Source organism: Scopulibacillus cellulosilyticus (assembly GCF_042665295.1).
GTDB classification, from domain to species: domain Bacteria; phylum Bacillota; class Bacilli; order Bacillales; family Sporolactobacillaceae; genus Scopulibacillus_A; species Scopulibacillus_A cellulosilyticus.
The window spans coordinates 1-57671 of the sequence record NZ_JBHTCO010000001.1; the positions used below are offsets into that span (position 1 = coordinate 1).

Genomic DNA, 57671 nt, shown 5'->3' on the forward strand with positions numbered 1-57671 from the left:
TAGATGATGAGGTTGATAGGTCTGAGGTGGAAGCGTGGTGACACGTGAAGCTGACAGATACTAATCGGTCGAGGACTTAACCAAAATACAACATGTCTTATATTCGCTACTGGTTTTGAAGGTTCAATCTTCAATTAAGTAAAAGTTTGTCATAAATAACAAACCAATAGTCTGGCGGCAATGGCGAAGAGGTCACACCCGTTCCCATCCCGAACACGGTCGTTAAGCTCTTCAGCGCCGATGGTAATTGGGGGCTTCCCCCTGTGAGAGTAGGACGCTGCCAGGCATATTTATTTAAGAGAGATGGATTTCTAAAATTCATCTCTTTTTATTTTGAATTAAATTGAGGCCATTGACGAGTATTGTCAATGGCTTGTTTTAATTGGAGGCCATTTTTAATATATATCCCTTTTTAAAATGAAAGTTTAGCAGAAAAAGATTTCCATTCATATTTCATAGTTTTTTTTATATAGATAATATAAAAGGCTATGAGGATGATGTTATGATAAATAAACTATCAAAAAATAAGTTTAATTTGAAAAGGTTTTTGATGTATCTTCCGATTCGGATTTTGATTATATTTATTTTAATCTCCCTTTTAACAACTGAACATGCGCAAGTTTATTTATCATTTCCGCAGGTTAAGCAAGCTTTATCGCCAATTAAGTCAGAAGTATTTTTGGATTGGATGAGCCAGGAAAGTCCTTATATAAAAACAGTTCTGCCCAAGAATTATGAACCTATCAACTTATCAAAGCTGTCATTTGAAAGACTTACTCATATTGAATTAAATGATCCAAGAAGTCTATTAGGAAATGAGCTTCCAGGGTTTTCAATTTATGATACTAATATATTTGTTGCTGGCGAAGGGACAAACTTCTCAAATGTACCGCAAGAATCACCGCCGCCGCCGGATTATATTACGAAGAACAGCGGTAAGGGATCGAATACAAATTCTGATCAGCCAAAGGAGAAAAATGGACAAGTTTTTATTTATTCAACGCATAGTTGGGAATCCTATTTACCGTTACTTGGTTTGACAGGTGATCCAAATGCGGATAAGGCTACTAGCCCGAATACAAATGTTCATAACGTCGATGGATGGCTTCAAGACGATCTTAAGAAAAAAGGAATTAAAACAGTTATTAATACAACGAATATGGGAAATGTATTAAAAGAAAAAGGATGGGGATACCCGCAAGCTTATCAAGCATCTAGACCAATTTTGCAACAAGCGGTTAAGAGCGGAAAAGACTATAAAATATTTATTGATGTTCATAGAGATTCCTCAAGAGGGAATTTAACAACAGCAACGATTAATAATAAAAAATACGCCCGGATGACTTTTGTTATAGGGGAAGAAAATCCAAATTACGAAAAAAATCTTGAATTGGCTAAAACATTGAACCAATATCTTGTAAAGAATTATCCTGGATTATCACGGGGTGTTTTCGGTAAGAAAGGTGCCGGAAATAACGGTGTCTATAACCAAGATCTGTCACCGCATGCTATTCTGATAGAAATAGGCGGTGTTGATAATAATGAACAAGAACTTAAAAGAACAGTTCAGGCATTAGCAAATATGATTAATGATTATTTCAAAAAGAACAATGATAAACAGCCTGTATCAAAACCTAAAAATTAATAGCTTGTAAATGATATAAAAGCGCATGATTTTGAAGATATTAAGAATAACTTCAAGCATGCGCTTTTAATATTAGGTAAAATAACCTCTTAGACCTCGTCCCATTCCTTAAAAAACTGGTTTAAAAAGTTTTCCATAAAACGGTGTCTTTCAGCAGCCATTTTCCTGCCATAATCGGTATTCATTAAATCTTTCAGCTTTAAAAGTTTTTCATAAAAATGGTTGATTGCTGTGCTATTGCCTGAACGATATTCTTCGTTTGTCATGTTTGTTCTTGGAGACAGCGCAGGGTCATAAATCAACTGTTCTTTTGCACCTGCATAGGCAAATGTCCTTGCAATGCCAATTGCCCCAATCGCGTCTAAACGATCGGCATCTTGAACGACTTTTCCCTCTAAAGTTTTCATTGGAGGACGGCCGCCGCCTTTAAATGACATTGTCGAAATAATATCTATAACATGGTTGCGCGTATCTTCATTCACATGATTGTCGATAAGCCAATGATGTACCTTTTTCAAACCATATTCCTCGTTTTTGTTGAGTTTTTCATCTGCGATATCATGAAGCAGCGCTGCTAATTCACAAATAAACAAATCGGCTTTTTCAGCTGTAGCAATACGTTTGGCATTTTGGGAGACACGATGAATATGCCACCAATCGTGTCCGCTTGGATCATCCTTTAATTGCTGATAGACAAATTCTTTAGCGTTATCAATGATTTTTTGTTGGTTCATTTGAACTTTAACTCCTTGCTTAATAATATTATCTTTTTAAACAAATTGGAAGTCTGTAAAAAGTTTGTTATAGAACATAAAATAGGCAACGGCCCTCTCGAATGACTGACATGAGATCCATTGCCTATAATCAATTAATTAGTTTTCATTAAAATATACAGCTCTTTTTTCTTCGCTGCTTTTAATAGCCGCTTGAATGGTTTCAATCGTTTTCAATCCTTCTTCCGCGGTTACTGGAGACGGTTTACCATTACGGATATGGTCATAAACTTGTTTGTAATAGGAAGTATACGAACCTGGAACTGTTTCAATCGTTTTTTCAATATCCTGTCCATTTTCGCTAATAAATAAATGGCCGTACCATTTAGGTTTATCTTTTCCCCAGTCATTTTCAGTCGGTTTTTTACCTGTTTTTAATGCCGCTTCCTGTCCATCAATGCCATATTTAATAAAGCTGCCTTTGCTGCCATGAACTTTGTATCTTGGTCCTTGCTCCTTAACAATTGATCCTGAATGCAGAATGACTCTTAGGTTTTCGTAGCCCATAATGATGTGGAAGTAGTCATCTGTTTCTGCATTCTTCCTTTGAGCAAATACATCAGCGAGTACAAATTTTGGTTCGCCAAATAAGTGCAGAGCTTGGTCGATAAGATGGGAACCCAAGTCATAAAGCATACCGGACCCTTTACCCGCTTTTTCCCGCCAACGATTTCTTACTTCTGGGCGAAAACGGTCGAAATGGGCTTCATAAGTGTTGATTTCTCCTAGAACATCATTCGAAATTAATTGTTTGATCGTCAAAAAGTCATTATCCCATCTTCTATTTTGATAGACGCTTAACATACGGTCGTTTTCTTTAGCTAATTGAATAAGCTCTTCTGCTTCTCCGGGATCTATGACCATAGGTTTTTCTACAATAACATGTTTTTTAGCTGACAAGCTCTGTTTGGCCATTTCATAGTGGAGAGTATTCGGTGTTGTAATGACGACGAGTTCAATGTCTTGATCGCTTAAGACCTTTTCCAGATTTTCTACGACTTCAACTTCTCCTAAATCGTTCTGCACTTTTTCTTTATTAGAAGACATGACTTTTGCAATTTCGTATTCTTCTAATACTTCAAGTAATGGAGCATGAAAGGTTGCTCCGGAAAATCCGTAACCGATTAAGCCTACTTTAATTTTTTTCATTATATTCACTCCGTTTCTTCTTCAGAGATAATTAATTCAATATGATGTTCTTTAAAACACTGATTCATTTCTTCGGTCGGCAGTTGATCCGTTATAATAATGTCAATATCTGATAATCCGCATACATGATGGAAAAAGTTTTTGTGAAACTTTGTATGATCGGTCAGTAAAATGACTTGACGAGCGGCTTTGATCATCGCTTTTTTTACACAGGCCTCTTCTTCATCAGGAGACGTTAATCCTTCAAATCCAATACCGCAAGCACCGATGAATAATTTATTTACTTTATACTTTCCTATATTTTCAGCGGTATAGGGTCCGACAAAATTCCGATGGTACGGATTAAACTTTCCCCCAGCCATATAGATAGTTATATTAGACCGGCTGCTTAAAATATTTACGATATCAATGGAATTGGTTACAACCTTTAGTCCGCTGCTCTCCACATAACGAGCAGCAAGCTCTACTGTTGTTGACGTGTCCAGGATGAGGGAATCATGATCATGAATGAAATTGCAAGCCTTTTGTGCAATCTTCTCTTTTGACTTAGATATTTCTCTTTCACGATAGCGGGCAACCTGATAGCTATGAGAAGGGAGAATAGCTCCGCCTTTGATCCGGACAATTTCACCGTCTTCTTCAAGTTTGACAAGATCACGTCTTGCCGTATCACGTGAGACCTGAAAAAGGGTCATGATTTCATCAAGACTCATTTCATGATGAATATTTAACCACTTTTTAATTTGTTCCAATCTCTGCTTTTGAGTCATTGATTCACCTCACACGGTTATATTAGACATGATAAGAATAATACAATGGATGTATGATTTCAAGCAAAAAACTTAGTCTGGTAATTTGATTTAATTATTTTGTTTATAAGGGTGCAATAAAACCTTATATGCTGCTTTAATATAGAAATTTTTATGTTTTTAATACCGAAGAAGTAGGAAAAATAATAACTTTTGCTATAATAGAAGCAATACACATTTAAGTGACAGGTAATTTTTGGTTAAAAATGATAAGGATTAAGCTGAGGTAAGGGGAGCTGCAATGCCACAATCTAAATACTTCCGTTTAGGTATATGGATACTTTTAATATTTGCTATCGTTCTTCTCGGGTCGCATATTTCTTTTGTGTTCAGGCCAATCGGCATTTTAATCACAACTTTATCGGCGCCGATTATCATTGCCGGGGTTCTTTATTATATTTTAAGACCGATTGTCAATTTGTTATGCAAGATTAAAATACCGAAAGTGGCGGCTATTTTATCCATTTATTTAGTGTTTGTTTCCTTAATTGCGGTCCTTGTTATAACCATTGGACCTATCTTACAGCAACAGTTTATGTCATTAGTCAACAGCGCGCCGCAATTAATTAATGAGCTTAGCCAACAGCTCGATGCTTTGCAAAATAGTAAAATTTTAGAGCGTTTTCAAGATGGGACAGCATTTTCTATAACAAATATCGTTAATCATATTTCTAAAACATTGACGAAATTTACAGCATCGATTGGTACAAATATTATTGACATTATTACTTCAATTACAAGTTTTATTATAGTTATGGTTACTGTGCCGTTTATTTTGTTTTATATGTTAAAAGACGGGAGCAAGCTTCCGCGCGCCGTTTTAAAACTTATTCCGAGCGAACACCGAAAAGAAGGGGCCATTATTCTAAAAGACATGGACCAGGCGCTCAGCGGCTATATTCAAGGGCAGATTTTAATCAGTTGCTTTGATGGTATTTGTATTTATATTTGGTACCGGATTATCGGCTTGGACTATCCGCTAATATTGGCGTTAGTTGCTGTGTTTACCAATGTTATTCCATTTATTGGACCGGTGATCGGCACAGTTCCAGGTGTCATTGTCGGCTTTATACAAAAGCCCATGATGGCTGTTTATGTCGTCATTGGGGTGGTTATCATTCAACAAATTGAAAGCAACCTTGTTTCCCCTCAAGTGATGGGAAGGAAGTTAGATGTCCATCCGTTAACAATTATTCTTATTTTGCTGGCAGCAGGGAATATTGGCGGTTTTGTCGGGCTCCTCTTAGCCATCCCGACCTACGCCGTTTTAAAAGTGGTCGTGACGAGATCTTATCAGTTGTACAGGTTACATAAGAAAGCGACTGCGCAGAAGACTGACGTATAGGACCGCTTAAAATACTCGGATCCCGCTGAAGATAACATTGTCTTTTAAATCAAAAAGTAATTTTTTCCAAAATGTAAAAGGTTACTTTTTTTCTTTTGATTACTGATTGCTTAGCAGATAAGGCTGTAAAATTCATTGGACGGAAATAATGTTTCAAAAGAATTAATACCAAGAATCAGCAAATCTTAGTTTGTTAATTAAGAGGTAAACATTATCTGGAAATATGCAGCCATTCCCTATGAATTAAATAAAGCTTTGAATTGAGGGGCGTTTATTCATTACTTTAACATGGTATAATTGTTGCGCAATTAAAATTTTATAACTTCATAGAAATAGAATAGGAGATGAAATTGTTGGGGAGAAAGTCAATTATCGTTTTAATAATGGTGTGGCTGGCTTTTCTTTTTTCTTTTGTTGACCGTTTGTCTTGGCCGCCAATTATTCCATTAGCTTCAAAGTCGCTTGATATTACGAATGCCGAGGCGGGTAGTTATATGACAGCTTTTTATATCGGCTATGTGATTACCCAATTGCCAGGAGGGTTATTGACAGATCGTTTTGGTTATCGAAAGGTCTTATTAGGTTCTTTTTTAATTATGGGCTGCTTTACTATGGGGATGGGTATGATTCATACATATCTTGAAGGTTTTATCATGCGAGTGCTGGCAGGACTTGGCTCGGGAGCGGTATTTTCAGCATGTGTAAGGGCTATTTTTGACTGGTTCCCGTCAAGAGGGCGGACAACCGCAATGGGATTTTTTATGACAGCATCTTCTTTTGGGCTGACAGTCGTTAATATGTTTGTTCCCTCAGTGGCTAAATCTTATAGCTGGCATACATCATTTGTTGTGGCGGGACTATTGCCAATTGCAGGATTGATTTTATCCTTCTTTTTATTAAAAGAACGGACACATGAAACACAGCAAGCTCAGAGAAAATCGGCTGTGCAATTTTGGAAGGAAGTTGCAATACTTTTGAAAAACCGAAACCTGATGCTGACAGGGTTGTCAGGGTTTTGCGCAATGTGGGCAACGTGGGGGACGGCAACATGGGCAAACGCGTATATGAATAAAGGTTTACACATATCCTTGGTAGAAGCGGGAGCTATCATGTCAGTTTTCGGTCTTGCGGCGATCATATGCAAACCAATTATCGGGATCTTATCAGATTTATTAAGATTGCGCCGAAAGACAATGTTATTTTTTACTCTTATTTTCTTTGGTCCTATACTCATATGGTTTGAGTCCACGACTAACATTAGTATGCTATACATCATTGCGGCTCTTATGGGGATCGCAGCGTATATTTACAGCCCGATTATGAATACTTATATCGGTGAACTGGCCGATTCCGGGATGGTTGGAACAGCAACGGGGCTTGTTAATACTATCTACCAATTAGGTTCACTTTTTTCACCGCTTGCTGTCGGCGCCGTAATAGATGCAACGCATAATTACTTATACGCTTTTATAACATTAGCTGCCGGGCCGGTTTTGGCCGCCTTGATCATTTTACTTGTCAATGAAAAAGTTGCTGACAGGCAGCAAGCAGTAATAAAATCGAAAGTAAATTAAAAAATTAGGATTACTTTTGGGTACTCCTGTTGAACAGGGCTGAGGGAAGCTCTCCGCGAACCTACGGGAGGATTTGTACAACAATAATACAAACTTAATACATGAGAGAAGGATTTACGTGTTGCAGCAACTTAATCGACAACTCGAAAAATGTATGCCGCTTATTACACCGATAAGTGTTGTCCTAGGCATTTTGTTGACACATGAATTTAAGTCTTTTCTATTTTTAGTTCCTTGGATTTTTGCATTTATGACCTTTACAGGGAGTCTAAGCTCCAATTTTAAGCATTTAAAAGAGGTTATCACTCATCCCTTTCCTGTACTCGTTGCATTAGTTATTTTACATATCTTAATGCCGCTTTGGGCACTGGGCATTGGTCATATTGTTTTTAGCAAAGATTCATTAACGGTGACCGGTCTGGTATTGGGTATGGTTATTCCATCAGGCATTACCAGCTTTATCTGGGTATCCATTTACCGGGGGCAGATTCCTGTTGCTTTGTCTATTATTTTGATTGATACACTGCTTTCGCCTCTAATTGTTCCATATAGTTTGTCTTTCTTTGTTCACGAGAAAGCGGCTATCGACGTATGGCCGATGATGAAAGATTTATTAATTATGATTGTTATTCCTTCAGTGTTAGGCATGCTTTTAAATCAATTAACAAACGGAAAAGTAAAAGATACGATTGGTACCCGCTTAGCGCCGTTTTCAAAGGTTTGCATGGGGATTGTCGTTATGATAAATGCTTCTGTGGCGGCGCCTTATCTTTCTCATATAAATAAAAAGTTAATTTTAATCGCATTTATCGTGTTTATTATAGCTGCCAGCGGTTATTTATTTTGCTGGATTATCGGTAAATTATTAAGATGGGACAGGGGAATGATTGTCACACTGATTTATAGCGGGGGTATGAGAAACATTAGCGCAGGATCTGTTATAGCTTTAACCTATTTTCATCCGCCCGTTGCAGTACCTGTTATTATAGGTATGCTCTTTCAACAGGTGCTGGCTTCATTTTACGGATATATGCTCCACATTGTTTATGATAAAAAAGAAGAACAATATGAAAAAAGGCTTAGAAAAAGTTCTTAACTTTTCTAAGCCTTTTTTATACGTTAGGAAAGTATAAATTGGCACCAGAGTTGTCGATTCGACGTAGGGGCCAATTTTAAGTTCCAAGTATAAGCGCAACTAAGCCTCTGTCTACGCCTTTCAGGCTTGCCAATCGGCAAGTTTTCTTTATAATCATTAAATTACTTCTAAGATAACCTTATTTAAGATTATCTAGGAAACTTTTTATATACTCGGATAAAAATTTTAACTGATTTCCTATATAAGTGCTTGTCTCCAGCTCAACTTTTTCTGCCGCTGGAACCATTGACAATTGAGCTGCAGAGACAGCCTTATTCGGATTTTCTTTTATAAGCTCACCAAGTTTAATTGATACTTGCTTGATATATTCTTCTTTCTTGCCTTTCATAATAAGTTCAAATGTGTTTTCTAATAGAACAGGCTTAACTTGAATAGTTTTTGTTTGCTTTTCTGCATATCTATTAAGCTGATCTATTGTGCCTTTAATGGTGCTTGGATTAGTAAACACCATTAATTGGGGATTTTGATTTTCGCAAATAAATTGGAACAACGGTTCATCAATTTTAATAATTGGAATCGGATAAGAGAGTTTATCTGGTATATGAGCTGTAAAAAGTGTGCAAGTGACAAGGATAGCATCAACGTGACATTGTGAAATCCAATCCAGGGTACTTTTGATTTTCCTATGTATAAATGTTTCTGTAAACGCCGAATCCATTTTCATACAATCTAATCCAGGATCGACAAAATGAATTAATTCAAATTTGTAAGGTTCAATCGCTTTTTCGATATATTCAATATTAGAATAGTGCGCGTGAAAACAACCGATTCTTTTCATAGAGTAATCTCCTAAACATTAATTTTCATATATTTCTAAAGGCAAATCATCAGGATCCCGGAAAAAAGTAAATTTTTTGCCGGTTAGCGGATCAAGACGAATCGGTTCCACAGGAATCCCCATTTCCTTTAAATCTCGCACGCTTTGTTCAATATCTTTAACTTTAAATGCTAAATGACGGAGTCCGCAGGCTTCAGGATTTGTCACTCTTTCCGGAGGATTTTTAAAGGAAAACAGCTCAATCTGATCACTTTCGCCAACACGCAGATCGCATTTATATGATTTTCTTTCTTTTCGATATGTCTCCTCAATAATTTCAAAGCCAAGCTTCTCTGTATAAAAAGCTTTTGATTTTTCATAATCTGAACAGATGACGGCAACATGATGAATACTTGATATGTTTAACATTTATAACCTCTTTCCGGGGTCAGACCCCTTCAAATTGTGGATAGTGTTAATAATGTGAATAAATTACGAGATAATTAACTGAATTGTGGTAAAATTGACTAAGAATTCATTGATATCTATTAGTAATATTTATCTTATCATTTTTATAGAGAAAGGAGATTTAAAAATGTCATTACAGGAAAATTTACAAAAGGCTTTAATTGGAACTTCAGGAACTTTTGGTGTGGCAGTCAAGCATTTAGAAACAGGTGAACAAGCGCAAATTAATGGACATGATTTATTTCAGACTGCCAGTGCTTGTAAAATAGCCATTCTCGCTGCACTGTTTAATGAAGTTGAAAAAGGTCATTTAAGGCTTGAAGCACGGTTACAGATTAAACCAGATGATCCGGTGCCAGGTTCCGGTGTGTTGCAAAAGTTTGACAGCGGTTTAGAAGTCAGCGTCAAGGATTTAGCGACGATGATGATTATTGTAAGCGATAATTTAGCAACCGATAAAATTTTAGAATTAGTAGGAAAAGATAAGGTTAATCATTTTACAAAAGCGCTGAACTTGCAAAATACTCACTTGGAGCATTCCATTTGGGAATTGTTAAGCTTATATGCAGGTATAAGTCCGAAACCAAAAAATAAAGAGACTTACAAGATGCTGGATGAGGCCGTCGAAGCCCCTATTAAACGAATGAACAGTGAAATATTTGACATGGGTCTCCCTAATAATGTCTCAACACCTGTAGAAATGAATGCCTTATTGGAACGGATTGCCAATAAAACAATTATATCAGCTGAAGCCTGTGAGCAAATGATTGATATTTTAAAGAGTCAGCAATTTGGCCATCGAATCCCCTATCTGCTTCCTGACGAAGCTATCACAGCTACTAAAACCGGAACAATTGGCAGCGTTGTAAATGATGCAGGCATTGTTTATATGGCGAATGATAAAGGAAGATTCGTTATATCAATCTTTTCCCGGGATAATTCATCTCATATCGAAGCGGAACAAACCATTGCCCAATTAACAAAAGTCTCCTATGATTGGTTCACAGAATGTTCACAGGGTCAGACCCCGTGAACTGTGGATAACTGTTAATGAAACATTACTCTGCCAATTCTTTTTGAACTTCAAATGAATGATTTAAAGTTTTTTTACGGTTCCACCAAAATAATACAAAAAGATTAATGATAACAACGATCGTTGTTAAAAGGCCAGCTTCCGGGCCAAAATGACCTCCGTTTAATAACCATTGATGGGAATTTATTTTTGTTATATACAGGCCGTGAGTTTCAGTACCGCTTACATGAAAACCAAAGACACTGCCTTGAAAATAATTCCATGTAATATGGAAGCCGATAGATAGCCATAGTTTACCTGTTGAAATATACATATAAGTAAAGAGCACGCCAACTAATGCGATATTGATAATGCCTACAGCGGCTACATTAGGGTTGATAAGGTGAGTACAACCGAAAATAATAGCTGATACAGTCATACACCATAATTTATTATTACCGCGCTGCAGCATTGTACCAATAATATAGCCTCTAAAGAAAAGTTCTTCTGCAATGCCTACTAAAACATAAAGTAATATATCCAAAAGCAGGTACTTTGAGATATGGGGGTGAATAATAGAATTAGCTACATCGACTGCGCCGAGGATTCTAAGAAAAATAAAAATAAGTGTCATAGATAAAAAGCCGAGTAGCAGACCTAAAAGAATTTGCCTGACACCTTTATAGAAACCGAATCCTATATTTTTAACCTTTGCCTTATTAAATAATTTCCAAGCGATGATAACTGCGATAATTATGCCTATTTCTTGCGTTATATTTAACAGATAATACGATGACATATCATTAGTAATCTTTTCTATTTCTAATGTTCGGCTGGAAGGATTATATTGACTAATAACCATAATAATGGTGGCTGGAATACTCAAAACCATAGAAAAAGCCAAGGCGAGAAGACCGGTAAAACTAATTAAATACCCCGACCTTATTTGACCGTTTTTATTTTTAAATACCGTAGTCATTTATGTATGCCTCCTAAGATAAAGAGAGCTGTAAAGTAACATTAAAAAGAAAAATTCTTATTGAAACAAATCAAAAAGCTGAAAAGAAACTTGATAGTGTTGTCTTTATATTACCATAAAGGCGAAAGACATCCACTGCTGTTATTTATATCCATATGTCATTTTTCACTTATTTAATTGGCAGGTGAAAGTATGGCATTAAAACATAGGTAAGCGTAAGCAGGATTTGATCAAATAATAAAGAAGTAAAAATAAAATTAATCTATTAATCTTACAGCATTTTTATTCAAGGAAGCGAGTATAGATATTTATGATAGGGTTGCAGATATTGACCAAGTTTTTTAAAAGTTTTGCAACTAAACATGCAAAGTGCAAATCCTGAAAACGGAAAGGGAGTAAAAAATAATGCGAGAAGTCGTTATTGTCGAGGCCGTTAGAACGCCGGTTGGAAAAAGAAATGGCGCTTTAAGCGAAGTTAGAGCGGAAGATTTAGCAGCCAAACCTTTAAAAGAAATTATAAGAAGAACAGAAATTTCTCCTGAAGTTATTGATGATGTTATTTACGGTTGTGTGTCCCAAGTGGGCGAACAAGCTTTCAACATTGCAAGAATGGCAGCTCTGATTGCGGATTATCCGGTAGAGGTACCAGGAACCACAGTTGATCGTCAATGCGGATCGAGTCAGCAGGCGGTTCATTTTGCGGCGCAAGCAATAGCGAGCGGTGATATGGATGTTGTTTTAGCCGGCGGAATAGAAAATATGTCACGGGTACCGATAGGATCAAATAGGAAGGGTGTCGGCTTAAGCGATGAATTAACATCCCGTTATGAAATCATTCATCAAGGTTTATCTGCCGAGCGTATTGCAGATAAATGGGGTTTCAGCCGTAATCAAATGGATGAATTCTCGTTGCAAAGCCATGAAAAGGCTATTGCCGCTCAAAAGGAAGGGCGGTTTGATAGAGAAATTATGCCTGTGGAAGCCATTCTCCCCGATGGTACAAAAACGATGATAAAGAACGATGAAGGTCCTAGATCAGATACGAACCTCAACAAATTAGCGAGCCTTAAACCGGCATTTCGGGAGGATGGCACTATCCATGCCGGGAATTCAAGCCAAATTAGTGATGGATCAGCGGCTATTTTGTTAATGTCCCGTGAAAAGGCGGAAGCACTTGGCTTAAAACCTCGTTTTCGTGTACTGGCGCGTACGGTTGTCGGTTCAGATCCGACTATGATGCTTACCGGTCCAATACCTGCAACTCAAAAAGCACTGAACAAAGCCGGCCTTTCTATTAAGGACATCGATATTTTTGAAGTCAATGAAGCCTTTGCTTCGGTACCTATGGCCTGGCTGTCAGAAACAGGTGCCGATCCAAATAAATTAAATCCAAATGGAGGTGCAATAGCCATTGGCCATCCGCTTGGCGCAAGCGGTGCCAGATTAATGACGACGTTGATCCATGAACTTGAAAGAAGCGGCGGGCGCTACGGTCTGCAAACAATGTGTGAGGGACACGGTACAGCTAATGCAACAATTATTGAACGGTTCTCATAAAATATTATTGTCAGTTTTTGCCGTGATATCTTGATATGAATCTTTCAAAATATACTTACACGCGGATAGAAAAAACACAACTTGATCATTCTCATCCAAGATAACTATAGTACAAATGGAGGTAACATATGTTTGCGAAATACTTAGAACAATATGAAATTGGTGAAACATGGACTTCTAAAGGCAGAACGATTACAGAGGCCGATCTCGTTAATTTCTCATCTTTCAGCGGCGATTGGTTTCCTTTGCATACGGATAAGGAATATGCAGCAAAAACGTCATTTAAACAACGAATTGCCCATGGGATGTCAGTCCTTTCTATCGCTACGGGACTTATTTTACTTGAACCGGGAATCGTTGAGGCTTTTTATGGCATGGATCATGTACGCTTTACTAACCCGACATTTATTGGGGACACCCTTCATCTGGAAATGAGTGTTTGCAATATACAGGAAAAAGACAATGGAAAGGGAATTGTCAGCACGGAAATGGAGATTAAGAAACAGACAGGAGAGACAGTAGCCGTTGCGGTGGTTAAGATGTTAGTAAATAAAAGTAAAGGTTAAAAATAGTGGCCTGTTACCTGAATTTAAAGGTGGCGGGCCATTTAACTTTCGTAAATATAATAGGGCTTAAGTATATAATCATAAATTATTTAATAAACATTACTAAGCCTCTCTTGTACCATTTTATTTTTGAAAGGGGTCTTAGGGCTATGGAGAATACCCTGTCAATTGTATTGAATGACCAAATATATGTAAAGGAATTATAAAGATGATGTTAAATATTCCAATTCTTGCAATTGATGCAGGAGCAAGCTTCAGCAGTGCCGCTCTCTGTGACTTAAATGGAAATATCATTTCATACGCCAAAGGCGGTTCATGCAATTATCAAAATATTGGTATCAAGCAAACAAGGGATACCTTTATTAGTATACTTTCTGCATTGATCCAGCCGCTGCATAAAAAAATTCATGTCGAGAAGGCTGTCATCGGTATAGCCGGGTTGGATACGCAAAAAGATAATACGATCATTTCCGAAATTCTAAGAGAATCTTTCCACAAATTAGGGATTGATGTTAAGGATATCATTTTAAAAAACGATGGTTATATAACGCTGCTCGGAATACTGGGTGAACGGGCGGGAATTCTTGCGGTTTCAGGGACCGGATCGGTTGTTTGGGGAAAGACTGAAGGCGCCGGCATTGTGCGGGCAGGCGGTTGGGGCCATCGGATTGGTGATGACGGCAGCGGGTATTTTATCGGTCATGAGGCGCTTCGTCATATTTTTCGATCTATCGATGGTCAGGATCCCCCATCTGCCATTTGCAAAGCTGTATTAGAAACTTTGCAGCTGCCAACCACCGATGAGCTTTTATCATGGATATACAGTACATCTTATTCTGTGGAAAAAATTGCATCACTCGCTCCAAGCATCTTTAAATTGGCACACGCAAGAGATCCTACCGCAATGGCAATTTTACAAAGAGCGGGGCAAGGTTTGGCTGACACTTGCATGACCGTCATACAAAAATGTCATCTTGATAACGACCATTTTGAAATAATTGTTGCAGGCAGTGTTTTGCAAAAAGACATATTTGTATATGATGCTATGCTCAATGCCATTAAAGAAAAATACGAGAATTTTACCGTTCATCAACTCGAAAGCGAACCGATTTATTGTGCCCTTCTACATGGGCTTCGCAGTTTCGGCAGCTGTACAAATAAAGCGATGATCCGCTGTCAAATGGATTTATGTGAATGGGAATCTAAAATATTATGAGACTCCTCATAAATCCTTAAAAAGAAAGATTAACGGCTTGCACTCTCTGAAAAATTGAAAGGGTGATTTAATGAGAAGGCATTTATACAAATTTTTGGCAGTTCCTCTTGCAGTTATTCTTCTTTTAGCAGCCGGATGCAGTAACAGCAATACTGGTTCCGATTCAAAAGGTAAGGTTACCATTACCTATTGGCAGTATACCTTCCCATCTAAAGTTAAAGAGATGAACACACTCATTCAAAAATTTGAAAAGGAGAACCCTGACATTAAAGTTGTTGCTCAAGATTTCCCTTATGAAAAGTACAATCAAAAAATTGCCGCGGCGATGAATGCGAACAAAGGACCCGACATTATGAATCTCTATTACGGATGGCTGCCGCAGTATGAGAAAAAAGGGTACATCCAGCCGATTCCAGAGGATTTTATGAGCACGAAACAAATTGATCAATATTATATTCCAATGGTGAAATCGTCAAAAATTCATGGTAAATACTATGGATTGCCTACAGCCGTTCGATCGCTTGCGCTGTTTTGGAACAAAGATTTATTTAAAAAAGCGGGTCTTGATCCTAACAAACCGCCTAAGACTTGGGATGAACTTATTCGAGATGCTAAGAAGATGACGAAACGAAAGTCTAATGGACAATATGAGCAAGAAGGTTTTGCTTGGAATGTCGAGGGCCAAGGCTATCATACTTTTGAAGAAGTGTTTCTTCGCCAGTGGGGCGTAACACCGTTTAGCAAAGATGGGAAAAAGGTACAATGGAATGCTTCTCCAAATGGATTAAAGGCTTTTAAATATTGGATCAATATGACCAAGAAACATCATATTGGCGATCAGAATTTTCTTCAAAACTATAATACTGCTTTCCAAGCAGGTAAAGCTGGTATGATGATAGATGGGTCGTTTGATATCGCCGCGATAAAAGATGCCGCAAAATTTAAATGGGGTGTCACAACTTTACCAGTTCGCAATGAAGGCGGCGTCAAGTCAAACTTTGGGTCTTATTGGACGAATAGCATCGCCAAAGGTGTAAACGGAAAGAAACTAAAGGCGTCTGAAAAGTTTTTGAAGTTCTTAACTTCTGAACAAACCCAGAAAGAATGGTTAGATAAAGTCGGCGAGCTTCCAGCTTCAGCTTCGTTAGCGGGCGACAAGTCAATAACAAGTGACCCTGTATACGGGCCGTTTGTCAAAGGGCTAAAAGATGCCCACGCAACTTTCTTTGTTGACGAGGAAAAGGAACGGAATGATATTAATAACGCTATTCAAATGATCTTGCTTAAAAATGCACCTGTTGATAAAACCTTTGAAAATTTAGTAAAAAGCCAGCAGGCAATTCGTGACAACTATTATAACAGCCAATAATAAAACAAGATAGTAAATGAACGCTTGATGATTAATATCATTAAGCGTTCAACTGACTTGAAAGGAAGAATGGCCATGTCAGATTTAATGAACGGTCAGATGAGAAAGGCAATGACGTTAAAAACAAGGCGTACTTTGATTGCCTATTCATTCTTGACCATTCCGCTGCTGTTCTTTTTATGTGTCCGAATTTTTCCTACGCTCTATGCGTTTTCGATGTCATTTTCACCGCAAAATGGTTCAGGTTTCACGCTTGAAAACTATATTCATCTCGTCGGTGATAAAGTATTTTGGCGTTCTGTTATGAATACACTTCTTTATGTTATTATCACTGTCCCCATACAGATGGCAATTGGAATCATCCTTGCTTTAGCCATTGAAAGAATTCAGCGGCTGCGGTGGTTTTATCGGATTGTCTATTTTATACCTTATATTACATCTATCGTCGCAGTGAGTTGGGTATGGCGGCTGATGTATGATCCGAATACTGGGTTTATGAATGAAATGTTAAGCTGGTTTCACATTTCTCCCCAAGGATGGCTAACCGACCCATCAGAAGCGCTTATTTCCGTCAGCATCATGATGATTTGGCAAGCGATGGGTTTTTGCATGTTAATTTTTATGGCCGGATTAAAAGCTATTCCTAAACAGCTTTATGAAGCGGCACAAATTGACGGGGCCAGCAAATGGCGGATGTTTTGGCGAATTACATTTCCTTTGTTAAATCCAACAATCATTTTTTTGGCGGTAACAGGGGTTATTACGGCGCTTCAGACCTTTACGCAGATCCAGAACTTAACGGCAAGCAGCAGCGGCGATGCCGGCGGCCCCCTCAATAGTACATCAAGTATGGTTATTTACATGTACAATTCAGCGTTTAATGATTTTAATATGGCATATGCTTCCGCGATTACTGTAGCACTATTTATTCTGATACTTTTTGTTACTTTGATTCAGTTAAAGGTCCTAAGCAAAAACTTTGAATACTAGAGTACAGTTTTATAGGAGGTGACTCGTTTTGAAGAAAAGTATAGATATTGCCGGCCTTTTGATTCACATCTTGTTATGGGCTGGACTTATTGTTGTTGCTTTTCCTTTTGTATGGATGATTTTATCTTCTTTTAAAAGCTTGCCGGATTTTTATAATTTTTCTTTTTTACCAGATAAGATTGATTGGTCGGGTTATAAGTATATCTTTGAAGAAACGGGTTATTTGCACTGGTATCTTAACAGTATCATTGTGGCTGTTGTCGTTACTGTCAGCTGTCTCATATTTAATTCTTTGATTGGGTATGTATTGGCAAAGTATAGATTTCCCGGGTCAAAGGTGATATTTATTCTTATTCTCAGCACATTGATGATCCCGACGGAACTGTTGGTTATTCCTTGGTATGTGATGGGAAGCCGGCTGCATTGGGTCAATACATACTGGGGCTTAATGCTGCCTGGGATGATAGAGGCGTTCGGGGTTTTCTTGATGCGGCAATTTATGCTGAGTATCCCCAATGACATTTTAGATGCAGCCCGTATTGATGGGATGGGCGAATTTAAGATTTGGTGGCGTATCGTACTGCCGCAAGTCAAACAGGCGCTGGCAGCCATGGGAATTATCACTTTTCTGGGAAACTGGAATGCTTACCTGTGGCCGGTTATTGCAACCTCAAGCGCTAATATGCGGACGCTGCCTGTCGGGATTTCATTGTATTCGACAGCTGACTCGGGTGGTATTCAATGGAATACGATTATGGGAATGAGTACGTTAGCTGTTATCCCGATGATGATTGTATTCTTAATTTTCCAGAAGAAGATTGTTGACGGTATTTCATTAACAGGTGTAAAAGGATAAATAATCATGTATTTTAATTCTTGAAAAATATAATCCTATGGAGCTTGATGGAAGTGTGAATAAAGGAGTGTCACGGTGTTGTTAGAAAATGATGATTTCATTAAAGCAGAAGGCTCTGCGTTTCCGGGACGGACTTACGTCAATGAATTATTAAAACCTATTTTTTACGATCAGCGGGATTATCTATTCGATGCGATGTTTTCCTTGCATAAGGCTCATGTTGTGATGTTAAAGGAACAAGATTTATTGTCTGCGCAGGATACTAAAAAAATCCTTTGCGGGCTGGAAAAGTTGACGTCTGTGAAGCGGGAAACACTAGCATATGATCCGGATTATGAAGATTTATTTTTTTTGATGGAGGCGAAACTCGGCAAGATAATCGGTGATGAATTGGCAGGGAAAATGCACATTGCCCGCAGCCGTAACGATATGGGGGAGGGGATGTATCGGTTTGTTGCCAGAAAATACATTTTAACATTAATAAATGATGTTAATTGTTTAAGTGAAGCGCTTCTCATTCAGGCTGAAAAACACATTGAAACCGTCATGCCTGCTCATACCCATACACAACCCGCCCAACCGACAACCTTTGGGCACTATTTAGCAGCTGTCTTTGATAATTTACATAGAGATGAGAAGCGTTTATGGTCAGCCTATCATACTGTTAATCAATCGCCGTTAGGAGCCGCCGCGATTACGACAACGGGATTTTCAATCAACAGGGAACGATTGGCAGAATTGCTAGGTTTTAAGGGATTAGTCGAGAATTCTTATGATGCGATTGCCACAGGCGATTACTTATCAGCGTCCGCTCTATCCATTGTTAGTCTCATGGTTAATACCGGACGCTGGGTTCAGGAATTTCTTAGATTGACGACAAAGGAAGTTGGCTTATTGAAAGTGGCGGATCCCTATGTGCAAATTTCAAGCATCATGCCGCAAAAGCGGAATCCAGTATCGATTGAGCACTCCCGGGCGCTTGCCAGCAGCGCTCTTGGAGAGGCAATGACAATTGTTCAGATGCTGCATAATACGCCGTATGGAGATATTGTCGATTCAGAGGATGATCTACAGCCCCATCTTTACAAAAGCTGTCATAAAGCTTCCCGCGCCATTCGGTTAATGAATGCTGTCGTTCGGACAATGACTTTTAACGTTGAACGCGCGGCTAAAGAAGCCGGCAAAAATTTAATAACGATAACAGAATTAGCCGATGTTTTAACCCGTAATCATGGGTTGCCTTTCCGTAAGGCACATCATATCGCTTCGCGGATTGCTGTAAAATCATCAGAAAAAAAGAAAGAGTTATATGAATGGCGTGTTGATGAAATTAATCAGTTTTTAGATGATATCAAATTAACGGAAAATGAATGGAAAGGGATTGTTAATCCAAAAATTTTTGTTAAGAGGCGTTCTGTCCGCGGCGGGCCCAGTCCATCCGAAGTCAAGCGGATGATTGATAATCGCAAAGTGACGCTAAATAAGAGAATTAAGAATTATAATGAAACAAAGAAAGAGTTAAAGAAGGCTGAAGAGCTGTTAGCGGGTTGCACGGCATTATACATGAAGGCGGATTCCAAATAAAGGGGTGAATGATCACCCCTTATTTTAAAGGGTTAAAGTATAAGTACAACTAAGCCTCTGGCTTCGCCTCTTAAGGCTTGCGAATCGACAAGTTTTCTTTAAATGCGGTTTCCAAAGAAATATGAATCATATCGTTAAAAGTCGTTTGACGTTCTTCCGCCGATGTTTCTTCACCTGTAAAAAGATGGTCGCTGACTGTTAAAACAGTTAAAGCTTCTGCACCGTATTTAGCAGCTAATGTATAAAGAGCTGTCGTTTCCATTTCAACGGCAAGAACACCGTAGTCGCCCAATTTTTTCATGATGTCCATATTATCCCGGTAGAAAATGTCTGATGATAAGATATTGCCGACCTTAACGTTTAATCCTTTTTCAACAGCGGTATCGTAAGCTTTTTTCAGCAAATCAAAATTTGCACAAGGTGAATAGTTAAACCCTGGGAAAGTTTGCTGATTCACATGTGAATCAGTACATGAAGTCATTGCAATAATGACGTCACGAATTTTTACATCAGGCTGAATGCCGCCGCATGTACCAACACGAATTAAACGTTTCACACCATACTCGCGAATGAGTTCGTTAACATAAATTGAAATGGAGGGGATCCCCATACCTGATCCTTGAACAGAAATACGCTGTCCCTTATATGTACCGGTAAAACCTAACATGCCGCGGACTTCATTATAACAAACAGCATCTTCCAAAAAATTTTCCGCAATATATTTAGCGCGAAGCGGGTCGCCGGGCAATAGAATTGTATCTGCAATGTCGCCTTTTTTTGCTTCAATATGTACACTCATTTTCTTGCCGTATCCATAAGTCAAGATACAGCTTTCACCTCCCATTATGTATAAAGTAAAACTTTCATCAGTGGGGTTTTGTTACTCCCTACTAATAGATAGTTGAACTTATCAGTGATTACTATCCGTTATCTCCCGCCTAAACGTCAATGATTCCTAATGTTTTAAGAGGTGTCTTACGGACAGTTACACCGGGGTAAAAAACAAACAACTATCTTTATTTTATTTGAAATTCATAATCATAACAATATTTTTCGATATTGTTATTTATAATTAGCTGTTGACAAGAAAAATAATCTTGAATATAATATATCTTGAATTCGAGATAACTAACTTCTAAAAAACAGAACTTATACCTTAATCTTAATTATAAAGGATGTCATTTACCAAATTTTTTAAGTATTTACCTCGAATTCGAGATTAAAACAAAAAGAAAGGTGATTATAATGATAAATCTTGGCTTATTGATCATTCGTTTAGTAATTGGACTATCTTTTATAGGTCATGGGACACAAAAGTTATTTGGTTGGTTTGGCGGCCATGGCATAAAGGGTACGGGAGGCTTCTTTGAGTCGATCGGTATTAAACCAGGGCTGGCTATGGCCATAATGGCTGGTTTATCAGAGCTTGTTGGCGGTGCATTGTTTACGCTTGGGTTTTTGACTCCGCTTGCCTCTCTCTTGATTGCAGTTACAATGGTTGCCGCGATTATTAAGGTGCATGGTAAAAATGGTTTTTGGGTAACAGAAAACGGATTTGAGTTTAATTTAATCTTAATAGTTGTTGCCATTGGTGTTGCTTTAATAGGCGCCGGGGATTATTCACTGGATGGACTGATATTTTAGATACGAGTCATTTTTTCATAAAAGTCAGGAAAGAACCCTTCAAATTAAGGGTTCTTTCTAAATTATTATTGAGTTTGTAAGGCTAATTCTTTTAATTGTCGTTTTAGTATTTTTCCCAAGCTGTTTTTAGGAAGTTCATTGATAAATTCAATTTCAGGAATTTTATAATCGGCGAGTTTTTCTTTACAGTGGTTTATAATTTCTCCTTCAGAAAGATGACTTCCTGATTCTTTTACGATATATGCCCGCGGGATTTCACCCCAAAATTCATCGGGGATACCGACAACCGCAACCTCCAAGACACCATCGATTTCATGGATGACTTTTTCTACTTCGCCGGAATATATATTTTCACCGCCATAGACAATAACATCTTTATATCGGTCCATAATATATAAGAATCCATCTTTATCAAATTTACCGGCATCGCCCATGTAGAACCAGCCGTTTTTAAGGACCTCTTTCGTTGCTTCCGGATCTCTCCAATAGCCTTTAAAAACATAAGGGCTCTTAACAACAATTTCTCCGACTTCTCCTGTTGAAAGTTCCTTATGGCTGTCTGGATCAACAATTTTAACTTCAACATTTTTAATCGGTTTTCCAACGGAATTTATTTTATCGTAACCCATATCAGGATGCCATGCACTGACTGCCCAACCTTCTGTACTGCCGTAACCTTGCGATAAACAAATGCCGTATTCAGCATATTGTCTAATTAAGCTTTCTGGAACCTTTGTCCCGCCGCATTGAGCCATTTTAAATGATTTAACGTCTCTGTTACTATTTTTTAATTCCTCAAGCATATAGGTATATGTTGAAGGGAAGCCCATCATCATATTAATATTCTCTTTTTCAATTGTATCCCAGATTGATGCAGGGTCAGAATCGGATAGGCAAACCATCGTGATCCCGTTATATATACCATTTAAAATATTTAAGACTGAACTCATATGGTAAAAAGGATGAACGCCAAGAAAACGCAGTCCTGGCTCAACTTTCCTTATGCTGCCAATATCCGTGAACCACGCATAAAGATTTTGATGGGTAATCACACAACCTTTAGAATTACCGGTTGTTCCAGAAGTAAACAAAATGATAGCAGGATCTTGACCCTCAATTGTCTGTTCAGGTTCATCACCGGATTGTCCGGCAAATAATTCATTAAAAGTTGGGACAGTGTCTATTCCAGAACCTGTTAAAATCATGAAAGGAATCATTTGTTTTTTAACAACTAATGAGAGAGATTCCGTATATTCTTCATCATAAAATAAAACTTTAGGTTGGCATTTTTCAATAACACCTTCCATTTCATAGGCAGTCATCTGTCTATTTAAAGGGACGGCAATAGCACCGATTTTGATGGCAGCCATCATAATAATAGGGAAGGGATAGTTATTTTTACATAGGATAGCCACGCGATCTCCTTTTTGAACGTCTTTTTCCAATAAATAATGGGCCAGTTGGTTGACACGCTCATTGAATTCTTTAAAAGTAAATCGTTTGTTGCCGCCAATTAAACCTTCTATATGAGGTGTACTGTCAGCACAGTTTTTTAAAAAAGCTTGAATAGTTCCCATCAATTGTCACTCCAATAAATTAAGTAGTATTATTTTTGCTGGATAATTAGCTAATTATTAGTTTTTAATAAATGTTATTCAGCGGTGAAAAGCAAAAGTAAATAGTTTACACTAGTAAACTATTCTGCCTATATTATTTTGCTACTCTAATTAGAGGAATTCAATTAAAAAGGGTTATCTTTAAAGAAATGTAAAATTACAGTTTTTTTATTTAAAATCCACTTTTCGGAAAATACGAGCTATTAAAAGGGGAGTAAAAAATCTTAATTGAAGGAGAAAGTAGCCGGCTCTATCAATAGGAAAATACGACTGTCCAAACAAGTTGTTACAATCAATTATCTTATTTTTTTCTAAGTACATCATGATACTGTTCATTTTGATTAAATTGATTTTTAACAAAAGGACATGCAGGAATAACCTTTTTATTTTCCTCTCTGGCAAACGCCACAAGTCCTTTAACTAAGTTTTCTCCAAATCCTTTACCATGGTATTCGTCAGCAATGAAAATATAATTAACGCTGATAGAATTGTCATCAATTGGCTTAAATGTAACGAATCCCACTATTTCCCCTTGCTCTTCAATGTAAAGTTTATTTTTACCCTTTTTAATGTTTACCATCATCTGTTCTCCTTTAAACAAGCGATGAAATACAAAAGGACTGTCCATAAGTCAGTTAATCTAATTTATGGCCAGTCCATGAATGCATATATTTAATTTTACTTTTCTGCGCTGTCAAGAAACTCGCGTACAGATTCTGGTGTTTTAGCATTTGCACTGTGAAGATGGGCAATTTTTTCCCCGTTTTGGAAAACGAGCAAGCTTGGGATCCCCATAACTTCATATTTATCAGCAAGCTCAGGGAGCTGATCCCTATTGACTTCATACCACTCGAACTTATAGTCTTTGATGATGTCGTCTATAAACATGTTAAGGCGCTTACAATCAGGGCACCAATCAGCTTCGAATTTGACAACAACAGGCTCGCTGCTTTTGATTGTTTGATCGAAGGATTCATTAGTTTCTATAGGTTTCATATTTTTCAACTTCCTTTCAAGAAATCTTTGATTATCATTAGCATACCAAAAAGTAACGATATATAATATTTTTTTGCTTTAAACATCCTCTTTAGTCTCTTAATTCTTTTTTGACTGTTTTTCTAAAAAATAACTCATACAGCACAGGCAGTAAAATGAGTGTTAAAAGGGTAGATGTTGTCAATCCGCCGATAACAACAACAGCAAGCCCTTTTGAAATTAATGTCCCCTCAGATGTAGAAAATGCAAGCGGGATCAGGGCAGTGATCGTTGCAAACGCGGTCATTAAAATCGGCCGCAGACGGGTTTGGCCAGCTTCAAGAACGGCTTCACGAACCGTCATGCCTTTTTGATCTCTGTTTTGACCAATCCGGTCAATAAAGACAATGGCGTTGGTGGTGACGATGCCGATAAGCATGAGTACACCAATCATTACGCTGATCGAAAGCGGCTCTCCCGTTATTAACAGACCGAGAATAGCACCAAAAGGGACAAAAACGAGTGAACTTAAGACAATAAATGGCGTCCGGGCTTTGCCAAAAGTAATTAGCATAGTGAGATAGACAAGACCGATAGCAATCAGCATTGCAATGATAAGATCTTTAAAGGCTTTCGTTGTATCATCGCTGCCGCCGCCTGTTTTAAAGGTGACATTATGCGGCAAGTCAACATGTTTTTTCACACCTTGGGTCACATTAGCCGTTGCTTTGGCTATGTTATCGCCTGTGATTTCGGCAGATACGCGAGCGTATACTTTACCATCGAGCTTTTGGATGGCGGTTAGTGCTTGAGTTTGTTTGACATCTGCAATTTTAGATAGCGGTATAGTTCCTTTTTGTGTAAAAATTGGTGTGTCTTTAATCTGATTTTCAGAATGAATATCTTTATCGTATGATAGTTTAATTGAATCTGAGCCTTTTAATGAAACATCATCAATCGTTACAGGCTGTGTTTGGTCGTTAATAGTTCCTAAGATCATTGCGCTGGAAACACCGTACTCCGAAGCTTTTTTAGGATCTATTTGAACAACCCATTCCGTCTGTTTTTTAGTTAAATTGTTTTTTACAGATTTTAGGTCATTTTGCTTTTTCATGTAGTTTTCTACATTGGAAGACGCTTTTTCCAGGGCGCTCATATCGTTTGAGTAGAGATCTATATTGACATTATTATTAGACGGTCCAGTTTGAGAAGACATATCTTGAACATTTATTTCTGATCCGGGTGCTTTGTCTTTTGTCATTTTATTGATTTCTTTGGTAAGCGAGTTTACTTCATTTTCAACGTTGACATTCTTCTTTAAAGTAATGAAGTAGTTAATAACGTTATCGCTTTTAACACCTGTTTGGTAATCCCGGCTGCCAATTTCAGCAGATATATCTTTAATTGTTTTTTTATGTTTTAGATATTTCTCAATGTCCAATGAGACATCATTCGTTTTATTCAAGGATGTTGCGGCGGGAAGATTAATCGTCGCTACAGCCGTTTTTTGTTCATCATTTGGTAAAAAGGTAAAGCCAAGACTTGGTACAGCTATAAATGAGCAAATAAGCAATAATAGTAAAATCGTTAAAACAATAATCTTATGATTAAGCGCCTTTTTGACCAGCCATAGATAAGCCCTGCGGACGGGCCTTAGCCAATCCCATCTTTCTTCTTTTTGACCTTCCTTTTTAAAAGAAAGCTTTGCAAATATCGGTACAATCGTTACAGCAACAAGTAACGAAGCAAGCAGTGAAAATACGATTGTCAGGGCGAAAGGTAAGAAAAATTTACCTGTTATACCGCCGACAAACCCAAGCGGTAAGAATACAACAATCGTTGTAATGGTTGATGATGTGATCGCCCGCAATATTTCTTTGGTAGATTGGCGGATTAGTTCATTAGACGGCTTTTTTCCTCCGCTATTTTTAATCCTCCGGTAAATATTTTCGATTACGACAATACTGTCATCAACAACCCGGCCGACAGCAACCGCCATGCCTCCTAACGTCATGACATTTAAGGTAATGTCCATACTTTTTAAGAAAATAGAGGAGACGAGTAATGACAGCGGAATCGAGATAATAGCTATAATTGTTGCTCGAATATTTTTTAAGAAAATCAGGACTGCAATCGAAGCAAAAATAGCGCCAAGCAACCCTTCACGAACAAGACTTTTAACGGATGCTTTAATACCTTCTGCTTGGCCAAACCCTACAGCGTAATTGACTTGATCGTTATATTTATGTAAGACATCCATAACTTTGTTTGAAACATCAACTGTGTTTGCAGATTGCTGTTTCGAAACTGCAATTGAAATCGCCGGTTTTAGATTGTAACGGGTATATTCTGTCTGATCTTTTATTTCTTTTATTTTAGCAATGTTGCCAAGCTTAACAGCTGGAGCTTGTATGCCTTGCGAACTGCCTTGCGGCGCCGTACCTTGCAAGCTGCCTTTAATTTGTGCACCGCTTTTTGCTGACGGCTGGCCTTGCGAGCTTGGTTGAGCTTGCGTACTGCCGCCTCCGGGTTGTATTTGCAAATTTTTAAGCGCTTTGACGTCTTTTAGTTTTTCATCGACTTTTACAGGAATTTCGGCATTGTTTTTCGTGATGGTTCCAGCCGGTGAAGAAACAAATTTATCTTTAATTGCGTTCTCAATTGTGTTCAGAGATATCCCTGCTTGCCGGGCCTTATCTTTATCAACAATAACATTCAAGTAATGCTCTTTATCTCCTCCGGCGGAAACACTGCTTACCCCGGGAATTCTCTCCAAATCGGGAACGATATCATCATTAACAATTTTATTAATGTTTGCGTCTCCCTTTGCAAATAAGGAGATACTGTATATCGGTAAGGAACCGAAGGAAAACTGATTAACATCAGTTGAAGCATTATCCGGCAAATGGGCGCTGTCAATGAGTTTATTGACTTCCCGTTCCATTTTATCCATGTCAGTATTAAAAGGGAATGTTAAATTGATAATACCTGTATTTTCATAACTGGAACTTTGCATTGTTTTTAAATGATTTAAGCCCTTGAATTTATCTTCAAGAGGTGAAATGACCTTGTCATCGACGTCCGTTGGAGATGCTCCAGGATAAGTCGCTTGAATGGATAGCTGCGGAAAAGTGGCATCAGGCAGCAGATCCATCTTTAAAGATGAAAAGGAATACACGCCGCCGATAAGAAGCAAGACAGCAATCAATACAATTGCAACAGGATTTTTCAGACTAAAACGTGTGAGAGCATTCATTGACACTATCCTTTCTATGAGATATGGCACATAGGTCAAGTATAGCGAAAGTTATAAAAATTACAATAGGGCAGCTGACATTAAGCAAGTATTTTAATATGTTAAAATAGCCTTAAGAAATGGTTGGTCAGGATAGGTGATGTTATGTCGTTGCGATACGCTTTACTTGGATTATTAATGAAACATGATGCTACAGGCTACGAACTAATGCAAGAGTTTAAAGAAAAAATCATATATTTTTGGCATGCCCACCATACACAGATTTACCGGGAATTGAGCAAGATGGAGAATGAAGGGCTTGTCAAAAGCCGGGTTGTCCATCAAGCGGATCATCCTGATAAGAAAATTTACCATATTCAGCAAGCCGGTAAAGACGTTGTCTATGATTGGTTAAATGAACAGGCAGCTGAACCTGCAAAATTAAAAGACTTCCGGCTGCTTAAAGTTGCTTTATTTGATTTTATTGAAACAGAACGTGCGATAGATTTTTTAAAAAGCTGTCAGGAGCGGCACAAAAATGCTTTAGATATTATGCAAAATATTCAAAAGGAGAAAATAGGCGAAATAACAAATGAAAAAGAAAATTTAGGTGAATATCTTACATCAGAATTCGGTATTCGTTATATGAAATTGTGGATCGATTGGTGTAACTGGGCAATAGATACATTGAAAAGAAGGGGAATGGGTCATGAACATTAAATTTACAAACAAAGCTAAAGAGAAAATTAGAGAAAAATTAGGAGAAAATGATGATGAGCAGTTAAAACTGGTTTACGATACAATAGGGTGCGGATGTGTCAACGATGGTGTAATATATCTCGCTGCTGTTCACCACGCGGAGCCCGATGATATCGAAATCAAGACCAACGATAAAACCGTTTATATTGAAGCGCAATTTCAAATCTATTATGAAGAAGATATGACCATCGACTATTCTGAGACCTATCAATGTTTTCAGTTAAAAAGTCCAAATCAAATCATAAACCCGCGAATGAAATTTGTAAAAAGTTAGTTGCTTTGCACCTGTTATAAAAGGCTGACGGGAAAATTCGTCAGCCTTTTGTTGTTGGTGTTAAATGATTATTTTTTTGAAGCTGATAGAGTTTACTGTCAAAAGTACGGGTCATATACGGTGCCACAATGTCGACGGCTTTTATGACTTTCTCTATATCTACGCCGGTCTCAATACCCATGCCATGAAGCATGTAAAGAACGTCTTCAGTTGCTACGTTGCCGCTTGCGCCTGGGGCAAACGGACATCCGCCCAAACCGCCTGCAGAACTGTCAAACCGATCAACGCCGGCTTCAAGGCTGGCGTAAATGTTGGCAAGTGCCGTCCCGCGAGTATTATGAAAATGACCGGTTAACATGATTCCCTTTGGCAGATTTGATTTTAGGCTATTTAATAAATCATAAACTTCCTTAGGTGTCGCCATTCCTACCGTATCAGCCACGCTTAATTCATCAACCCCATAATTTGCAAAGGTTTCAGAAAGCTTTATGACTTCTTCTGCAGCCACTTTTCCTTCATAAGGGCAGTAAAAGGCAGTAGAAATACAAGCACGGACAAACTTACCGTTTTGTTTTAAGTCGGATATCAATGGTTTCAGTTCTTCTAAACTTTCATTTGTTGTTTTATTAATATTTTTCTTGTTAAAAGTATTGCTGGCACCCACGAATACAGCAATTTCGTTCGCACCGGATTGATAAAATCGTTCAATGCCTTTTTGATTTGGTGCAAGAACGAAGTTGCGAGTTTGATCTAAACACTGTTCAATAACTTCATCAGCGTCTTTCATTTGCGGCACCCATTTTGGCGACACAAAAGATGTCAGCTCCATTTCCGGCAAATTCGCCTGTTTAAGCGCTTTTATAAATTGAACTTTTGTTTCGGTCGGAATCATATTTTTTTCATTCTGCAATCCATCACGCGGACCTACTTCAATGATAGTCACTTTATCAGGTAAAGACATATCAAATCCTCCCTTTTCAAAATGTTCTAATTTAATTGTAACCATCTATGGATAAATGAACAATACAATTGTCTGTATTTTTTAAAAAAAGGGGTCCAGAGTTAAAATTGCGAATTTTGCACACTAAGCCAATCTAAACATAAAAAGTCGAATTCCTAAGAAAATACTCGTATAGCACTAAATTCATTTATAATGAAACCCAAATATTAAAAAGTCCAATTTCCCCAGTATTAAAATCGGCTGGCATCTATTAATTAGTAATCTTTATTTTATTGTTTTTATGAATATCTTCCGTACCTGCTTCTAAAGCAGTCTTGTAATATGAACATTTATGTTCGATGAGTGCCATTGTTTTTTTAAATTCTTCCATTTGCGCTTCTACACTAGCTTTTCTTTCCATAAACATGTCATATCTTTGCTGCAACGTGGCATCACCTTCAGAACACCAATCAATGAATTTTTTTATTTCTTTTATAGGCATCCCAGTGGATTTCAGACATTCAATTATTTTTAAAGCTTCGATATCAGATTCTTTAAACAAGCGTGTTCCGCTGGCTGTCCGTTCTACATAAGGGATAAGTCCCTCTTTGTCATAGTAACGCAATGTATATACTGTAAGATTCAATTCTTTTGCAACTTCGCTGATAGAATATGTTTTCATTATAGATCTCCCTTTAATAAAATGTAGACCTCGAGTTAACTCTAATATTATGAGAAATTTTATCACGGTATTTTCTGCATGTCAAAGTCACCTTAAAAGAAGGTAAAACCGGCTCGGTGTAATAATTTACTAGTGACTAGATTGATAAATAATATGTATAGCACGGGAGGTCTCAAAAAATATAGTATATCACTTGACCTAGAGTTAACTCTAGGGAATAAAATTGTATTGCAAGAGAAAAAAGCAGGGATGGAAATGAATAATGGGAAATTTAACCTGAGTGATTCATTTACCTGTTGCAGGCACATTCTCTTGAAAGTATAAATTATGGGAGGCTTCTTTATGATTACTGCTAAAGCACGGGCTGTCGACGGTCCAGACAAACCGTTTCGCGCAGCTGAAATAAAACGGCGCGATCTTGATTTACATGATGTACTAATTGAAATTAAATATGCGGGCATATGCCATTCAGACATCCATACGGCACGCGGAGAATGGGGCCCGGTGAACTATCCGCTCGTACCTGGACACGAGATCGCGGGGATTGTCACGGCTGTTGGACCTAATGTAACAAAATACAAGGTTGGTGACCGGGTAGGAGTCGGATGTATGGTTGACTCCTGCGGCGAATGTGAGAATTGCCGTAAAGGAGAAGAACAATACTGTCTCAAAGGAAATATCCAAACCTACGCTGGTGTTGACAAATACGGCGAACCTACTCAAGGAGGCTATTCTACTCACATTGTCGTACAGGAAGATTTCGTACTCAGGATTCCTGATAACATAGAGCTTGATGTCGCAGCACCATTACTTTGCGCAGGTATTACGACATATTCACCATTAAACCATTGGGGAGCGGGTCCTGGCAAGAAAGTAGCTGTTGTAGGTATGGGCGGTCTTGGTCATATGGCTGTCCAAATTGCACATGCCATGGGTGCCGAGGTCACCGTTCTGTCACAAACATTGAAGAAAAGGGAAGATGGCTTGAAATTAGGTGCAGACAACTACTATGCCACAAGCGATCCAGAAACTTTCGAGAAACTTGCCGGAACCTTTGACCTCATTATTAATACGGTAAGTGCAAAGATTGACCTCAATGCTTATTTAGGGCTAGTTACTCTTGATGGCACTGTGGTAAACGTTGGTGCTCCTGCAGAACCGTTGTCACTAAACGTAATGAATTTAATCGGTCATCGCCGTTCATTTGCAGGTTCCATGATCGGCGGCATCCGTGAGACTCAGGAAATGTTGGATTTCTGTGCAGAACACAACATCGTTCCTAAAATTGAAGTCATCTCAGCTGATCAAATTGACGAAGCTTACGAACGCGTATTAGCTTCTGATGTGAAGTATCGATTCGTGATTGACACAAGCACAATTTGATGGCATAAATGATAAGTTCTAATGATAATATCGAGGGTGTCCAAAAGGTTCAATTTTTGGGACACCCTTTATCATTTATCCGAGAAGACCCCCTCCTCAAGCTTTGCTAGGTGGGGGATGAATCGGATGCTTTTGGGCTCTGGCATTTCGTACTTGCCTTTGTTTTCTGTATCATCTATAATAATGCTAAGGTATAGAACGTATGTTCCGTTGGGGGCAAAAATGAAAAAGGCTTATTTTTCGAGAAGAATCTATAAAAACGAGCTGTCTTGCTATCTCATTCATGAATTAAATGGTGTGCTACAAACTTTCAACCAGGCCAAGCGTTATGCATTCCATACTTTGGTCCGGGAGAAACGTTGGGGCCGTCAATTAAATAAAGAAAGTCTACATCAAGTGTTAAAGAAAAAGTTTGGCCTAAATGATTACTATGCCAATAGTGCCCGTCAAGAGGCTGCGGCTCTCTTCACGGCTTTAGCAGAGTTACAAAAATTATATACCAAACAAACGGATGAAAAAATAAAAGATCTAAAGAAAAAATTAAAAAAAGAACGTACAAAACTAACAAAATATCTTAAAGTCAAGGACAGTTTAATCAAAGGAAAACTTCACCTGCCTAAAAACAGCCCTTTTTTAAAGATAAACAACATGATCGCCCTTCCTTTGAAAAATGAAACCCGGATTTGGTTAAATGATTATTTGTTTGAACACCAGTATCTTGATGTTCAAATTAAACGTACAAAGTCGCGGATCGGGCGGTTAGTCTTTCGTCTCTACCGTCTGGAAGAAAAGAAACAAACATATAAAACTCACATACCCAGTTGCGTATTTGGCGGTAAAAAGTTGTTTAAGTCACAATTTACCAAAGAAGAATATCAACAAAACCATGAAAAATGGCAAGAAGTCTTTCAACATGCACGGACGAAACAAATGATGATTTCCGGCCGGAAGGATGCCAAATCTGGAAATTTTGTTTTCCAGTACAATATAGAGAATCAGGCATTGCATTTCACCTCAATTAGAGGTAAAGCTTTTACTATCCCGTTCGTTTTGTTCCCGTATGGACAAGAGATTGTCAACAACGTGATTTTAACCCAACAAACCTGTAAAAACAAAAAAGCCGATGGCCAACCGATCTCTTGGTCAATTGAGGATCACAAAGACTACTATATTATCAAATGTTTGGCAGAGGTTACACCTAACCCATATGTTAATTTCAGTACTTCTGATGGCGTTATAGGCGTTGATTGTAATGTTGACCACTTTGCCTGGGCCGACCTCACAAATGATGGCAACTACCTTGAAAGCGGAAAATTAAAATTTTCTATCGAAGGTAAAACAAGCGGTCAAATAACGAAAATCATAGAAGCCAAAGCCATCGATTTAGTTGATATAGCCGTTCAAAAAAACAAGCCCATTGTTCTCGAAATCCTTGATACAACACTTTCGAAAACGGGTAATAGATATGCCAATAAGAAAGCGAACCGTTTAAAGAGTCTATTTGCCTATAAAAAGATGATCATTGCGGTTACGAGCCGTGCAGAAAAAATGGGCATCGATGTGATTCATGTTAATCCGAAATATACGTCTGTCGCCGGAAAACTGAAATATATGCGCAAATTTGGTATATCTATTCATCAAGCCGCCGCATTCACTATAGGAAGGCGCGGTCTCGGATACAACGATAAACCACCAAAGATCCTTCATCAATATATTGTTCGTCATAATATTCATCATTGGCGTCTTTGGCACACGTTAAACAAAAAGCTAAACGTTCGAACTCATCTTTTTTACACACTTTTTAATGTCAATACCCCACATCAAAGTATTAACCTGCATGATCATCATCTCACAGAAAATGAACGCAAAAAATTATTTAAATCATTAGCTTAATATCAACTTATGATTAAATAAAATCAAAGCACCATTGTACCAGTCTTTTACTCTAGTCACCGGAGCAGATGGCTATTCTAGGAGCTGGGCGCATTATAATGAGTGCTGTATGAAACCTCTATGCTTATTTGAAGATGGTGAACCTTCTTGTGCTTGCTTAGACAGGGGACACAAGTTGGTCATTCGCAAGGAATACGTCGGAAAATAGGTATGGTTGTACCCTCTTGTTGAACGGAGGGGGTTCTAGGTTTCTTTAACTAGAATCTCCCACCTCAAGCTAGGCTAGGTGGGAGTTGTTCAATTGAGTTTGCAACCGATGGTCCCGGTTTTATGGGAGATGAACCTTATGAAACACTAGGAGAAAAATTATCTTTACCCCCATTCCTAGAGCCTAAACGTGCAGAAATAGAAAAATTAGTTCGCCCAATTGATACAGTAAGAAGTACAAAGGAATTCTTCAAAGAATAAAGTTATCATGGACGAAGCTAGCCCCTTACTCGTAACATCGTAGGTTAACTCGGTTTCAATTGATACTGAGTAAGAACCAAATCAGAGCTACATTACGAAAGGAGCTAGCTATTATTAATCATCACACAAAATATGTTGGTTTAGACGTATCAGAGGAAAAAATTGCTGTCGCTATTGCTGAAGAAGGACGCAAGGATCCCAGATACCCCTATAATGGGACCCGAAAGTCGAAAGCGTTTCCGCACCCTAGTAGAAGGGTTTAAAAGAAAAGGTTCCTGTTAGAAGGCAATATCATTTCCAACGGGATTTATCCCTGTCTGATGTAAATGTTTAAAAAAGAATCAGCCTTACCTCACTATTCAACGGAATAAAAAAATAAAGCCGGCAAAAAGGCGATACTCCATTAAGTTCATCCATTATAACTTAAAGACCTTTTATAATTAACTTCTGTAAAGAAATATATGCAAGATTCTTCTCGATAAGTGATTAATATATCCTTTAAATTAGTTTTGGCATTCTTATAATAAGGTTTATTTAATTGAATGCTATTCTATCTTTATTTGATGTTATTACGCATCAACATTTGATGCTCAATGCCATCTCGATTCTCGAATTATTTGAAAATGCCGCAATAAGAACACCCTCTGTTTGGCACATGTCTTGCATATTAAAGGTTGAAAAGATTTTAGCAAGGGAGGCTTATATAATGAAAGAAGTTGTTGTGATAGGTGCGGCAGGAAATATCGGTCAAGTGATTGTTAAGGATTTGGTTGAAAGCGGTGCAGAGGTTATAGCGGCAGACTTGAATGAAAAAAAGCTTCAAGAATTGGAGAAATGGGCAGGAAAAAACATTGCGATTACTCCTTTGGACATCAAGGACCAAGCTAAAGTGAAAGAAGTTATAAAACAAGGAAAAGTCTGTGTTAATGCATCCAACTATATGTTTAATATAGATGTTATGCGTGCCGCTGCAGCGGTTGGCGTAAACATGCTGGATTTAGGCGGTTTGTATACGATGACGAAAGACCAATTAGCGCTTGATGCTTCATTCAAAGAAGCGGGAATTCTTGCATTAATAGGTATGGGTTCCGACCCGGGGGTTTCTAATATTTGCTCTCGGTACGGCGTAGACATGCTTGATTCGGCTGAAGAAATTCATATTCGCTACGGTTCTACAACAACAGGCTTAACCTTCTCTTTTGCTATTGATACGATTATTGATGAAGCGATAAAAAATGCGCTCGTTGTTAGAGATGGAGAATTATGTGAAATCCCAGCGTTATCTGGTGAAGAATTTACGCAATTCCATGATAAATTAGGTGTTCAAAAAACGTACTCTATCCTGCATTCGGAACTCGGATCTCTTCCTCAAAGTTTCCCGCAAGTGAAGGAAATCACTTATAAAGATACTTGGGATGAAACAACTATAGAAAAGTTAAAATCATTAAACAGTCTAGGTCTATTAAGAAATCAACCGGTCGAATCCTCAGGAGAAAAAATTATCCCGCGCCGCCAAATCATTTCATTGCTGCAGCAAACATTGCAAGAAGAACCGGAGTGGGGAATAGATGAGCTATTAGTAGAAATCAAAGGAAAAAAAGGAGAAAAGCAATCCTCTGTAAAATTTGAAATATTAACAGGACAGCAAGATGATTGGGGAGTGACTGCTCTTGCTTATGCAACAGGCGTTCCTGCATCCATCGCTGCACAAATGCTGTTAAAAGGCGAAATAGAAGGGGAGGGAGTTCTGCCGCCTGAACAATGTGTCAATCCGAAAAAATTTCTCTCATATCTCTCTCAAAAAAATGTTGAATTATACATGACATGCAGTGAAACTGAAAATATTAAAAAGCATCATTTGCAGGAGGAAAAGATATTTTAGGTCGAATAATCATAAAAGAAATATTTTGAAGGTTCCGGATTTTATTCATCCTTCTAAGGTGTGGTTGGAAAACCTTAATTTAAGCGCCGCCGCACCTTGACCTCTTTTTTCCAAAGAGGCTTCGTGACTTTACGATTAATTTGTCTCGATAATATAGTCCAATTGGAGGAATAAACAAGTGAACAGTGATAATAAAACTGATGTGATTCTTTCAGACAAGGACAGCTTTTCAGGAATAATGAGTAATGCGCCATCGCCTTCATCCCATAACTATTCGAACCATTTAAATCGTGCGCTTAAAGCCCGCCATCTTAATATGATTGCCATTGGCGGATGTATTGGCACGGGGATATTTCTAGCCAGCGGTGCAACGATTAACTCTGCCGGCCCGGGCGGTGCCTTAGTCGCGTATATTGCTATTAGTGTTATGGTATATTTTCTAATGACCAGCTTGGGAGAAATGGCTACTTTTCTTCCAATCACCGGTTCTTTTAACACCTATGCCTCACGTTTTGTTGATCCAGCCTTTGGTTTTGCGCTTGGTTGGAATTATTGGTATAACTGGGCCGTTACCATTGCGGTAGAAGTCACGGCAGGTTCTTTGCTTATGAAATTTTGGTTCCCCCACAGTTCTTCATTGTTATGGAGCGTACTCTTCCTATTAATTATGTTCGGACTAAACTATCTTTCCGTTAAAGGTTACGGAGAAGGTGAATATTGGTTTTCTATTATTAAAGTGGTTTGTGTGATTGTTTTTATTATTGTAGGTGCGGCTCTTATTTTCGGAATATTAAGTGAAAGGCCGATCGGCTTTAAAAACTTTACCATTGGCGACGCCCCTTTTCACGGCGGATTTTTGAGCATTATCAGCGTATTTATGATTGCCGGCTTTTCATTTCAAGGGACTGAATTGGTCGGCATTGCCGCCGGAGAAAGTGAAAATCCGAGTAAGACTATCCCGAAAGCCACCCGGCAAGTTTTTTGGAGATTGCTTATTTTCTTCGTTCTTACTATATTAATTATCGGGCTGATCATTCCTTATACCGATGGTAGATTGATTAAGTCCAACTTTCAAGATGTCGGGGTAAGCCCTTTCGTTATTGTGTTTGAAAAGGCGGGACTAGCCTTCGCCGCATCTATCATGAATGCAGTTATTCTAACTTCAGTGATTTCCGCAGGCAATTCAGGTATGTACGCTTGTACCCGAACATTATGGAGCCTGGCGAAAGAGGGGAAGGCACCGAAATTTTTAATGGCTGTGAATAAACGCGGGATTCCAATCTATGCCCTCATTGTTACTGCACTTGTAGGGATGTTGGCCTTTTTGTCTTCATTATTCGGTGAAGGCACTGTCTATATATGGCTGCTTAACGCCAGCAGCATGGCCGGTTTTATCTCCTGGGTTGGTATTGCTGTCAGCCATTATCGTTTTCGTAAAGCGTTTGTCGCACAAGGCAATGATATCAACGCTTTACCGTACAAAGCGAAGCTGTTCCCTTTTGGACCAATTTTTGCATTTATTCTTTGTATCATTGTTATTCTGGGTCAAAACTATAATGCTTTTCTTGGCGGCAGTATTGATTGGCACGCCATCATTGTCTCATATATCGGTCTTCCTTTCTTTTTATTACTTTGGAATGTTTATAAGCTAGTGAAGAGAACAAAAATTGTTCCACTAAAAGCTTGTGATTTTAGCATGGAAGACGAACAGTTAAATAAATAGATGATGGGAAAATCTCGAGAGCTAATTTCGGGGTTTTTTCTTTTTTGGAAGGGCGTTAATAGCCGATGTCGAAATAGATTAAAAGATTGATTAAAACAATCCTAAAATGATAGGTGAATAAAATGAATATAGATGAGATAAACAGTGTCATTGATTTAGCGATTGACAAGGGACTGCACAACCTTGTTTCTAAAGATAAATGGCTGGTTCAAGAATGGCAAACCTTGTTTCATGAATTTTTTCAAGAAATTTTAGTGACGGATGAAAAAGGATTCGTGATTTGGGCAACGTCTGAAGATGATCAGCAGCATATTGGTAGAAATGTTTTTGATTTGGAAAAGTCAAGAGCGTTTTATCCATGTATATCTGCAAAGGTACTAAGATCGGGACAAAGAGAGAAAGGCTTACAATACACGCAATCAGGCGGTGTTTTTATGATCGATTCTATCCCTATAAAAAATGATAAAGGAGACATTGTCCGGGTTGTTTCAATCACTAAAGATGCATCCGAAATCAATGAAGTGAGCGATAAAATAACGGAGTTAAAAAATTTAATGGATAACTATCGCAGGGAAGTCATTCAAATCCAGCAAGAAAAGCTGGAGAAACAGCCATTTGTTTATAAAAATAAAAAAATGGACAATATCAATGAACTTATAAAATCCGTCGCGTCTGTTGACGCTTCTGTTCTAATCCTTGGAGAGACAGGTGTTGGAAAGCAAGTAGTCGCAAATCAAATTCATATGCTAAGCAATAGAAGCGATCAACTGTTTATAACAGTTAATTGCGGGGCAATTCCTGAAAGCTTACTTGAATCGGAGCTATTTGGCTATGAAGAAGGTGCTTTTTCTGGAGCAAGAAAAGGCGGGAAGCTGGGCATTTTTGAATTGGCTCATAAGGGGACTGTATTTTTGGATGAAATCGGAGAAATCCCGCTTCACTTGCAAGTCAAACTGTTGCACGTACTGCAAGATAAAATGATCATGAAAGTCGGAGGGACCCGTGAGAAAAAAGTAGACGTCCGGATTATTTCTGCCACAAACCGGGATTTAAAAAAAATGATTAAAGATAATAATTTTCGTGAGGATTTATACTACCGGATTAATACGATTCCTATTCATATTCCGCCGCTTCGGGAAAGGAAAGAAGATATATATGTCTTTATCCATCATTTCCTGCGGACATTTAACAAACAGTATTTAAAAAATGCAGAAATTGGCCAGAAACAATTAGAACAATTATTAAAATATTCATGGCCAGGAAACGTCAGAGAACTGGAAAATGTGATAGAACGCTTTGTCGTTACAGGACAGCTTGATGCATTGGATCAAGAATTTTTATCTGTTTATGAATATGACCGTTTAGAAGATAAACTTCCGAATCTAATGGAATATATAGCTGAGAACGAAAAAAGGCTTCTTATAAAAGCAATGAAGCAATGTAAAACAACAAGAGAAATGGCAAAATGTTTGGGTGTCAATCAATCAACTATTGTCAGGAAAATGCAGAAGTACAATTTGTAACCTATTTTTTCAAGTAAAAAAGTATGGGTTACTTCAATCTTAAGAGATCAGATATTAAAGGAGGAAGAAGGTGAATACACATATAGAACAGGCTGTTAAGAACAATATTATTTGGTGCGGTATTGTAAGCGAATCACATGGTATTCCCTACTATTGTAATGGAGGTGTGTGGGGCCTGCTTTCTGAAGCGCCTCCTTTATGTCCAGATATTATAACAGCAGGTATGGATGTAACTGATCAAGAAGTGGCTGATTTTATCGGGGATAGAAATATTTCGACGATTAAGGACAGCTTTGCGAATCTTGACATGGCATCTATTGGTTTTAAGGTTCTTTTTAATGCAGTGTGGATTTATCATCCGCCTGTTTCGGTTTCGGAATCTGCCAAATTGGGATGGCGTGTTATTACAAAAAAAGAAGACTTGACTAAATGGACTTATGCACATGATTCAGAAAAAGTAATTAAATATAATCTCTTAGATCGAGACGATGTAAAAATTTTCATAAAAGAGAAGGAGGACGAAATATCGGGATTTATAGCCAATTTAGGAGCCGGTGTTATTGGGATATCCAACGCATTTTCAATGGAATATACAAATGAAGCCCTGTGGAAAGATATAGTACAAGCAGTTTCTACTGAGTTTCAGAACTTACCTATTGTGGGGTATGAACAGGGGAACAGCCTAAAAGCAGCACTTTCATGCGGATGGGAGTCATTAGGTCCACTTCGAATATGGATAAGGTGAATAGGAAAAGAGTAACTTAGCATCTTTCAGCCTAACACTTCTTTAGAACCGCCCCATTTGCATTTAGTTTCGTTTTTATATTTCAAGTATTTGAGAAACACTTTAAGACAATTGATATTAAAAAATTTGATTTCATTTGTCTTTCTAGTATTAATATAATTAAAGCAGAACTTTTGTTAAGCTAAATTAAAGAAAGGGTGTAAGAATGAAGGTTAAACACCTCAATTTAACGGTTACTGATGTTCCAGCTTCTCGAGAATTTTTGGAAACTTATTTTGGTATGACGTGCAAAAGCAGTAAGGGAGATGGCTTTGCAGTCATGCTTGATGACGACGGTTTCGTGCTGACACTAATGAAGGGAAGAGAGGTCCATTATCCGAAAACATTCCATATTGGATTCCCGCAAGAAAATAAAGAACAGGTGAACAAAATCAACCAACGTTTGATAGAGGATGGATTTGATGTAAAACCACCTCAACAATTACACGGTTATACCTTTTATGTCAACGCGCCTGGAGGATTTCGAGTGGAAGTGCTCTGTTAGCTAATGGGGCAGCTTTTTATAATAGATAAATGAATAACCGGTTTTCATTACATGCGTGTAATGAAAACCGGTTATAAGTAAGTGACTTAATGCGGGTATAACCTGTATTTATCACTTTGTGTATCACCGTTGCCATAAACAGTTGCTGTAGACGGGGAGCGATCCGATGTGTTGTCATATTTCCATTGTATCCTTAGTCCCATATACCCGCCTGCGCCATAGGTTGATGAATTCTTTTTCTCAATATATTGAGAAAAACTTTTCCATGTTTTAGGTCCTACGATACCGTCAGCAGTAAGACCGTGCGCTTTTTGGTATGTTTTTACAGCTTGGGCTGTTTTAGGTCCATAAATACCGTCCACATCGACAATGCCCGTTTCCGTGTAAAAAGACATGACATTTAGGATGTATTGCATATTCTTTACTTCTGTTCCAGATTTCCCTTGATAAAGTGTGGAGTTTTCATTCCAGTGCTCCGGATGATGGAAGCCGGCAGCAGAAGCCATTGAAGATGTTGCAAACAGAAAAGCAAAACTCAAAGCGAGAATCGATATCGGCCATTTTTTCTTCAATATTTTCCCTCCTCCTTTATTGTTCTAATTTTAAATGAATTGCCATTATTATAAAATGAGTCATTTGGGTTGTTTTTAATTTTTCTTCTGAGTCTAAATGCCTACTTATGTGAAGCTATTGAACTTCCCCGCTTAGCAAAGCTTGAGCAGGTGGGCTTCTCGGTTACATCAAAAAATTTGCGAGGAGAATCAATATGGGAAAAACCATTTATCCCGGCCGTTTTATGGCTGATCCTGGGAATGAAGTTGTTGTATTTATCATAGGGATGCGAATTAATAAATGGTGGTCAGTACATAATTGGCTGCCGGTATTTAAAGCGATGCCTCCTATGATCCGTGAGTTATATATGAATAAGGATCTTGGCTTTCTTTCAGTAGAAACATCTGTTAATTTACGTACGATTACAATGGTCCAATATTGGCGGTCATTCGAGGATTTAAAAGCATATGCAAAAGGTCCAAAGCATTTAACAGCCTGGGGAAATTTTTATAAAAAAGTCGGAAAGACAAATGCGGTTGGCATTTATCATGAAACGTATATTGTCCAAGCTGGAAATTATGAATCGATATATGGGAATATGCCAGAGTTTGGTCTGGCTAAAGCTATAGGACACATGCCGGTTTCACACCGGACTGAGACTGCTGAAAAACGTATTAAGACATGAAAATAACTTAATTGATAATTAATAATTATCGCATATTATAAAATATCATTAGTTTTAATTATTGATATTATAGGGTATAGTTTTTTACAAAAGGAGGGATTAAGGTGGGGATAAACTTTTTTGATAAAAAGAACCGTTACACTTACAGTATGCGGGAAGTGGATGATTCATGGTCTGAAACCGTTCAAGAGATAGTAAATATCAAAGATAAAACTGTCATTGACATAGGCTGCGGCGGAGGAAACTATACTAAAAAGTTAATAGAAATGGGGGCTGAAAGTGTCATAGGTATTGATTTCTCAAAGGAAATGCTCGAAGGAGCAAAAGAAAATTGTATCGATTATCCTAATATAACCTTCCAAATAGGCAACGCAATAGATACCGGTTTACCGGATCATTCTGGAGATATTATTCTTGAACGTGCACTTATTCATCATTTAAATGTAAAAGAACTTGAAAAAGCTTTTAATGAGGCTTTTCGTTTGTTAAATAAAAATGGGACTATTATTATTCAAGATCGTACCCCGGATGACTGTTTATTGCCAGGTACGCCGAACCATATTCGCGGATATTTCTTTGAAAAATTTCCCGAACTAGGGAAGAAGGAGACTAGGCGCAGACACGAATCTGCAAAGGTAAAAAATGCATTGATCGCTGCCGGCTTTAACAGTATTAAGGAGCATACCCTTTGGGAAATAAGAAAAATTTATCATAGCATTCAAGAACTTGAGAAAGATATGTTAAATAGAACCGGTCGGTCAATTTTACATGATTTGACTGATGATAAGTTAAAAGAACTTGTAAAATATATTAAAAGTCAAATTGATGAGCAAGGAGAAATTTTGGAAAAAGATCGTTGGACGATTTGGACAGCGAAAATTTTTTAGTGAAGAAAAAGAAGAATAATTGGCCCTAAAGCTGCCTTTTTGTCGCTTTATTTTTTTATATTACTGTTACTATAAAAACGGCAAAACCGATTTCCATTTGTTGAAAATCGGTTTCTTTAAAAATTAATTTTTGATTTCGTAAAATATCCAATCTTTATCTGCCCGTTTTCCGCCCATTTTATTATATAAAGATTGACCTGCTATTCTATTTATGTCTTTGTAAAAATCCTTCCAAACGTTCTTTTACAGATGGCCATTCTTCTTTAATGATACTAAAGATAACCGAGTCCCTTACATATCCATCAGATAAAATCATTTGTTTTCTAATAATTCCTTCTTGAACAGCACCCAAACGTAAAATAGCTGCTCTGGATCGCTGATTTCTGACATCTGTTTTCAATTGAACCCGATTAAGATTTAAATCTTCAAAGCAATGTTTTAACAATAAATATTTGCATTCTGTGTTTACTCTGGTACGCCAAACAGATGGATGATACCAAGTCCAACCGATTTCAAGACTTTTGTTAGCGATAGAAATATCCAGGAACCGGGTACTTCCTACAATAGAATTTGTTTCTAAATCTAAGACTACAAAAGGAAGCTCGCTGCCATTTTCTTTTCTTTTTAAGGCATCTTTTATTACTGCTTTTAAATCCTCAATATTTTGAACCTTAACAGGAAGATATCTCCAAATTTCTTGAGGTTTTGCTGCTTTATATAAATTCTCAGCATGAATTTCTTCAAGCGGCAGAAGTTTAACACGTTCCCCTGACAGTTCAACTGGTTTTAACATATTCCCGCCCCCTTTCAAATAAATATATATTAAAATATAAAATAATTATGGTTCCTTTAACAGGTCCAAATTTTATAATGTTAATGGTATCAGTTTAAGGGGGGAGGTATTGCTTTTCACAGAAGAATAAAAGGTATATCTTTTTCCAACAATATTTTTAATCACTATCAGTTTACATAAAATTCATTTATAAGAACAACAAAACCGATTCTCACTTTTAGGAAAATCGGTTTCATTATTAGATATTTGCTGATGTTAGTTGTTTACGGAAAGAAGATTTTACCTTTCATTTATTAATAGTTTAAGGTCAATATTCTGACTTATAGGTACCATCTTGATATACCTTATACAAACCTACAGTTCCGGTTCCTCCCTTTTTCTGCAAAGATTTAGAGGTTAGTTTTATAGTATAATATGATCCTTTTTTATCTGTCTTTAGATCTCCGCCCATATCACTAAATGCTATATCATCATTGTTATCCATTTTCAATTGATGTCTTAAATACTTTACGGCAGCAGTACCGCTGGAAATATGTGTTTTATTAGTACCGGCGGTTAAATTCACGTGATTCACTGTTTGATCGTACCCGCTTATAATTGGGTTATCACCAATTACAAAATGAAGTTCATAGTTACCTGTTTTATAAACATAATCTGTTTCATCTGTACCCGGGACTTTAAGAATTTTATCAGCTGGGCCTAATTGCTTTCCTAATAAGTCAGGTGTAATGCCTCCAAGATTTGTTTGCCGCTCTACACCTGTACCGAAATTTCGTATTTCAGATATGGTGTTGTCTTTGTTATAAGCAAACCCATATCCAGGTTGACCCATATCCCAGCCATACAAATCAAATTGATTATTAACTTCTTCAGGAGCGCCCAACTTTTGGTGAACTTCCTGTTTGGTACTTTTATTAATTTTAAGCCCTTGAACATTTCCTGGCATTTCACCCTTAAAGGCTGCATTGTAAATATTGTTCAAAGTATTTACTGCGTTTTGATTTGCAGTTTGGGAGACAGCTGCCTTTTGAGATGCTGCATGTGCAGAAGCTCCAGATAATGTTCCAACTCCTAATAAGGAGCCCGTCAGTACTGAAGTTGCAACCACCTTTGCAAATGATTTTTTTGAAAACAATTTGTATCCTCCTTCTTAATAAGTAAGTATAAGCCTTTGGCTAAAGAAATAGGGACGAAATAATTTAAAAAATGGTCTACATTATTTTACATACCCTAGGCTTTAAAAAAATTAACTGGGTATTTTGTATGAATATGGAACTTCCGGACCATAAGATATATCTTATTAAGAGCGGATAAAAAGGTGTCGGCAGATGGTTCCATGTCGAGCCTTCTTCGATAAACATAACTTTATTAAGAGAACAGCTATATTTAATTTTTTGTGTTTAAAATATTGAACCGGATTCAGCATATTAATGAAATTTTGGTTCAATAGACATTACAGTTCTTAGAGGAGTTTTTCTAAACATACCCTGGAAGTATGGTTTCCGCAGTTTTTAAACCCCGAACATTGGATGGAAACTTTGGCCTCCGCTTTTCGTAAAATAATAAGACGCGGGGAGGTGAGAGGCTGTGAAAAACGAAACAACAGCTGCGCTTTTTGTCCATTTATCAGCGTTTTCTACATTTATTGGGATTCCATTTGGCAATCTCATTGGTCCGCTGGTATTATGGTTGATATTTCGGAATCAATCCGGGCTTGTTGATGAGAATGGCAAAGAAGCTGTGAATTTTCAGATATCCTTTATGATTTATTTCATTATCAGCGGGATTCTTTGCCTAATTCTTATTGGTTTTTTATTGCTTGCAGTTGCCGGCGTTTTATGGTTTATATATGTAATTATTGCTACGGTACGGGCCGGTGAAGGAAAGGTATACCGTTACCCTTTGACCATCCGCTTTATAAAATAATCCGTGTTTATTTAAAATTTGATACTCAGGGAGCCGCCAGCCAATGGTTATGATTATATAACCAATTCAGCTGGCGGTTTTTCGTTCGCAAAATGTCTAGTTGTTTTAAATGAATTCGCTAAGAAAGTAAATGGGAATGGAATAATCTAATTGGATGAATAAATCAAATAATTTGATAATTTAAAATGCCAAGCATATACTTGCCTTAACAAGAAAAACTATCGGAATAAATTAAATCTAAAAATTTAACAAAAAAAGAAATGATTTTTATAGGGGAGTGTCAAAGCCATGTATTCATCAAACAACCAAATACAAATGTCACAGCGTCCGTTGGAAGGGATTCGTGTTTTGGAATTTGGATCACTGATCGCTGGTCCGTTTGCAACACGTCTTCTGGCAGATTTTGGAGCAGAAGTTATTAAAATTGAATCTAGCTCGGGTGACCCTTTAAGGCAGTGGGGGATGATGACACAGGTACCGGAGGGCAGCTCTTGGTGGTGGCAAGCACAAGCAAGAAATAAGAAATTAATAACGGTAGATTTACATCATCATGAGGGGCAGCAAATTGTTAAGGATTTAGTTAGAAAATCGGATATGATTGTGGAAAATTTCCGGCCCGGACAAATGGAAAAGTGGAATCTTGGTTATGAGACACTTTCCGAAATCAACCCTGGAGTTGTATATGTTAGTGTGTCCGGGTTCGGTCAAAGCGGACCATATAAAGAACGTACAGGATTTGGCAACATTGCTGAGTCTATGAGCGGCCTAAGGTATGTTACAGGGTTTCCTGATGGTCCGCCGGTACGTGTTGGATTATCCATCGGAGATCAAATAGCGGCTTTGTATGCTGTTTTTGGCGGCTTAATGAGTCTTTTGAGGAAAGAAAGGGCAAAGGATGGTAAGGGGGATCACGTAGATGTGGCGCTGACAGAGGCGATATTCAGCTTGACAGAAGGAGGTTTGACAGAATATTTACACGAAGGTGTGGTGCAAGAGCGTACCGGCAACTATTTACTGCGTTCGGCACCATCTAATATTTATCCTACGAAAGATGGAAAATGGATTGCCATCGGAGCGAATACGCAAAAAATCTTTCCGCGGCTTTTAAGTGCAATGGGGCGTGAAGATCTTGCCGGGGATACGCGGTTTATTGATAATCAGGCAAGGGTTGCAAACGTGCAAGAACTGGATGAAATCATTGCCCGCTGGTCAGAGCGCTACACACTTGATGAACTATGGGAAAAGTTAAATAGCCACGCTGTTCCAGCCGGTCCCGTTATGAACGTAAAAGATATTTCAAATGATCCGCATTATCAAGCGCGTGACATGATCATACAGGTGCCGTCAGAAGATCTGGGCCAAGTTTGGATGCCGGGTGTCGTCCCTAAATTACATAACCACCCAGGGGGAGTAGAACATACAGGTAATAAAATCGGGCATGATACAGAAGCGATCTTAAAATCGATATTAAATTGGAATGAGGAAGAGATATTATCTGCGAAAGAAAAGGGGGTGATTTGACCAGAATAGTGCAAATGGTTAGTGTGACACCGTATAAGGTAACAAGATGCTCATGGAACTCAGTCACTAATAGCCTGAACTTTTAATTGAAATTTTCGGAGGTGAATGTGATGTCGGATGTATCCGTTGCAGCTCGGCTAAATAGTCTTCCGCTTAACTCTATGCACCGTAAGGCAACGTTTATTATCGGGGCAGGGTTATTTTTTGAGTTTTTTGATCTTGAATTATCCGGTGTCCTTAGTTCTGTTATCAGTAAACAGTTTCAAATTACTGGCACTTCATTATCGTTATTACTTGGATCAGCTTTTTTTGGTATGTTTTTAGGGGCTATTTTTTTAAATGGCATGGCTGATAAAATTGGACGAAAGAAAGCGTTTATGGTGAACCTTCTTATTTATTCGGTGTTTACTTTTGTCGCTGCTTTCAGCCCCAACGTTGCAATGCTTGTCATTTGTCGATTCTTAGCAGGTATAGGTATCGGGGCATTGCCGCCTTTGTGTGATACTTATTTGAGTGAATTGCTGCCGACCTACAATCGAGGCCGGATTATGGCTTGGGCTTATACCTTGCAGTTTTGTGCGTTTCCAATTGAAGGTCTGTTAGCACGCGGACTCGTCCCATTGCATATTGGCATGGATGGCTGGCGATGGTTATTTATTATCGGTTCGTTAGGGGCAATTATTGCATGGGCTATGCAGCAAAGTCTTCCGGAATCGCCCCGCTGGTTAGAGTCGGTTGGCCGCCGGAAGGAAGCAGAACAAGTAATGAAGCGATTCGAAAGCCAATCAAGTTCTGAAAAACCAACGAATATTGTTATGGCGTCGAATGAACCGAAGCCCTTAGAGAAAAAATTGCCTGTTTCAACACTATTCAATAAAGACTACCGTGGGCGCACGGCGATGTTGTGGGTATTTCAAATCTTTCAGTCGGTAGGCTATTACAGTTTTGGCGCTCTGGTCCCGCTTGTTTTGGCTGCTAAAGGATATAATGTTACAGACACATTAACGTTTACCACATTGTCTTTTTTGGGATATCCGCTTGGTTCCCTTATTTCCTTGCCGATTGTGGAGCGAATACAACGTAAATGGTTGATTGTATTTGGCGCCTTTTTTATGGCTTTATTTGGCATCCTTTTCGGTATATCTACTTCAGGCGGCTTAATTATTGCTTTTGGTTTTTTATATACACTTGTCAGCAATATTTTTTCAAACGCTTATCATATTTTCCAAGTGGAAATTTATCCAACTTCTCTTCGGGCAACTGGAGCAGGGGCCGGGTACAGCTTAAGCCGATTAAGCAGCGGGGCAATGCCTTTTGTACTTTTGCCTTTGTTAACTAATAGCGGTTCGACAGCTTTATTTACGGTTGTCGCTGTCATAATGGTTATCGTTATGCTTGATATTGGGATTTTTGCGCCTAAAACAACTTCCAGGTCTTTAGAAGAAGTGAATCAAGTGACGGATCCAGAACACACTCTAAGCAACAGTAAATATACGAGTGTCTAATTTGAGTAAAAAGCTAAAAAGAGAAATCTGGCAGAAAAATTCATTAAAAGTTAATCGGTGGAGGCATTTCATCTTCCACTTTTTTTATGTCCATTTTTCTGATTAATCCGTTCTCTATTAAATAATTAACGCCTTGATGGCAAAGTTTTTTAAAGGATATATGATGTGATTGTAGAATTTAATCATGGGGTAAGATGTGTAAGAAAAAAGAGATTGGATATGGGAAAGAAATTTATTAATAATTAATAGCCGAAATTGTTTCATCAAGTGGTTGAAGAATTTCTAAAATAAAATAAGTATGTTCATAGACTTTTATAGAGACTTTAATTTTAAATTCAAAAAACTGGGAGAAGAGATTATGCAAAACCGTGATATAGAATTAATAAACCTAAGCGTTGGTTTGCCTAAAACGATGACATATGATGACAGCAAAGAAATGGAAACAGGAATATGTAAAGAAACCGTGGATGAAGTCTTCTTGTCAAAGGAAGGATTTAAGGGTGACGGGGTTGCCGATTTGAAGCATCACGGCGGCCCTGACCGAGCTGTTTGCGTCTATCCATATGAACATTATTCATTTTGGGAAGAAGAATTTAACGTTCCATTTCCCTCCTCATCGTTTGGAGAAAACTTAACCGTCAGCAATATGCTGGAACGTGATGTTTGTATCGGTGATATCTACCAAGTCGGAGATGCGGTTATTCAAGTCACACAAGGAAGAATTCCATGCAGTACCATTTCAAAAAGAATGAACCTGCCTAGTCTCCTAAATAGAATTGTTGAAGAAGGATATACAGGGTATCTCTGCCGTGTCATTAAGGAAGGAACCATTAGATATGATTCGGATATAATGCTGCTGGAGTCACATCCCAATCAAGTGACTGTTTTATTTTCTAATCAAATTTACTTTCATCATCCAGAAGATGTAGAGGGTATTAAAAAAATCTTAGCTGTCGAAGAATTGGCGAATGTCTGGCGCGAGAAATTACTGAAAAGGTTGGAAAAAATACAATAGTTTAACAACCGGGAAAAGGTATTAAGTTATACGGCATGATTTGACATGAAACCAAATGGTTTTATATAATCAAAGTGAAACTATTTGGTTTCACTTTGAGAATTTGGAGGAATAATATGACAATCAATGACCAAGATAAACTGCCGGATATTCGTCGTACATTAATACTGAATGCCCCGATTAAAAAAGTTTGGGATGCTGCGGCTACATCGGAAGGTATTGCCGCATGGTTTATGCCTAATGACTTTAAGCCAATATTGGGATACGAATTTCATTTAAATGCGGGTCCTTTTGGTATGTCCCCTTGCAAAGTAACGGAAATTGATCCGCCAAACCGTCTTTCTTTCAATTGGGGGAAGGATTGGATGTTAACTTTTGAATTAAAAGAAATGGACGGTAAAACAGAATTTACGCTTATCCATTCCGGATGGGATGAAAACAAGGTGACTGAATTTGACGAAAGCCATACAATAGTGCGTGATCGGATGGATCGCGGCTGGGCAGGTCTTGTAAAGTCGCTAAGCAAGTATGTCGAGGGCTAATAATGACCGCAGCATCAAAACATGATGTTTACCAAGCCATCGCTGACCCTACCCGCCGTCAGCTGCTTAGATTGCTTGCCGAAAGGGAGCTGCCGATAACTGAAATAAGCAGTTACTTTCCTATAAGCCGGACAGCTGTTTCTAAACATCTGCATGTTCTGTCAGAAGCAAAACTCGTCAGCGGGCGAAAGGCAGGGAGAGAAAAGCTGTACAAGCTGAATCCGGAACCGCTAAAGGAATTAAAACAGTGGCTTTCGTTTTTCGAACAGTTTTGGGATAACAAGCTTAGCAGGCTTAAGCATTACGTAGAAAATGAAAATATTGATGGTTTGAAACAAGTGATAACGAAACCTGGAGATTTGGAATCAAAAGAATAATGTTTTAAACTTATAAAATAACTATACCTGCTGCCCCTAACCAATTGTTATCCTTTAACGATGGTTAGGGTTTTTAATATTATCTTTGAGTATGTCAAACAAGCTCTATGAAATCGCTTTCCTGAAAAATTTTAAAATTTTCACAAGTAATCTCTTAATTTATATTTAAAATTAACAGAAGTTAGTGTATTATTTTAATATTAATAACTAACAACTAGGGGGATATTGACATCATGAGAGTCATAGAGAGAATCAGCACATTTGCTGGTAAAACATTTACAATATGGGTACTTTTATTTGCTGTTATGGCCTATTTATTCCCGGGTCATTTTAAAGTATTTGGAGGTTATGTTGTTCCGTTACTAGGTATCGTTATGTTTGGTATGGGATTGACATTATCAGCAGCAGATTTTAAAGAGGTATTCCGCAGGCCGAAGGAAGTTGCTCTTGGCGTCATTGGCCATTTTATCATTATGCCGGTGATCGCTTTTTTATTAGCAATTGGTTTACACTTACCGAAAGAGGTGGCGGTTGGCGTTATATTGGTCGGCTGTTGTCCGAGCGGGACATCATCAAACGTCATGGTGTTTTTAGCCAGGGGAAACGTACCGCTAGCTGTTTCAATTGCTTCTGTTTCTACTATCCTTGCACCAATAGTGACGCCATTACTTATCTTGCTGTTTGCGAGTAAATGGGTAAATGTTAGCGTAGGGTCTTTATTTATTTCTATTATTCAAGTTATTATTATTCCGTTAGTACTTGGTTTTATTATTAAAAAGTTCTTTGGCAAGCAGGCGGAAGCTGGTGCAAAAGCATTGCCTTTAGTTTCATGTATTGCGATTGTTCTTATTGTAGCCGGTGTTGTCGCAGGCAGCCAGGCTCAATTGTCGACAACAGGCCCGCTTATTTTTGCAGTCGTTGTACTTCATAATGTTCTTGGTTTTCTTATCGGATTTTTCTTTGCCCGGTTGTGCGGGATGGATCTGGCAAAACAAAAAGCCGTTTCAATGGAAATAGGGATGCAAAACTCAGGCTTAGGCGTTACGATTGCAAGCACGCATTTTTCACCGCTGGCCGCTGTACCGAGTGCGATTTTTAGCGTTTGGCATAATATTTCGGGATCTATTCTTGCGATTATTTACAGCCGCTTAAAGGATCGGAAAAGTAAAAATAGTGAAAGTGAAAAAATTGACATTAAGACAAGTGTATAATTTAAAATTATTGATTTTGTTAAAAACACTCCCTTTCTTAAATTGCAGGGAGTGTTTTTAGTTTGACTTGCGGCAATTGGCTCCATAACAAATTTGCGGGTTTGGGTTAGAATGTCCATTAGTATTTCTTATTAATGTTGATTAAATTAATATTATTTTCTTATGTTAAAAAGCAATGTAAACTTATAAATGGAATGAAAATAAAAATGCATTTTAATAAAAATAGTTCTTTTTTTATCCATCGATTACCCGGTAAGAAGACAAAGTCTAAACTAATTTTTTACTTTGATTTCTTCACTCTGTTCAAAGTAAGGATCAGAAGTACAATCGCTCCAATCGCAAAAATAATATTTCCAATAAGGTCAACGGTGCCTTTTGCGCCAATGACAGGAACCTCAGGGAAACCATGCCAGGCGTATGTCAAAAGGGCGCCGCCTGCAAGCGCAACTTGGTGACTCAAGCCCCAGCCTTCAGATCTCGACCATCGCGTGCAAAGTATAATCATTATGATATACAGGACGATCCAAAATCCAACTGTTACCCAGCCATGGTCTCTGAACACCATAAACAGGCTTGAGGCAACAAATGATGATAATCCGACTAACCATTGGTTCGGTGCAGTTCCTTTTACGTTACGGCGTGAGCGCTTCTTAATACAAAAGGCAATGACAACTAACACTATGATTGCAATCATCGTACCGATTAGCTGTGGTGCATCTGCAAGAAAGCGGCTTTGAGCGTATGAGCCATAGAAATTTCCGATCGCTCCAAGAATGAACAGGACAATCGTGACTCCTAATCCGATTTTCCCTAACCAAGGGGCAGTTCTTCGTCTGGGAACTAATGATTCGGTAAGAACAATTGGAATGCTCGTGCTCCAGACGGTATGCAGTGTAAGGACGAACAGCGTCCACCATGCGCCTATGCCAAGTACTGGGATATGAGCAATACTCAGCAGATTCTCATTCGCATAAGAGGGATTGAAAAGCGATTGGGTAATCAAGCCTTCCTCGAGAACACCGTAAGCCAAACCAAGAAGTATCATTGTCACCCATCTGCGGTTGGTACGCCGGGTAATCTCCCGAATAAGGATGGCCCCGCCGCCATACATTGGTGCAAGAAAAAGCAGGCTAAAAATTGCACTTATCGATATATTCCCTAGCAGAAATTCTGCAACCAGGGGTGAAAGAAAAAACAATCCGACCGCGGGTGCAATTCGCCGATACATTGGCATTGATTTCCCGGAAATTGCTTTGACAGTATCATCTTTCATTTTTAGTTCCCCCTTGGCTCCAATATAAATTTTTTAATTTTGATAAAAATTTAAATACGGAACCATTAATATTGTTGTTAATTCATAAGGGATATTTATGCTATTAAATAGCCCAATTAGAATGTCTTTATCGGGGAAATTAGGGTGAAAAACTTAAAATAGTAAAAGGGTAACGATTATTAAGAAAGGAAGGGTAAAAATGACCTTTATGTTTAAAGCTATTGATCATATTCAATTGGCCGCTCCAAAAGGAAGTGAAGACATTGCAAGAAAATTTTTTAAAGATATATTAGGGTTTATTGAAATTGAAAAGCCTGAAGCACTTAAGAAAAATGGCGGTGTGTGGTTTGCTTTTGGAAATTATCAATGTCATATTGGCATAGAAGAACCATTTTCACCAGCTAAAAAGGCACATCCTGCTTTTGAAGTGGAAAATTTGGAGGAATTAAAAAAGCATTTAATTACAAAAGGCGTAGATGTTATTGAAGATAATAAACTTCCTGGTGCTAAGAGGTTCTATATCTCGGACCCGTTTGGAAATCGGCTGGAATTGTTAGAGTGGATAAATAAATAAAAGTTGATCCGGGAGAAGGGTAAAACCCATGAGACCCAGATGGCCTCTTATGAGCACTTGAGGGTTTAGACATTGAGACGTTAAATTAAATGAGTAAGCTGCAAAAGTCAAATCTTTGTTTTCGTCTGACACATCATCCAGATAAACTTACAATAGTGTTAAAAGTTTGAGATTAACAAGTTTTATACTATGATAAATTTAATTTCATTATTTAAGTCGAGCAATGGTATGGGACAATGCCCCTTACTCTTATGCAATTTAAAGAGCACTTTACTAAAGGAGTTGTTGTAATGGCACGTGTTTTATTTATTAATGGCGGATCGGAAGGACATATCAATCCAACTATTGGCGTTGTACAGGAGCTTATTTCGCGGGGAGAAGAGGTTGTGTACTTTACATTCGAAGATTTTCGGGAGCGTATTGAGAAGACAGGAGCAACTGTAAGAACTTTTGATATTCAAAAATTTTTAAAAGCCTTTATCTCAGGCGGAAGAAATTATTTACTTGAAAGAATCAACGGTCTTTTACATACAGCAGATATCGTAATACCAAGTGTTCTGGAGCAAATCGAAGGAGAACATTTTGATTATATCATCCACGACTCCATGTTTGGCTGCGGATATTTACTTGCACAAATACTTAAACTTCCAGCAATTAATTCTTGTACGTCTTTTGCGCAGACAAAAGCAACATTTGATAAAATGTCAGAACAGCTCTCTAACGAAATTCCTAAACATATTTACGATGAATTTCAAAGCCTGACGGTAATGGTAAAGGAAAAATATGATGTAGAGATCCATTCTCCTTACGAGGTTTTTTGTAATCCTGCACCGCTTACAATTGTATATACAGCCAGAGAGTTTCAACCTTTTAATGAGGCATTTGACCAAACCTACAAATTTGTAGGTCCATCCATCTCTTCAAGATTAACGGAAGAAAGCTTTGATCTTACTGCAATAAAGGGGAAAAAACCAATTTACATTTCACTGGGCACTGTCTTTAACCAAGCAATTGATTTCTATAAGCTTTGTTTTAAGGCGTTTGGGGATACTGATCATACCGTTGTCATGTCTATTGGGAAAAAAGCTCAAATATCAGATTTGGGGAATATCCCCAAAAACTTCATTGTGAAAAATTATGTTCCACAAACTGAAGTGCTGAAATACACTAAATTATTTATCACACATGGTGGAATGAACAGTACCAATGAAGGTCTCTATTACGGGGTTCCTCTAATCGTCATCCCGCAAAGCGCGGATCAGCCGATAATTGCTGAGCAAGTTGCCAATATCGGAGCCGGTATTAAATTACAAATGCAAAGCTTAACTTCAAATCAATTACGTGAAGCCACAGATCATGTGTTAAACCGCCTATCTTTCCATAAAGCTGTTGCAAATATTAGAGAATCCTTTCAAAAATCGGGCGGGTATCACCAAGCTGTTAATGAGATTTTCGAATTTAAAAGACAATATGATATATAAATATAAAATTTATCCCGGTGCAACCGTCCGTAAGACTCCCGCCTCAAAACTAAAGTTTAAGCCCTGAAGTTTAGGCGGGAGATAACGGAGTGCTCCTGCGCGACGAATCTTCGAAGAAGTTGAACAAAGCTCGTCGCAAATTGCACAGAGGCAATTCATGTAGTTGCTTCGCTAACACCCCGATTTGTTCAACTAACCATCAGTGGGGGATGAACAAAACCCCCACTGATGGAAGTTTCACTTTATCAGCTGCCTTTATTGTTGACCTTTTTAAAATAGTTACGGCAGCTTCTTTTTAAGGTATTATACCGCTGAAAAGCACCCTAAATGTTAGAGGTGTGTCTAACAAATGGGGTGCATTTCAATACTTAACCCTTTTTCTCCGTTCCTTATCTACTTCTATTTCTAGAATAATTTTTTTGGTATCTCTCATTGAAATACCAGAAGCTATTCCAAGACGATTAAGTTTTAAAAATTTCTTTAAATTATTTAACTCCTCTAAAGTCATCCTTGGCAAATCTTTCTTCTTAATGGCCATTTTCTCAGTTCTCCTGCTTTAAACATTCTTCTCGATTAAGATTATTCCACAAATGTATCTGGTTTAATCATAAAAACGGGAATATAAACACCTGCAAATGATAATCTTTTAGTTTTTTATATTCTTGATAAAAATGTGTTAGATAAGGTCGCTGAGAGATTAAATCGTTTAGGATATGAAGAGGTTGAACCAGAAAATCCGTATTGGGAAGAGAAGGGGATAAATATAGAAGACCCTGACGGCTGGCGGGTCGTATTAATGAACACTGAGGGTATTTGATTTTTGATAATCGTTAAAGAAATGATAACAGCACCGTTTGAAACAAACGATATTGTTATCATTTCTTACCTAACATAATGGTTATCATTAACTGATTAGTAAGGCTATTTTCCCAAATTGTTCGGCATGTTCCATTCTATTAAAAGCTTGAATAGCTTCGGATAAAGGATAACTTTTATCGATTATCGGTCTAAGTGAATGACGTTCCATAAAGTCAATCATTTTGTCAAATTCTTCACCGCTTCCCATTGAGGTGCCGATAATGCTTATTTGCGGATAAAAAAGAGCACGTAAAGGGATTTCGATTTTATCTCCTGAACTCGCTCCAAAGTTTACAATTCGCCCATTTGGGTTTAAAACTTCAAAGTATTTTAGAAAAGTCGCCGGCCCAATGCTGTCGAGTACAAAATCAATTTTATTACTTTTAATACTTTTAGCCCAATCACTGTGGCTGTCAAACGCATGGTCAGCACCGTATTCTAATGCTTTATTTCTTTTTTCCTCACTCCGGGAGGTAACACTAACGACTGCTCCGGCAGCTTTAGCCATTATCATTGCATAGGTAGCCACACCGCTGCCAATACCCGGGATTAAAATATGTTCACCTTTCTTCAATTGACCTTTGGTAAAAAGTGCCCGATAAGCAGTAAGCGCAGATAAAGGCAAAACGCCTGCCTCTTCCCATGTAAGGTATGAGGGCTTTTTAACTGCATTTTTAGCGGGGATGATCACATACTCTGCAAAAGCGCCGTCTGTTGGACCGCCTAAAATTTTAGGATTCTCCGGAACAGAATCTGTTAAATCCCAATCGATGCTAGGATTAATGATAATTTCCGTACCAACAGTTAGGTCTGATACGCCTTCTCCAACTTTCTCTATAACACCGGCACCGTCAGAACCAGGAATAAAGGCGGGGTCGTCTTTCTTTCTATTATTGATGACAAATAAGTCACGGTGATTAAGTCCAGCAGTTTTTAACTTCACTTTAACCTCACCATAACCGGGGTTTCTGTCTATGACCTCATCATATTTGAGTCCTTTTATACCAGACTAATCATTATGTATGATCGCTTTCATAAAAATCCTCCAAATTTATTTTAGATTGATTTACTTTCCACTTTACATAGTAATATTTAAAATGTCTACTAAATTAAACCATTATTATGATAGAATAGTGGGAAAATAATAATGGAGTGATAGAAACGTGAAAAATGGTTGGGATGTGGGGATACTCCTTTTTGATGAAGTAGAAGTGCTGGACTTTGCGGGTCCTTTTAATTTTAGGAACAGACATAGCAGAAGAAACAGCAAAACGAATGGAATATGACATTGAATTTTGAGGAGGCATTCATATGCAAAAGTTACCTGAAAATACTGCTTTAATAATTATTGATGTACAAAAAGGCTTTAATGATCCTTCGTGGGGAAAGCGAAATAATCCTGATGCAGAGGTTAAAATTGAAAGGATTCTAAACAATTTTAGAGAAAAGAATCGGCCTGTTATTCACATTCAGCATTTATCGCAAAAGGCTGATTCACCTTTAAGATCGGGTTCTCCCGGAAGTGAATTTAAAGATAATGTGAAGCCGTTAATGGGTGAGCCTATTTTTCAAAAACGGGTAAATAGTGCCTTTATTGGTACGAATTTGGAACAATACTTAAAAGAAAACGAATATCATACGGTCGTAATTGTTGGATTAACAACAGACCACTGTGTCTCAACGACCACTAGAATGGCAAGTAATCTTGGCTTTAACGTTTACTTAATTTCAGACGCAACGGCAACATTTGATAAGGTCGGCTTTGACGGGACCCATTATGCAGCTGAAGAGCTGCATAAAGTTAATTTAGCAAGTCTCCATAACGAGTTTGCAACGGTGATGGATACCGAAACTTTACTTAAACACTTATAATTTATCAACCATCTAAGTTTTACTAGAATGTAAAAAGAGGGATGACAATGGATAAGCAGCTATATTCAGATTTCGAAAATACAGAACGGATTTTAAAAAAGACGTTACAAGAAGCAAATCAATTTTTGGATCAATTAAATGAACGTCCTGCGGGGGATTATCCAAAAAAACCGGTAAAGTCTCAAATTCCTGATGAAGGAATTGGGGCTGAGAAAGCCTTAGATATTTTTAAGGATAAATATAGTGATGGAATTACGGGTAGTCCCGGCCCTCGCTACTTCGGCTTTGTTACTGGCGGAGCAACGCCTGCAAGTATCGCCGGGGATTGGCTTGTCAGTGTTTTTGATCAAAATGTTACCGGCTCAGTAGATTCGAGTGCGCCTTATCTTGAACAGGAAACGTTCGATTTCTTTCGGGATTTATTTAAGCTTTCTGAAACACACTCCGGTGCATTTGTAACTGGTGCAACAATGGCGAACTTTACAGGCTTGGCGATAGCCAGGCAATG

The 57671-nt window shown here is 38.0% G+C and carries 53 protein-coding genes, 2 rRNA genes and 3 pseudogenes (1 of these 58 running past the window's edge); 39 read left to right on the forward strand and 19 right to left on the reverse strand.

Annotation, left to right across the window (positions count from 1 at the left end; all coding sequences use genetic code 11):
- The 3 genes from ACFQRG_RS00005 to spoIIP all read left to right on the forward strand — a co-directional run.
- Nucleotides 1-84 (forward strand): 23S ribosomal RNA (locus tag ACFQRG_RS00005); the annotation flags it as partial.
- Between the two features lie 86 nt (nt 85-170).
- Nucleotides 171-286, forward strand: a 5S ribosomal RNA gene (rrf, locus tag ACFQRG_RS00010).
- Nucleotides 287-502: 216 nt separating this feature from the next.
- Nucleotides 503-1645: a stage II sporulation protein P gene (gene spoIIP / locus ACFQRG_RS00015; RefSeq protein ID WP_380962330.1), complete on the forward strand. Its 1143-nt coding sequence runs from the start codon at nt 503-505 to the stop codon at nt 1643-1645.
- An 89-nt stretch (nt 1646-1734) separates the two neighbouring features.
- Here spoIIP and ACFQRG_RS00020 read toward each other — a convergent pair whose 3' ends face one another.
- From ACFQRG_RS00020 to ACFQRG_RS00030, 3 genes are all read right to left on the reverse strand, one after another.
- The gene (locus ACFQRG_RS00020; protein ID WP_380962332.1) at nt 1735-2379 is read right to left on the reverse strand and encodes an HD domain-containing protein; all 645 of its coding nucleotides are present in this window, start codon (nt 2377-2379) and stop codon (nt 1735-1737) included.
- A 138-nt stretch (nt 2380-2517) separates the two neighbouring features.
- The gene (locus ACFQRG_RS00025) at nt 2518-3567 is read right to left on the reverse strand and encodes an oxidoreductase (protein WP_380962334.1); all 1050 of its coding nucleotides are present in this window, start codon (nt 3565-3567) and stop codon (nt 2518-2520) included.
- 5 nt (nt 3568-3572) lie between these two features.
- Nucleotides 3573-4337 (reverse strand): DeoR/GlpR family DNA-binding transcription regulator, encoded by a 765-nt coding sequence (locus ACFQRG_RS00030; RefSeq protein ID WP_380962336.1) that lies wholly within the window; start codon nt 4335-4337, stop codon nt 3573-3575.
- 280 nt (nt 4338-4617) lie between these two features.
- Between ACFQRG_RS00030 and ACFQRG_RS00035 the strand changes: the two genes are divergently transcribed.
- The 3 genes from ACFQRG_RS00035 (at nt 4618) to ACFQRG_RS00045 (ending at nt 8391) form a co-directional block, all read left to right on the forward strand.
- Complete coding sequence (locus ACFQRG_RS00035) at nt 4618-5721, forward strand: AI-2E family transporter (RefSeq protein WP_380962338.1); 1104 nt, start codon at nt 4618-4620, stop codon at nt 5719-5721.
- 353 nt (nt 5722-6074) lie between these two features.
- Complete coding sequence (locus ACFQRG_RS00040) at nt 6075-7295, forward strand: MFS transporter (protein ID WP_380962340.1); 1221 nt, start codon at nt 6075-6077, stop codon at nt 7293-7295.
- Nucleotides 7296-7413: 118 nt separating this feature from the next.
- Nucleotides 7414-8391: a bile acid:sodium symporter family protein gene (locus ACFQRG_RS00045; protein WP_380962342.1), complete on the forward strand. Its 978-nt coding sequence runs from the start codon at nt 7414-7416 to the stop codon at nt 8389-8391.
- A gap of 178 nt (nt 8392-8569) precedes the next feature.
- On the opposite strand, the gene ACFQRG_RS00050 is transcribed toward ACFQRG_RS00045, so the two are convergent.
- Together ACFQRG_RS00050 and gloA2 are read right to left on the reverse strand one after the other, a co-directional pair.
- On the reverse strand, nt 8570-9229 hold the full coding sequence (locus tag ACFQRG_RS00050) for a hypothetical protein (protein WP_380962344.1): 660 nt from the start codon (nt 9227-9229) through the stop codon (nt 8570-8572).
- Nucleotides 9230-9247: 18 nt separating this feature from the next.
- Nucleotides 9248-9637, reverse strand: a complete 390-nt coding sequence (gloA2, locus tag ACFQRG_RS00055) for an SMU1112c/YaeR family gloxylase I-like metalloprotein (RefSeq protein ID WP_380962346.1) — start codon at nt 9635-9637, stop codon at nt 9248-9250.
- A 166-nt stretch (nt 9638-9803) separates the two neighbouring features.
- Between gloA2 and ACFQRG_RS00060 the strand changes: the two genes are divergently transcribed.
- On the forward strand, nt 9804-10709 hold the full coding sequence (locus ACFQRG_RS00060; protein WP_380962348.1) for a serine hydrolase: 906 nt from the start codon (nt 9804-9806) through the stop codon (nt 10707-10709).
- Between the two features lie 25 nt (nt 10710-10734).
- Here ACFQRG_RS00060 and ACFQRG_RS00065 read toward each other — a convergent pair whose 3' ends face one another.
- Entirely contained in the window at nt 10735-11667 is a 933-nt protein-coding gene (locus ACFQRG_RS00065) for a CPBP family intramembrane glutamic endopeptidase (RefSeq protein WP_380962350.1), read from the reverse strand.
- A 405-nt stretch (nt 11668-12072) separates the two neighbouring features.
- On the opposite strand from ACFQRG_RS00065, the gene ACFQRG_RS00070 reads away from it, so the two are divergent.
- The 7 genes from ACFQRG_RS00070 (at nt 12073) to argH (ending at nt 19805) form a co-directional block, all read left to right on the forward strand.
- Entirely contained in the window at nt 12073-13224 is a 1152-nt protein-coding gene (locus tag ACFQRG_RS00070; RefSeq protein ID WP_380962352.1) for a thiolase family protein, read from the forward strand.
- Between the two features lie 128 nt (nt 13225-13352).
- On the forward strand, nt 13353-13790 hold the full coding sequence (locus tag ACFQRG_RS00075) for a MaoC/PaaZ C-terminal domain-containing protein (protein ID WP_380962354.1): 438 nt from the start codon (nt 13353-13355) through the stop codon (nt 13788-13790).
- 208 nt (nt 13791-13998) lie between these two features.
- Nucleotides 13999-15006 (forward strand): BadF/BadG/BcrA/BcrD ATPase family protein, encoded by a 1008-nt coding sequence (locus ACFQRG_RS00080; protein ID WP_380962357.1) that lies wholly within the window; start codon nt 13999-14001, stop codon nt 15004-15006.
- Between the two features lie 70 nt (nt 15007-15076).
- On the forward strand, nt 15077-16375 hold the full coding sequence (locus ACFQRG_RS00085) for an extracellular solute-binding protein (RefSeq protein ID WP_380962360.1): 1299 nt from the start codon (nt 15077-15079) through the stop codon (nt 16373-16375).
- A gap of 75 nt (nt 16376-16450) precedes the next feature.
- Entirely contained in the window at nt 16451-17365 is a 915-nt protein-coding gene (locus tag ACFQRG_RS00090; RefSeq protein ID WP_380962363.1) for a carbohydrate ABC transporter permease, read from the forward strand.
- Nucleotides 17366-17393: 28 nt separating this feature from the next.
- Nucleotides 17394-18221, forward strand: a complete 828-nt coding sequence (locus ACFQRG_RS00095; protein WP_380962365.1) for a carbohydrate ABC transporter permease — start codon at nt 17394-17396, stop codon at nt 18219-18221.
- A 75-nt stretch (nt 18222-18296) separates the two neighbouring features.
- Complete coding sequence (gene argH, locus ACFQRG_RS00100; RefSeq protein ID WP_380962368.1) at nt 18297-19805, forward strand: argininosuccinate lyase; 1509 nt, start codon at nt 18297-18299, stop codon at nt 19803-19805.
- A gap of 70 nt (nt 19806-19875) precedes the next feature.
- On the opposite strand, the gene deoD is transcribed toward argH, so the two are convergent.
- Nucleotides 19876-20604, reverse strand: a complete 729-nt coding sequence (gene deoD / locus ACFQRG_RS00105) for a purine-nucleoside phosphorylase (protein ID WP_380962730.1) — start codon at nt 20602-20604, stop codon at nt 19876-19878.
- Between the two features lie 446 nt (nt 20605-21050).
- Here deoD and ACFQRG_RS00110 point away from each other — a divergent pair, with 446 nt between their 5' ends.
- Nucleotides 21051-21449: a DoxX family protein gene (locus tag ACFQRG_RS00110; RefSeq protein ID WP_380962370.1), complete on the forward strand. Its 399-nt coding sequence runs from the start codon at nt 21051-21053 to the stop codon at nt 21447-21449.
- A 65-nt stretch (nt 21450-21514) separates the two neighbouring features.
- Here the strand turns inward: ACFQRG_RS00110 and ACFQRG_RS00115 are convergent, their stop codons facing one another.
- From ACFQRG_RS00115 to ACFQRG_RS00130, 4 genes are all read right to left on the reverse strand, one after another.
- A complete protein-coding gene (locus ACFQRG_RS00115) occupies nt 21515-23026 on the reverse strand; it encodes a class I adenylate-forming enzyme family protein (RefSeq protein WP_380962372.1) in 1512 nt (503 codons plus the stop codon).
- Between the two features lie 340 nt (nt 23027-23366).
- The gene (locus ACFQRG_RS00120) at nt 23367-23693 is read right to left on the reverse strand and encodes a GNAT family N-acetyltransferase (RefSeq protein WP_380962374.1); all 327 of its coding nucleotides are present in this window, start codon (nt 23691-23693) and stop codon (nt 23367-23369) included.
- A gap of 50 nt (nt 23694-23743) precedes the next feature.
- Nucleotides 23744-24121: a thioredoxin family protein gene (locus tag ACFQRG_RS00125; RefSeq protein WP_380962732.1), complete on the reverse strand. Its 378-nt coding sequence runs from the start codon at nt 24119-24121 to the stop codon at nt 23744-23746.
- Nucleotides 24122-24152: 31 nt separating this feature from the next.
- The gene (locus tag ACFQRG_RS00130; protein ID WP_380962376.1) at nt 24153-27296 is read right to left on the reverse strand and encodes an efflux RND transporter permease subunit; all 3144 of its coding nucleotides are present in this window, start codon (nt 27294-27296) and stop codon (nt 24153-24155) included.
- 144 nt (nt 27297-27440) lie between these two features.
- Between ACFQRG_RS00130 and ACFQRG_RS00135 the strand changes: the two genes are divergently transcribed.
- Together ACFQRG_RS00135 and ACFQRG_RS00140 are read left to right on the forward strand one after the other, a co-directional pair.
- Nucleotides 27441-27995 (forward strand): PadR family transcriptional regulator, encoded by a 555-nt coding sequence (locus ACFQRG_RS00135; protein ID WP_380962379.1) that lies wholly within the window; start codon nt 27441-27443, stop codon nt 27993-27995.
- Nucleotides 27985-28308 (forward strand): iron-sulfur cluster biosynthesis family protein, encoded by a 324-nt coding sequence (locus ACFQRG_RS00140; RefSeq protein ID WP_380962382.1) that lies wholly within the window; start codon nt 27985-27987, stop codon nt 28306-28308. Before ACFQRG_RS00135 ends, ACFQRG_RS00140 begins: the two co-directional genes overlap by 11 nt.
- A gap of 40 nt (nt 28309-28348) precedes the next feature.
- Here ACFQRG_RS00140 and ACFQRG_RS00145 read toward each other — a convergent pair whose 3' ends face one another.
- Both ACFQRG_RS00145 and ACFQRG_RS00150 read right to left on the reverse strand, forming a co-directional pair.
- Nucleotides 28349-29269, reverse strand: coding sequence for a hydroxymethylglutaryl-CoA lyase (locus ACFQRG_RS00145; RefSeq protein ID WP_380962385.1), 921 nt, complete (start codon nt 29267-29269; stop codon nt 28349-28351).
- Nucleotides 29270-29519: 250 nt separating this feature from the next.
- The gene (locus ACFQRG_RS00150) at nt 29520-29930 is read right to left on the reverse strand and encodes a MerR family transcriptional regulator (protein ID WP_380962388.1); all 411 of its coding nucleotides are present in this window, start codon (nt 29928-29930) and stop codon (nt 29520-29522) included.
- A gap of 342 nt (nt 29931-30272) precedes the next feature.
- Between ACFQRG_RS00150 and ACFQRG_RS00155 the strand changes: the two genes are divergently transcribed.
- The 8 genes and pseudogenes from ACFQRG_RS00155 (at nt 30273) to ACFQRG_RS00190 (ending at nt 40091) form a co-directional block, all read left to right on the forward strand.
- Nucleotides 30273-31313, forward strand: coding sequence for an NAD(P)-dependent alcohol dehydrogenase (locus ACFQRG_RS00155; protein ID WP_380962391.1), 1041 nt, complete (start codon nt 30273-30275; stop codon nt 31311-31313).
- Between the two features lie 222 nt (nt 31314-31535).
- Nucleotides 31536-33206 carry an IS200/IS605 family accessory protein TnpB-related protein gene (locus ACFQRG_RS00160; protein ID WP_380962394.1) on the forward strand — a complete coding sequence of 557 codons (1671 nt, stop codon included), beginning with the start codon at nt 31536-31538 and terminating at the stop codon, nt 33204-33206.
- Nucleotides 33207-33506: 300 nt separating this feature from the next.
- Nucleotides 33507-33674 (forward strand): annotated as a pseudogene (locus tag ACFQRG_RS00165) (ring-cleaving dioxygenase); the annotation flags it as partial.
- Between the two features lie 706 nt (nt 33675-34380).
- Nucleotides 34381-35556, forward strand: a complete 1176-nt coding sequence (locus tag ACFQRG_RS00170; RefSeq protein WP_380962396.1) for a saccharopine dehydrogenase family protein — start codon at nt 34381-34383, stop codon at nt 35554-35556.
- Between the two features lie 238 nt (nt 35557-35794).
- Entirely contained in the window at nt 35795-37279 is a 1485-nt protein-coding gene (locus ACFQRG_RS00175; RefSeq protein WP_380962734.1) for an amino acid permease, read from the forward strand.
- A 122-nt stretch (nt 37280-37401) separates the two neighbouring features.
- A complete protein-coding gene (locus ACFQRG_RS00180; protein WP_380962399.1) occupies nt 37402-38802 on the forward strand; it encodes a sigma-54 interaction domain-containing protein in 1401 nt (466 codons plus the stop codon).
- A gap of 70 nt (nt 38803-38872) precedes the next feature.
- Nucleotides 38873-39547 carry a hypothetical protein gene (locus ACFQRG_RS00185; protein WP_380962402.1) on the forward strand — a complete coding sequence of 225 codons (675 nt, stop codon included), beginning with the start codon at nt 38873-38875 and terminating at the stop codon, nt 39545-39547.
- Nucleotides 39548-39752: 205 nt separating this feature from the next.
- Complete coding sequence (locus ACFQRG_RS00190; protein ID WP_380962404.1) at nt 39753-40091, forward strand: VOC family protein; 339 nt, start codon at nt 39753-39755, stop codon at nt 40089-40091.
- A gap of 86 nt (nt 40092-40177) precedes the next feature.
- On the opposite strand, the gene ACFQRG_RS00195 is transcribed toward ACFQRG_RS00190, so the two are convergent.
- Entirely contained in the window at nt 40178-40663 is a 486-nt protein-coding gene (locus tag ACFQRG_RS00195; RefSeq protein WP_380962406.1) for a peptidoglycan-binding domain-containing protein, read from the reverse strand.
- Nucleotides 40664-40857: 194 nt separating this feature from the next.
- On the opposite strand from ACFQRG_RS00195, the gene ACFQRG_RS00200 reads away from it, so the two are divergent.
- Both ACFQRG_RS00200 and ACFQRG_RS00205 read left to right on the forward strand, forming a co-directional pair.
- Entirely contained in the window at nt 40858-41328 is a 471-nt protein-coding gene (locus ACFQRG_RS00200) for a DUF4188 domain-containing protein (protein WP_380962409.1), read from the forward strand.
- A gap of 104 nt (nt 41329-41432) precedes the next feature.
- Nucleotides 41433-42215 carry a class I SAM-dependent methyltransferase gene (locus tag ACFQRG_RS00205; protein ID WP_380962412.1) on the forward strand — a complete coding sequence of 261 codons (783 nt, stop codon included), beginning with the start codon at nt 41433-41435 and terminating at the stop codon, nt 42213-42215.
- 205 nt (nt 42216-42420) lie between these two features.
- On the opposite strand, the gene ACFQRG_RS00210 is transcribed toward ACFQRG_RS00205, so the two are convergent.
- Complete coding sequence (locus ACFQRG_RS00210; protein ID WP_380962415.1) at nt 42421-43008, reverse strand: GNAT family N-acetyltransferase; 588 nt, start codon at nt 43006-43008, stop codon at nt 42421-42423.
- Between the two features lie 547 nt (nt 43009-43555).
- Nucleotides 43556-44143: pseudogene (locus ACFQRG_RS00215) on the reverse strand (YjgB family protein); the annotation flags it as partial.
- A 452-nt stretch (nt 44144-44595) separates the two neighbouring features.
- Here ACFQRG_RS00215 and ACFQRG_RS00220 point away from each other — a divergent pair.
- From ACFQRG_RS00220 to ACFQRG_RS00250, 7 genes are all read left to right on the forward strand, one after another.
- Entirely contained in the window at nt 44596-44934 is a 339-nt protein-coding gene (locus ACFQRG_RS00220; protein WP_380962418.1) for a DUF4870 domain-containing protein, read from the forward strand.
- Between the two features lie 288 nt (nt 44935-45222).
- A complete protein-coding gene (locus ACFQRG_RS00225; protein WP_380962421.1) occupies nt 45223-46455 on the forward strand; it encodes a CaiB/BaiF CoA transferase family protein in 1233 nt (410 codons plus the stop codon).
- Nucleotides 46456-46565: 110 nt separating this feature from the next.
- Nucleotides 46566-47960: an MFS transporter gene (locus ACFQRG_RS00230; RefSeq protein ID WP_380962423.1), complete on the forward strand. Its 1395-nt coding sequence runs from the start codon at nt 46566-46568 to the stop codon at nt 47958-47960.
- Between the two features lie 358 nt (nt 47961-48318).
- Complete coding sequence (locus tag ACFQRG_RS00235; protein ID WP_380962425.1) at nt 48319-48975, forward strand: MOSC domain-containing protein; 657 nt, start codon at nt 48319-48321, stop codon at nt 48973-48975.
- Nucleotides 48976-49091: 116 nt separating this feature from the next.
- On the forward strand, nt 49092-49517 hold the full coding sequence (locus ACFQRG_RS00240; protein ID WP_380962427.1) for an SRPBCC family protein: 426 nt from the start codon (nt 49092-49094) through the stop codon (nt 49515-49517).
- A 2-nt stretch (nt 49518-49519) separates the two neighbouring features.
- Nucleotides 49520-49894: an ArsR/SmtB family transcription factor gene (locus tag ACFQRG_RS00245; RefSeq protein WP_380962431.1), complete on the forward strand. Its 375-nt coding sequence runs from the start codon at nt 49520-49522 to the stop codon at nt 49892-49894.
- Nucleotides 49895-50127: 233 nt separating this feature from the next.
- Complete coding sequence (locus ACFQRG_RS00250) at nt 50128-51105, forward strand: bile acid:sodium symporter family protein (RefSeq protein WP_380962433.1); 978 nt, start codon at nt 50128-50130, stop codon at nt 51103-51105.
- A 280-nt stretch (nt 51106-51385) separates the two neighbouring features.
- Here the strand turns inward: ACFQRG_RS00250 and ACFQRG_RS00255 are convergent, their stop codons facing one another.
- The gene (locus ACFQRG_RS00255) at nt 51386-52378 is read right to left on the reverse strand and encodes a hypothetical protein (RefSeq protein WP_380962435.1); all 993 of its coding nucleotides are present in this window, start codon (nt 52376-52378) and stop codon (nt 51386-51388) included.
- 199 nt (nt 52379-52577) lie between these two features.
- On the opposite strand from ACFQRG_RS00255, the gene ACFQRG_RS00260 reads away from it, so the two are divergent.
- Nucleotides 52578-52952 (forward strand): VOC family protein, encoded by a 375-nt coding sequence (locus ACFQRG_RS00260; protein WP_380962438.1) that lies wholly within the window; start codon nt 52578-52580, stop codon nt 52950-52952.
- A 290-nt stretch (nt 52953-53242) separates the two neighbouring features.
- Nucleotides 53243-54433 carry a macrolide family glycosyltransferase gene (locus tag ACFQRG_RS00265; protein ID WP_380962440.1) on the forward strand — a complete coding sequence of 397 codons (1191 nt, stop codon included), beginning with the start codon at nt 53243-53245 and terminating at the stop codon, nt 54431-54433.
- 361 nt (nt 54434-54794) lie between these two features.
- On the opposite strand, the gene ACFQRG_RS00270 is transcribed toward ACFQRG_RS00265, so the two are convergent.
- Nucleotides 54795-54971 (reverse strand): hypothetical protein, encoded by a 177-nt coding sequence (locus ACFQRG_RS00270; protein WP_380962442.1) that lies wholly within the window; start codon nt 54969-54971, stop codon nt 54795-54797.
- A 90-nt stretch (nt 54972-55061) separates the two neighbouring features.
- Between ACFQRG_RS00270 and ACFQRG_RS00275 the strand changes: the two are divergent.
- Nucleotides 55062-55250: pseudogene (locus ACFQRG_RS00275) on the forward strand (VOC family protein); the annotation flags it as partial.
- A gap of 87 nt (nt 55251-55337) precedes the next feature.
- On the opposite strand, the gene ACFQRG_RS00280 reads toward ACFQRG_RS00275, so the two are convergent.
- Complete coding sequence (locus tag ACFQRG_RS00280; RefSeq protein WP_380962736.1) at nt 55338-56294, reverse strand: zinc-binding dehydrogenase; 957 nt, start codon at nt 56292-56294, stop codon at nt 55338-55340.
- Nucleotides 56295-56602: 308 nt separating this feature from the next.
- Here ACFQRG_RS00280 and ACFQRG_RS00285 point away from each other — a divergent pair, with 308 nt between their 5' ends.
- Together ACFQRG_RS00285 and ACFQRG_RS00290 are read left to right on the forward strand one after the other, a co-directional pair.
- On the forward strand, nt 56603-57163 hold the full coding sequence (locus ACFQRG_RS00285; RefSeq protein WP_380962444.1) for a cysteine hydrolase family protein: 561 nt from the start codon (nt 56603-56605) through the stop codon (nt 57161-57163).
- A 47-nt stretch (nt 57164-57210) separates the two neighbouring features.
- Nucleotides 57211-57671 carry the 5' portion of a pyridoxal phosphate-dependent decarboxylase family protein gene (locus ACFQRG_RS00290; RefSeq protein ID WP_380962447.1) on the forward strand. It continues 952 nt past the right edge of the window, so 461 of the gene's 1413 nt are visible here — the first part of the coding sequence; it begins with the start codon at nt 57211-57213; its stop codon lies beyond the right edge, outside the window.

What these genes read in the sequence shown, in the direction of transcription:
- spoIIP (WP_380962330.1), top strand. Translation starts at nt 503, where the DNA reads ATGATAAATAAACTATCAAAAAATAAGTTTAATTTGAAAAGGTTTTTG.
- ACFQRG_RS00020 (WP_380962332.1), bottom strand. Translation starts at nt 2,379, where the DNA reads ATGAACCAACAAAAAATCATTGATAACGCTAAAGAATTTGTCTATCAG.
- ACFQRG_RS00025 (WP_380962334.1), bottom strand. Translation starts at nt 3,567, where the DNA reads ATGAAAAAAATTAAAGTAGGCTTAATCGGTTACGGATTTTCCGGAGCA.
- ACFQRG_RS00030 (WP_380962336.1), bottom strand. Translation starts at nt 4,337, where the DNA reads ATGACTCAAAAGCAGAGATTGGAACAAATTAAAAAGTGGTTAAATATT.
- ACFQRG_RS00035 (WP_380962338.1), top strand. Translation starts at nt 4,618, where the DNA reads ATGCCACAATCTAAATACTTCCGTTTAGGTATATGGATACTTTTAATA.
- ACFQRG_RS00050 (WP_380962344.1), bottom strand. Translation starts at nt 9,229, where the DNA reads ATGAAAAGAATCGGTTGTTTTCACGCGCACTATTCTAATATTGAATAT.
- gloA2 (WP_380962346.1), bottom strand. Translation starts at nt 9,637, where the DNA reads ATGTTAAACATATCAAGTATTCATCATGTTGCCGTCATCTGTTCAGAT.
- ACFQRG_RS00060 (WP_380962348.1), top strand. Translation starts at nt 9,804, where the DNA reads ATGTCATTACAGGAAAATTTACAAAAGGCTTTAATTGGAACTTCAGGA.
- ACFQRG_RS00065 (WP_380962350.1), bottom strand. Translation starts at nt 11,667, where the DNA reads ATGACTACGGTATTTAAAAATAAAAACGGTCAAATAAGGTCGGGGTAT.
- ACFQRG_RS00070 (WP_380962352.1), top strand. Translation starts at nt 12,073, where the DNA reads ATGCGAGAAGTCGTTATTGTCGAGGCCGTTAGAACGCCGGTTGGAAAA.
- ACFQRG_RS00075 (WP_380962354.1), top strand. Translation starts at nt 13,353, where the DNA reads ATGTTTGCGAAATACTTAGAACAATATGAAATTGGTGAAACATGGACT.
- ACFQRG_RS00080 (WP_380962357.1), top strand. Translation starts at nt 13,999, where the DNA reads ATGATGTTAAATATTCCAATTCTTGCAATTGATGCAGGAGCAAGCTTC.
- ACFQRG_RS00085 (WP_380962360.1), top strand. Translation starts at nt 15,077, where the DNA reads ATGAGAAGGCATTTATACAAATTTTTGGCAGTTCCTCTTGCAGTTATT.
- ACFQRG_RS00090 (WP_380962363.1), top strand. Translation starts at nt 16,451, where the DNA reads ATGTCAGATTTAATGAACGGTCAGATGAGAAAGGCAATGACGTTAAAA.
- deoD (WP_380962730.1), bottom strand. Translation starts at nt 20,604, where the DNA reads ATGAGTGTACATATTGAAGCAAAAAAAGGCGACATTGCAGATACAATT.
- ACFQRG_RS00110 (WP_380962370.1), top strand. Translation starts at nt 21,051, where the DNA reads ATGATAAATCTTGGCTTATTGATCATTCGTTTAGTAATTGGACTATCT.
- ACFQRG_RS00115 (WP_380962372.1), bottom strand. Translation starts at nt 23,026, where the DNA reads ATGGGAACTATTCAAGCTTTTTTAAAAAACTGTGCTGACAGTACACCT.
- ACFQRG_RS00120 (WP_380962374.1), bottom strand. Translation starts at nt 23,693, where the DNA reads ATGGACAGTCCTTTTGTATTTCATCGCTTGTTTAAAGGAGAACAGATG.
- ACFQRG_RS00130 (WP_380962376.1), bottom strand. Translation starts at nt 27,296, where the DNA reads ATGAATGCTCTCACACGTTTTAGTCTGAAAAATCCTGTTGCAATTGTA.
- ACFQRG_RS00135 (WP_380962379.1), top strand. Translation starts at nt 27,441, where the DNA reads ATGTCGTTGCGATACGCTTTACTTGGATTATTAATGAAACATGATGCT.
- ACFQRG_RS00140 (WP_380962382.1), top strand. Translation starts at nt 27,985, where the DNA reads ATGAACATTAAATTTACAAACAAAGCTAAAGAGAAAATTAGAGAAAAA.
- ACFQRG_RS00145 (WP_380962385.1), bottom strand. Translation starts at nt 29,269, where the DNA reads ATGTCTTTACCTGATAAAGTGACTATCATTGAAGTAGGTCCGCGTGAT.
- ACFQRG_RS00150 (WP_380962388.1), bottom strand. Translation starts at nt 29,930, where the DNA reads ATGAAAACATATTCTATCAGCGAAGTTGCAAAAGAATTGAATCTTACA.
- ACFQRG_RS00155 (WP_380962391.1), top strand. Translation starts at nt 30,273, where the DNA reads ATGATTACTGCTAAAGCACGGGCTGTCGACGGTCCAGACAAACCGTTT.
- ACFQRG_RS00160 (WP_380962394.1), top strand. Translation starts at nt 31,536, where the DNA reads ATGAAAAAGGCTTATTTTTCGAGAAGAATCTATAAAAACGAGCTGTCT.
- ACFQRG_RS00170 (WP_380962396.1), top strand. Translation starts at nt 34,381, where the DNA reads ATGAAAGAAGTTGTTGTGATAGGTGCGGCAGGAAATATCGGTCAAGTG.
- ACFQRG_RS00175 (WP_380962734.1), top strand. Translation starts at nt 35,795, where the DNA reads ATGAGTAATGCGCCATCGCCTTCATCCCATAACTATTCGAACCATTTA.
- ACFQRG_RS00180 (WP_380962399.1), top strand. Translation starts at nt 37,402, where the DNA reads ATGAATATAGATGAGATAAACAGTGTCATTGATTTAGCGATTGACAAG.
- ACFQRG_RS00190 (WP_380962404.1), top strand. Translation starts at nt 39,753, where the DNA reads ATGAAGGTTAAACACCTCAATTTAACGGTTACTGATGTTCCAGCTTCT.
- ACFQRG_RS00200 (WP_380962409.1), top strand. Translation starts at nt 40,858, where the DNA reads ATGGGAAAAACCATTTATCCCGGCCGTTTTATGGCTGATCCTGGGAAT.
- ACFQRG_RS00210 (WP_380962415.1), bottom strand. Translation starts at nt 43,008, where the DNA reads ATGTTAAAACCAGTTGAACTGTCAGGGGAACGTGTTAAACTTCTGCCG.
- ACFQRG_RS00225 (WP_380962421.1), top strand. Translation starts at nt 45,223, where the DNA reads ATGTATTCATCAAACAACCAAATACAAATGTCACAGCGTCCGTTGGAA.
- ACFQRG_RS00230 (WP_380962423.1), top strand. Translation starts at nt 46,566, where the DNA reads ATGTCGGATGTATCCGTTGCAGCTCGGCTAAATAGTCTTCCGCTTAAC.
- ACFQRG_RS00235 (WP_380962425.1), top strand. Translation starts at nt 48,319, where the DNA reads ATGCAAAACCGTGATATAGAATTAATAAACCTAAGCGTTGGTTTGCCT.
- ACFQRG_RS00240 (WP_380962427.1), top strand. Translation starts at nt 49,092, where the DNA reads ATGACAATCAATGACCAAGATAAACTGCCGGATATTCGTCGTACATTA.
- ACFQRG_RS00245 (WP_380962431.1), top strand. Translation starts at nt 49,520, where the DNA reads ATGACCGCAGCATCAAAACATGATGTTTACCAAGCCATCGCTGACCCT.
- ACFQRG_RS00250 (WP_380962433.1), top strand. Translation starts at nt 50,128, where the DNA reads ATGAGAGTCATAGAGAGAATCAGCACATTTGCTGGTAAAACATTTACA.
- ACFQRG_RS00255 (WP_380962435.1), bottom strand. Translation starts at nt 52,378, where the DNA reads ATGAAAGATGATACTGTCAAAGCAATTTCCGGGAAATCAATGCCAATG.
- ACFQRG_RS00260 (WP_380962438.1), top strand. Translation starts at nt 52,578, where the DNA reads ATGACCTTTATGTTTAAAGCTATTGATCATATTCAATTGGCCGCTCCA.
- ACFQRG_RS00265 (WP_380962440.1), top strand. Translation starts at nt 53,243, where the DNA reads ATGGCACGTGTTTTATTTATTAATGGCGGATCGGAAGGACATATCAAT.
- ACFQRG_RS00270 (WP_380962442.1), bottom strand. Translation starts at nt 54,971, where the DNA reads ATGGCCATTAAGAAGAAAGATTTGCCAAGGATGACTTTAGAGGAGTTA.
- ACFQRG_RS00285 (WP_380962444.1), top strand. Translation starts at nt 56,603, where the DNA reads ATGCAAAAGTTACCTGAAAATACTGCTTTAATAATTATTGATGTACAA.